This window comes from Nonomuraea sp. NPDC004186 (assembly GCF_053603495.1).
On record NZ_JBSGFQ010000108.1, the window covers coordinates 1 to 42,805 of the forward strand.

General features: G+C 69.8%; 35 protein-coding genes. 24 read left to right on the top strand and 11 right to left on the bottom strand.

The window, feature by feature from the left end:
• Positions 1-89: 89 nt before the first annotated feature.
• The 3 genes from ACWEPL_RS51445 to ACWEPL_RS51455 form a co-directional block, all read right to left on the bottom strand.
• Positions 90-359, bottom strand: coding sequence for a hypothetical protein (locus ACWEPL_RS51445; protein WP_363969779.1), 270 nt, complete (start codon positions 357-359; stop codon positions 90-92).
• A 452-nt stretch (positions 360-811) separates the two neighbouring features.
• A complete protein-coding gene (locus ACWEPL_RS51450; RefSeq protein ID WP_363969777.1) occupies positions 812-1,666 on the bottom strand; it encodes a PAC2 family protein in 855 nt (284 codons plus the stop codon).
• 881 nt (positions 1,667-2,547) lie between these two features.
• Positions 2,548-3,003, bottom strand: coding sequence for a universal stress protein (locus ACWEPL_RS51455; protein ID WP_355200827.1), 456 nt, complete (start codon positions 3,001-3,003; stop codon positions 2,548-2,550).
• 192 nt (positions 3,004-3,195) lie between these two features.
• Here ACWEPL_RS51455 and metH point away from each other — a divergent pair, with 192 nt between their 5' ends.
• From metH to ACWEPL_RS51500, 9 genes are all read left to right on the top strand, one after another.
• Positions 3,196-6,660, top strand: coding sequence for a methionine synthase (gene metH / locus ACWEPL_RS51460; protein WP_452440731.1), 3,465 nt, complete (start codon positions 3,196-3,198; stop codon positions 6,658-6,660).
• Between the two features lie 516 nt (positions 6,661-7,176).
• On the top strand, positions 7,177-7,821 hold the full coding sequence (locus tag ACWEPL_RS51465; protein WP_363969771.1) for an HAD family hydrolase: 645 nt from the start codon (positions 7,177-7,179) through the stop codon (positions 7,819-7,821).
• A 171-nt stretch (positions 7,822-7,992) separates the two neighbouring features.
• Positions 7,993-8,367, top strand: coding sequence for a hypothetical protein (locus ACWEPL_RS51470; RefSeq protein WP_452440732.1), 375 nt, complete (start codon positions 7,993-7,995; stop codon positions 8,365-8,367).
• A 192-nt stretch (positions 8,368-8,559) separates the two neighbouring features.
• Positions 8,560-9,030: a cellulose synthase gene (locus ACWEPL_RS51475; RefSeq protein ID WP_350735346.1), complete on the top strand. Its 471-nt coding sequence runs from the start codon at positions 8,560-8,562 to the stop codon at positions 9,028-9,030.
• A gap of 266 nt (positions 9,031-9,296) precedes the next feature.
• Complete coding sequence (locus tag ACWEPL_RS51480) at positions 9,297-10,295, top strand: ABC transporter permease (RefSeq protein WP_350735347.1); 999 nt, start codon at positions 9,297-9,299, stop codon at positions 10,293-10,295.
• Positions 10,296-10,352: 57 nt separating this feature from the next.
• Positions 10,353-12,122: an ABC transporter substrate-binding protein gene (locus tag ACWEPL_RS51485; protein WP_452440733.1), complete on the top strand. Its 1,770-nt coding sequence runs from the start codon at positions 10,353-10,355 to the stop codon at positions 12,120-12,122.
• Between the two features lie 93 nt (positions 12,123-12,215).
• The gene (locus tag ACWEPL_RS51490) at positions 12,216-13,229 is read left to right on the top strand and encodes an ABC transporter permease (protein WP_357742707.1); all 1,014 of its coding nucleotides are present in this window, start codon (positions 12,216-12,218) and stop codon (positions 13,227-13,229) included.
• A complete protein-coding gene (locus tag ACWEPL_RS51495; RefSeq protein ID WP_350735353.1) occupies positions 13,226-14,254 on the top strand; it encodes an ABC transporter ATP-binding protein in 1,029 nt (342 codons plus the stop codon). Before ACWEPL_RS51490 ends, ACWEPL_RS51495 begins: the two co-directional genes overlap by 4 nt.
• Positions 14,251-15,279: an ABC transporter ATP-binding protein gene (locus ACWEPL_RS51500; RefSeq protein WP_363969763.1), complete on the top strand. Its 1,029-nt coding sequence runs from the start codon at positions 14,251-14,253 to the stop codon at positions 15,277-15,279. The genes ACWEPL_RS51495 and ACWEPL_RS51500 overlap by 4 nt, the downstream gene beginning before the upstream one ends.
• Positions 15,280-15,310: 31 nt before the next feature.
• On the opposite strand, the gene ACWEPL_RS51505 is transcribed toward ACWEPL_RS51500, so the two are convergent.
• The 3 genes from ACWEPL_RS51505 to ACWEPL_RS51515 all read right to left on the bottom strand — a co-directional run bounded on the left by ACWEPL_RS51505 (position 15,311) and on the right by ACWEPL_RS51515 (position 18,137).
• On the bottom strand, positions 15,311-15,994 hold the full coding sequence (locus ACWEPL_RS51505; RefSeq protein WP_185076857.1) for a response regulator: 684 nt from the start codon (positions 15,992-15,994) through the stop codon (positions 15,311-15,313).
• Complete coding sequence (locus ACWEPL_RS51510; RefSeq protein WP_452440734.1) at positions 15,991-17,166, bottom strand: sensor histidine kinase; 1,176 nt, start codon at positions 17,164-17,166, stop codon at positions 15,991-15,993. The genes ACWEPL_RS51505 and ACWEPL_RS51510 overlap by 4 nt, the downstream gene beginning before the upstream one ends.
• 110 nt (positions 17,167-17,276) lie before the next feature.
• On the bottom strand, positions 17,277-18,137 hold the full coding sequence (locus ACWEPL_RS51515; protein WP_357742721.1) for a RecB family exonuclease: 861 nt from the start codon (positions 18,135-18,137) through the stop codon (positions 17,277-17,279).
• 115 nt (positions 18,138-18,252) lie between these two features.
• On the opposite strand from ACWEPL_RS51515, the gene ACWEPL_RS51520 reads away from it, so the two are divergent.
• Positions 18,253-19,389, top strand: coding sequence for a site-2 protease family protein (locus tag ACWEPL_RS51520; protein WP_363969758.1), 1,137 nt, complete (start codon positions 18,253-18,255; stop codon positions 19,387-19,389).
• A 345-nt stretch (positions 19,390-19,734) separates the two neighbouring features.
• Positions 19,735-21,183: an FHA domain-containing protein gene (locus tag ACWEPL_RS51525; protein ID WP_363969756.1), complete on the top strand. Its 1,449-nt coding sequence runs from the start codon at positions 19,735-19,737 to the stop codon at positions 21,181-21,183.
• 331 nt (positions 21,184-21,514) lie between these two features.
• Here the strand turns inward: ACWEPL_RS51525 and ACWEPL_RS51530 are convergent, their stop codons facing one another.
• Positions 21,515-22,054, bottom strand: a complete 540-nt coding sequence (locus ACWEPL_RS51530; RefSeq protein WP_350735370.1) for a hypothetical protein — start codon at positions 22,052-22,054, stop codon at positions 21,515-21,517.
• A gap of 147 nt (positions 22,055-22,201) precedes the next feature.
• The gene (locus tag ACWEPL_RS51535; RefSeq protein ID WP_452440735.1) at positions 22,202-23,290 is read right to left on the bottom strand and encodes a GNAT family N-acetyltransferase; all 1,089 of its coding nucleotides are present in this window, start codon (positions 23,288-23,290) and stop codon (positions 22,202-22,204) included.
• A 55-nt stretch (positions 23,291-23,345) separates the two neighbouring features.
• Here ACWEPL_RS51535 and ACWEPL_RS51540 point away from each other — a divergent pair, with 55 nt between their 5' ends.
• The 6 genes from ACWEPL_RS51540 to dop all read left to right on the top strand — a co-directional run bounded on the left by ACWEPL_RS51540 (position 23,346) and on the right by dop (position 32,597).
• Complete coding sequence (locus ACWEPL_RS51540) at positions 23,346-24,197, top strand: tRNA (adenine-N1)-methyltransferase (RefSeq protein WP_350735376.1); 852 nt, start codon at positions 23,346-23,348, stop codon at positions 24,195-24,197.
• Between the two features lie 194 nt (positions 24,198-24,391).
• Positions 24,392-26,164 (top strand): proteasome ATPase, encoded by a 1,773-nt coding sequence (gene arc / locus ACWEPL_RS51545; protein ID WP_363969751.1) that lies wholly within the window; start codon positions 24,392-24,394, stop codon positions 26,162-26,164.
• Between the two features lie 137 nt (positions 26,165-26,301).
• Positions 26,302-28,542, top strand: a complete 2,241-nt coding sequence (gene hypF, locus ACWEPL_RS51550) for a carbamoyltransferase HypF (protein ID WP_452440736.1) — start codon at positions 26,302-26,304, stop codon at positions 28,540-28,542.
• Between the two features lie 131 nt (positions 28,543-28,673).
• Positions 28,674-29,849, top strand: coding sequence for a pyridoxal-phosphate dependent enzyme (locus ACWEPL_RS51555; protein ID WP_452440737.1), 1,176 nt, complete (start codon positions 28,674-28,676; stop codon positions 29,847-29,849).
• A 67-nt stretch (positions 29,850-29,916) separates the two neighbouring features.
• Positions 29,917-30,996 carry an acyltransferase family protein gene (locus ACWEPL_RS51560; RefSeq protein ID WP_452440738.1) on the top strand — a complete coding sequence of 360 codons (1,080 nt, stop codon included), beginning with the start codon at positions 29,917-29,919 and terminating at the stop codon, positions 30,994-30,996.
• Positions 30,997-31,082: 86 nt separating this feature from the next.
• Entirely contained in the window at positions 31,083-32,597 is a 1,515-nt protein-coding gene (gene dop, locus ACWEPL_RS51565) for a depupylase/deamidase Dop (RefSeq protein ID WP_363969745.1), read from the top strand.
• A gap of 38 nt (positions 32,598-32,635) precedes the next feature.
• On the opposite strand, the gene ACWEPL_RS51570 is transcribed toward dop, so the two are convergent.
• Positions 32,636-33,040, bottom strand: a complete 405-nt coding sequence (locus tag ACWEPL_RS51570) for a hypothetical protein (RefSeq protein WP_350735389.1) — start codon at positions 33,038-33,040, stop codon at positions 32,636-32,638.
• 147 nt (positions 33,041-33,187) lie between these two features.
• Between ACWEPL_RS51570 and ACWEPL_RS51575 the strand changes: the two genes are divergently transcribed.
• On the top strand, positions 33,188-33,397 hold the full coding sequence (locus tag ACWEPL_RS51575; protein ID WP_185076845.1) for a ubiquitin-like protein Pup: 210 nt from the start codon (positions 33,188-33,190) through the stop codon (positions 33,395-33,397).
• A gap of 116 nt (positions 33,398-33,513) precedes the next feature.
• A complete protein-coding gene (locus tag ACWEPL_RS51580; RefSeq protein ID WP_452440739.1) occupies positions 33,514-34,431 on the top strand; it encodes an endonuclease domain-containing protein in 918 nt (305 codons plus the stop codon).
• On the opposite strand, the gene ACWEPL_RS51585 is transcribed toward ACWEPL_RS51580, so the two are convergent.
• Positions 34,404-35,465 (bottom strand): DNA polymerase IV, encoded by a 1,062-nt coding sequence (locus tag ACWEPL_RS51585; RefSeq protein WP_452440740.1) that lies wholly within the window; start codon positions 35,463-35,465, stop codon positions 34,404-34,406. The genes ACWEPL_RS51580 and ACWEPL_RS51585 overlap by 28 nt on opposite strands.
• A 461-nt stretch (positions 35,466-35,926) precedes the next feature.
• Positions 35,927-37,294, bottom strand: a complete 1,368-nt coding sequence (locus ACWEPL_RS51590; RefSeq protein WP_452440741.1) for an extracellular solute-binding protein — start codon at positions 37,292-37,294, stop codon at positions 35,927-35,929.
• 195 nt (positions 37,295-37,489) lie between these two features.
• Between ACWEPL_RS51590 and prcB the strand changes: the two genes are divergently transcribed.
• From prcB to ACWEPL_RS51615, 5 genes are all read left to right on the top strand, one after another.
• Complete coding sequence (gene prcB, locus ACWEPL_RS51595; protein ID WP_452440743.1) at positions 37,490-38,338, top strand: proteasome subunit beta; 849 nt, start codon at positions 37,490-37,492, stop codon at positions 38,336-38,338.
• Positions 38,339-38,359: 21 nt separating this feature from the next.
• Positions 38,360-39,154: a proteasome subunit alpha gene (gene prcA, locus ACWEPL_RS51600; protein WP_350735404.1), complete on the top strand. Its 795-nt coding sequence runs from the start codon at positions 38,360-38,362 to the stop codon at positions 39,152-39,154.
• 539 nt (positions 39,155-39,693) lie between these two features.
• Positions 39,694-40,230, top strand: a complete 537-nt coding sequence (locus ACWEPL_RS51605) for a hypothetical protein (RefSeq protein ID WP_452440744.1) — start codon at positions 39,694-39,696, stop codon at positions 40,228-40,230.
• A 153-nt stretch (positions 40,231-40,383) separates the two neighbouring features.
• The gene (gene pafA, locus ACWEPL_RS51610; protein ID WP_185076838.1) at positions 40,384-41,742 is read left to right on the top strand and encodes a Pup--protein ligase; all 1,359 of its coding nucleotides are present in this window, start codon (positions 40,384-40,386) and stop codon (positions 41,740-41,742) included.
• Positions 41,743-41,816: 74 nt separating this feature from the next.
• The coding region (locus ACWEPL_RS51615) for an FKBP-type peptidyl-prolyl cis-trans isomerase (protein ID WP_452440745.1) at positions 41,817-42,805 on the top strand (989 nt) is incomplete at its 3' end.

Here is a 42,805-nt window from a genome sequence, read left to right on the forward strand (position 1 = left end):
GCCTCGGGTGGCGGGGGGTTATGGCGGCCCGCGCCCCCCCCGCCCCCGCCCGCGGGGGCGCCGCGGGCGGGGCCGGGGTGTTGCCGCCGTCAGGCGGGGACGGGATCGAGGCGCAGCTCGCGGACGATCTCGCGAGCGCTGGCCTCCAGCGTCGGGCCGGCGTCGGCGCCGACGAACATCTCGAGGTAGGCCCGGTGGAAGCAGCCCGCGATCAGCAGTCGCGCGCTGGCCTCCGGGTCCACCTCCGGCCCTATCCGGCCGAGGTCCTGCTCGGCCGCCAGGTACGCGGCCAGCGGCGCGACCTCGGTGCGCGGCCCCAGCCCCGTGTCGCGGACGGCCTCGCGGAAGCGGACCGTCACGTTCGGCGAGGTGAAAGCGGGAAGTGCCGCACTTTGTACGTCGATGTAGTAATTAATGCCCGCTCGGGCAATGGGGAGAAGGTTGTCCGCTACGCACCCTTTTCCGATGCGATAGGAGAGATTGTGAAGAATGCTCAGCCAGAGCGGAAGGCGGTCCTGCAACAGCGCGAGGAAGTGGTCCACGGAGCCCCCGGAGCGGTCCTCCCGGAGGGAGACGGCCATCTCGAGGATGCGGCGCCTGGTGTCCTGACTTCTTTGGTGCGGGTCAACATGGGAAGTCGCCATGGCGTGCCTAACGTGCGCGGTCAGTTGAGTAGGCATCACGGCGCGAAGCCGAGGGTGTTTTCTGGATTTATCGAGCTTTGTGTCTGGAGCCGCAACTTGGTGCAATCTTGTACGGCCCCGATTATTACCCGAAATCCCGAAAATTTCGCGGTTTTTATCCCTGAGGGTTAGCTGTCAGTGTCCCGGTCGCGGCGGCGCAGGTAACGCTCGAACTCCGCCGCGATCGCGTCGCCGCTGGCCTCGGGCAACTCGGCGGCGTCCTTGCGCTCCTCCAGCTCCTTGACGTACTCGGCCACCTCGGTGTCCTGCGAGGCCAGCTCGTCGACGCCGCGCTCCCACGCGCGGGCCTCCTCGTCGAGGTCGCCCAGGGGCATGGGGATCTCCAGCACGTCCTCCAAGCGGCGCAGCAGCGCGAGCGTCGCCTTCGGGTTGGGCGGCTGGGCCACGTAGTGCGGCACCGACGCCCACAGCGAGATGGCGTCCAGCCCCGCCTCGCCGAACGCGTGCTGCAGCACCCCGACGATGCCGGTCGGGCCTTCGTAGCGGCTCAGCTCCAGGTTCGTCGAACGGGCCAGCGCCTCGTCCGTCGCGCCGCCGAGAATGGGCACGGGCCGGGTGTGCGGCGAGTCGTTGAGCAGCGCGCCCAGCATGACGGCCAGCTCGATGCCCAGCTCGCGGCAGATCTCGATGATGTCGGCGCAGAACGAGCGCCAGCGCATGTTGGGCTCGATGCCGCGCAGCAGCACGACGTCGCGCTCCAGACCCGGCGGGCGGGCGCGCAGCAGGCGCGTCGTCGGCCACACGATCGAACGCGTCAGCCCCTCGCCCATCTCCACGACGGGCCGGGTGACCTGGAAGTCGTAGTAGTCGTCCGGGTCGAGCGCGATCAGCGGCTCGGCCTTCCAGGCGGACTCGAGATGGGCGATCACACCGCTGGAGGCCTCGCCCGCGTCGTTCCACCCCTCGAACGCGGCAATGAGCACCGGGTCTACGAGCTCGGGGAGCCTTTCGAGCTCTATCACGTGTCGCCTCCTCTCTCCATCGTCTCGCTAAGCCTATGCGGTCGGGAGTACTCGGCGTCACCGATCTCCCCGCGAATGCGCAACCCGCGTCTCACGTGCGAACGCGCCATCGCCGTCCCCTCAGGCGAACACCTCACCGCGCCTCCCCACCACCCATCCCAGCCCGCCACTGGACCCGTCCGAAACCCCTACGCCGCCCCGCGTCACCCGTACCTCCTGCACCCTTATCCCGCCTCCACCGCCCGCAACCCCTCCAGCCCTCCTGCACCCACTCGCTCTCCCGCTCCCCACCCCTCCCACCGCTCCATCCACACCCTCTTCCGCACGCCCACACCCGCCCCGACCACACCCGCCCCGACCACACCCGCCCCGACCACTCGCACCGCCGCGACGCCTCTCCTGCACTCCTGCACCCGCCCCGACCACTCGCACTCCTGCCCTTCTCCGGCAGCCGCACCCGCTCACGCCGCCGCGCCTCTCCGGCGCTCCCGCACTCGACCGCCTCTCGCGCTCCGGCGCTTCTCCATCACCCGCTACCCTCCTGGCTTCCACGCCGCCACGCCTCGCGGGCCCACGTCCCCTGCGTCGCCGCCCTTCGCCTCCTGCGCCCCAGCACCGCCCGCCTCCCGCACACCCGTGCCTCCTGCGCCCTGTGCAGGCGCTGCGCCGGACGCGTCCGCTGCGGGGTTTGCGTCCCCTGCGGCTGGTGTGCCTTGTGTGCAATGTGCCGTTCTATGCGCCTGATATGCCCCCTGTGGCCACGTATCTACCCGCTGCGGTGTATACGTGATCTCCCCGCGACCTACGCCACCCGCGTCCCAGGCCAGGGGACACCCGCCGGCCCCTCGCGCGCGCGTGCGCGTAAGACAAGCGGCGAAGGATCAGCGGCCGTCGGTCGTGCGGACGATCAGGACGTCGCAGGCGGCGCGGTGGGAGACCGCGGACGGCACGGAGCCGAGCAGCCGCCCCGCCAGGCTGTTGAGCCCGCGATTACCCACAACCAGCAGGTCGGCGCGGTGCCGGGCGGCCAGCGAGACGAGCACGTCCACGGCGTCCCCCTGCTCGGCGGCCAGGACCACGTCGGAGGCGCCGGCCGCCACGGCGTGCCCGCGCGCCGCCCGCAGGGCGTCGTCGGCCGGGGTGGAGCCGCCCACCTTGTACGCGAGGTCGCCCAGCCGGTCGGCGGCCGCGGCGCGCTCGCTCTCCCGCATCGGCAGGTACGCGCAGGCCAGGACCAGGGTGGCGCCGGTCGCCGCGGCCAGGGACCCCGCCGCGGAGACGGCGCGGAAGGAGGAGGCCGAGCCGTCGGTGCCGACGAGTACGGTGCGGTAGGTCACGGAGACCCCCAATTGGACGCGGCGTTCAATTGACAGTCGGTACGATAGCGCCCGGCACCCATCCCAGGGCCGCCCGGGTCCCCCGGACCCGAACGCTCACGCCCCTGGAGGCCCCGATTTCGCGCCCAAAGCGAACAGGCGTACGGGCCGCTTGCGAGTAGGGCTCCAGGCGCACCCGATAAGCTCTACCCCATGAGCATCTCCCCGTCCTTCCGAGAAGTGTTGTCCCAGCGCGTCATCGTGGCCGACGGGGCGATGGGCACGATGCTCCAGGCCCAGGACCCGACGCTCGACGACTTCCACGGTCACGAGGGCTGCAACGAGGTGCTCAACGTCACCAGGCCCGACATCGTGCGCGGCGTCCACGACGCCTACTTCGCCGTCGGCGTCGACTGCGTCGAGACCAACACCTTCGGCGCCAACCTCGCCGCCCTCGGCGAATACGACATCTCCGACCGCGTCTTCGAATACTCCGAGGCGGGGGCCAGGATCGCCCGCGAGGCCGCCGACCACTGGTCCACGCCCGACCAGCCGCGCTTCGTGCTCGGCTCCATGGGCCCCGGCACCAAGCTCCCGACCCTCGGCCACCTGCCGTACGCCTACCTGCGCGACGCCTACCGCGACAACGCCGCGGGCCTGATCGCGGGCGGCGCCGACGCGCTGATCATCGAGACCTGCCAGGACCTGCTCCAGGTCAAGGCCGCCGTCATCGGCGCCAAGCGGGCCGTCGAAGACTCCGGCCGCGACATCCCGATCATCGCCCAGGTCACCATCGAGACCAACGGCGCGATGCTGCTCGGCTCCGAGATCGGCGCCGCGCTGACCGCGATCGAGCCGCTCGGCGTCGACGTCGTGGGCCTCAACTGCGCGACCGGCCCCGCCGAGATGAGCGAGCACCTGCGCTACCTCGCCCGCCACTCGCGGCTCAAGCTCTCCTGCATGCCCAACGCCGGCCTGCCGGTGCTGACGGCCGACGGCGCGTACTACCCGCTGAGCGCGCAGGAGCTGGCCGACGCGCACGGCACCTTCACCCGCGACTACGGCCTGTCGCTGGTCGGCGGCTGCTGCGGCACCACGCCCGAGCACCTGCGCCAGGTCGTCGAGCGCGTCCGCGGCAAGCAGGTCGCGCCGCGCCGGCCGCACCCCGAGCCGGGCGCGTCCTCGCTCTACCAGACGGTCCCGTTCCGCCAGGACACCTCCTACCTGGCCATCGGCGAGCGCTGCAACACCAACGGCTCCAAGGCCTTCCGCGAGGCCATGCTGGCGGGCGCCTGGGACGACTGCGTCGAGACGGCCCGCGACCAGGCCCGCGACGGCGCCCACATGCTCGACCTGTGCGTCGACTACGTCGGCCGCGACGGCGTGGCCGACATGAAGGAGCTGGCGTTCCGGTTCGCCACCGCGTCCACGCTGCCGATCATGCTCGACTCGACCGAGCCCGCGGTGCTGCAGGCCGGTCTCGAGATGCTCGGCGGGCGCGCCGCGGTCAACTCCGTCAACTACGAGGACGGCGACGGCCCCGACTCCCGCTTCCAGAAGATCATGCGCCTCGTACGCGAGCACGGCTCGGCCGTCGTCGCGCTCACCATCGACGAGGAGGGCCAGGCCCGCACCGCCGACTGGAAGGTCCGCGTGGCCAGCCGCCTCGTCGAGGACCTGACCACCAACTGGGGCATGCGGGTCGAGGACATCATCGTCGACTGCCTGACCTTCCCCATCGCCACCGGCCAGGAGGAGACCAGGCGCGACGGCCTGGAGACCATCGAGGCCATCCGCGAGCTCAAGCGCCGCTACCCGGGCGTGCAGACCACGCTGGGCCTGTCCAACATCAGCTTCGGCCTCAACCCGGCCGCCCGCATGGTGCTCAACTCGGTGTTCCTCAACGAGTGCGTCAACGCCGGGCTCGACTCCGCCATCGTGCACGCCTCCAAGATCCTGCCGATGGCCCGCATCCCCGACGAGCAGCGCCAGGTCGCGCTCGACATGGTCTACGACCGCCGCCGCGAGGGCTACGACCCGCTGCAGCGGTTCATGGAGCTGTTCGAGGGCGTCGACGCGGCCGCCCTGCGCGCCGGCAAGGCCGAGGAGCTGGCCGCGCTGCCGCTGTGGGAGCGGCTCAAGCGGCGCATCATCGACGGCGAGCGCAAGGGCCTGGAGACCGACCTCGACACCGCGCTGGAGCAGCGGCCCGCCCTCGAGATCATCAACGACGTGCTGCTCGACGGCATGAAGACGGTGGGCGAGCTGTTCGGCTCCGGGCAGATGCAGCTGCCGTTCGTGCTGCAGTCGGCCGAGGTCATGAAGGCCGCCGTCGCCTACCTCGAGCCCCACATGGACCGGCTCGAGGGCGAGTCGAAGGGCCGCATCGTGCTGGCCACCGTCAAGGGCGACGTGCACGACATCGGCAAGAACCTCGTCGACATCATCCTGTCCAACAACGGCTACCAGGTCGTCAACCTCGGCATCAAGCAGCCGGTCTCGGCCATCCTCGAGGCCGCCGACGAGCAGAAGGCCGACGTCATCGGCATGTCGGGGTTGCTGGTGAAGTCGACGGTCATCATGAAGGAAAACCTGGAGGAGATGAACTCCAGGGGCTTGTCCGAGAGATACCCCGTCCTGCTCGGCGGCGCCGCCCTGACCCGCGCCTACGTCGAGCAGGACCTGGCCGAGCTGTTCGAGGGCGAGGTGCGCTACGCGCGCGACGCGTTCGAGGGGCTGCGGCTGATGGACTCGTTCATGGCCGTCAAGCGCGGCGTCGCGGGCGCGACGCTGCCGCCGCTGCGCGAGCGGCGCGTCAAGACCGGCGCGGTGCTGCAGCGCACGCCCGTCGAGGAGTTGCCCGCCCGCTCCGACGTGGCCGCCGACAACCCCGTCCCCGCGGTCCCCTTCTACGGCGACCGCGTGGTCAAGGGCATCTCCCTGACCGAGTACGCCGCCTTCCTCGACGAGCGCGCCCTGTTCCTCGGCCAGTGGGGGCTCAAGCCCACCAGGGGCGGCTCGGGGCCCGACTACGACGAGCTGGTCGAGCTCGAGGGGCGGCCGCGGCTGCGCATGTGGCTCGACCGCATCCAGACCGAGGGGCTGCTGGAGGCGGCCGTCGTCTATGGCCACTTCCCGTGCGTCTCCGACGGCGACTCGCTGATCATCCTCGACGACGACGGCAAGGAGCGCACCCGCTTCACGTTCCCGCGCCAGCGCCGCGACCGCCACCTGTGCCTGTCCGACTTCTTCCGCGCCAAGGACTCCGGCGAGGTCGACGTGGTCGGCTTCCAGGTCGCCACCATGGGCGCCAAGATCGCCGAGGCCACGGCCGAGCTGTTCGCCAAGGACGCCTACCGCGACTACCTCGAGCTCCACGGCCTGTCGGTGCAGCTCACCGAGGCGCTGGCCGAATACTGGCACGCCAGGGTGCGCTCGGAGTGGTCGATCGGCGGCGAGGAGTCCCTCGACGACATGCTCAAGGTCAACATCCAGGGTTGCCGCTACTCCTTCGGCTACCCGGCCTGCCCCAACCTGGAGGACCAGAAGCAGCTGTTCGAGCTGCTCGACCCCGAGCGCATCGGGGTGTCGCTGTCGGAGGAGTTCCAGCTCCACCCGGAGCAGGCCACCTCGGCCCTGGTCGCCCACCACCCCGAGGCCAAATACTTCAACGTCTGACCCCCACCCGGCCCTTCACCGCCCACCCCGTCCTTCACCGGCCGTCCGGTCCTTCGCCGCCTGTTCGGTCCTTGGCCGGCTGGCCGGTCCTTGGTCGGCCGTTCGGTCCTTCACCGGGCGTTCGGTCCTCCACCGGGCGGCGGGCGGATGGCGGGCCTCCCCGGCCCGGGGGAGGACGATCGCTCACTGGTCGGCGGGTGGGGGCGGCTTCCCAGCTCGGGCGGACGGCCGCTCACAGGTCGCCGGACGGGGGGCTTCCCGCTCCGGCACTCCACCGGCGCTCATTGGTGGCGGGGAGGGGGCACTCGACATCGCGTCGGTACGCCGTTCACCCTGCGGACGGATGACCGGCGCCCGCTCCCCAGACGGCAGTGCCCCACGAGTCACTGGTGCTGGTGCCGGTGACGGGTGCCGGTGACGGGGGCGGTGACGGGGGGCGGTGACGGGGGCGGCCTCTCCGCGCGTCGGGCGGGGCAGGGACAATAGCGGGCAAAACACTACCGATCGGGGGCATGCATGGAAGCGGTCTTCTTCGACATGGACGGGCTGCTCGTCGACAGCGAGCGGGTCTGGCTGGAGATCGAGACCGACGTGATGGCCAGGCTCGGCGCTCGGTGGACGCCGGAGCACCAGGTTCACCTGGTGGGCGGATCCATGGAGCGAACGGTCGACTACATGCTGGCCGTCTCGGGGGCCGACGTGCCCGCCGAGATGGTGCGGGAGTGGATGACCGGCGGGATGGTGCGGCGGCTGACGGCGGGCGTGCACGTCATGCCGGGCGCCTTGGAACTGCTGATGGCGCTGCGGGACGAGGGGGTGCCCGTGGGGCTGGTCACCTCGTCGCTGAAGGAGATCGCTGAGGCGGTCCTCAAGAGCGTGGGGCGCGACCGGTTCGACGTCGTGGTCACGGCGGACGACGTCACGCGTACCAAACCTGACCCTGAGCCGTACCTGACGGCTGCGCGGCTGCTCGGGGTGGAGCCGGTGCGGTGCGTGGTGCTGGAGGACTCTCCCAACGGCGTGGCGGCCGCGACGGCGGCGGGCTGCGCGGTGGTGGCCGTCCCGAGCCTGCTGGCCATCGACCCCGCCCCCGGCCGGCTGGTGGTGCCGTCCCTGGAGCAGGTCACCGTCGCCGACCTCCGCGCCCTCATCCCGACCTGACCCCCATCCGTCCCCACCACATCCGTCCCTGCCACCCCATCCATCCCTGCCACCCACCTGCCACCCCATCCATCCCCGCCTCCCTGCGTCCCCGCCTCCCTGCGTCGGCCGCATGCTGGCTGCGTAACCCCTTCCACGCGTGCTTGCTGGGTGGCTCCGCTGGTTCGCCCTGTGCCCCTACTCGGCACCGTGCTGGACGTCCTCGCCGATGGTGCCGCCGTCCGGGGCGGGGCGCTGACTGCCCATGGACTCGGGGCGGTGGCCGCCGTGCTCGGCATGAGCGAGTCGTCGGTGTCGCATTCGCTCGCCTCGCTGGAACGCGTGGGGCGGGGCGAACTCGTGCACCGCGCCGCTCCCGTACGGTCGACGCCGCTGGGCGACGTGCTGTTGCCGCGCCCGCGCACCCGCGCCACGCCGCGCACCGGTGCCACGCCGCGCACCGGTGCCACGCTTGCCACGCCAGGCTCGCCGCGCACCTGCGCCACGCTCGCTGCCGTCCGTGCCTTCGACGCCGCGGCGGCCCACACGAGCGGCGCCGCTGCCTGATCGATCGGGCTGGCCGTCCAGCCGGCACGTCGCCGGCCGCGGCCCCCGCCACCCGCCCGCCGACACGAGCGCGACCGCCGCGCCCAGGGATGGGGAGCCGGACCCCTAGGGGGCAAGTGGTTCTTGCGGAGGAGCGGCGGGTGGCGTTTCGCGTGCCAGGATGGAGACGTAGTCGATATGAGGGGCGGCGTGATGTTCAATTCGATCGCCTGGCTGCCGCTGTGCGCCGGACTGAGCGCGGTGGGCCTGGTGTTCAGCTTCCTGGCCTTCAGACGCAGGGGGGCGGCCTCGGGCATGCGGATGGCGGCGTGGGCGCTGCTGCCGGTGGCGGCCTATCTGACGGGCGCGCTGCAGGCGTTGTGGACCATCGGCGCCACCGTCGTGGGTTTCGTGACGCAGCTGGTGTTCAACCCCTTGGTGTGGGCGGGCGTCGCCGTCGCGGGGCTGTCGGCGGTGCTGTTCGTCGCGTCCGGCGTCATGCGCGGCCGGAAACTGGCGAGCTTCAGGAAGAAGACCCCCGGAGAGGCCCCCGAGGTTAAGCCCTCAGCGAACAAAACCGTGCCCAAACCTCAGCAGCCCGCCGTCGCTCCCAAGCAAACTGCCAAGGCAGAGGACGACTTCTCCGATATCGAGGCGCTGCTCAAAAAGCGTGGCATCAGCTGAATACAAGGACGAAATCGGCTGTGTCACAGTTCCGAGACGTAACCGGGACGGCTCGTAGACATTCTCCTCAAGATCGATACGAATGAGTTTCTGGTCAATCACAGTTGAGCCACATAGAGCTCAGAGGGACTAGTCACACCAGCTCAGGCCATAGATTCTGCCTCCTGGGGCCGCGACACGGCGGACCTCGCTCGCATGGGCGCACTACCCTGACCGGGACCGCGCCGACACGGACGATGTCGTCTGGAATCCAGGGGGCTACTGGCATGACCGCACCGCTCGATGTTCCGGAATCGGCCATCGAAGCAGGGCCGGAGACCGTTCTTGAGGGAGCGGAGACCTCGGTCATCAGGGGACGTTCCCTGGGGCAGATCGCGTGGATGCGCCTCAAGCGCGACCGCATCGCGATGACCGGTGGCATCGTCATCCTGCTGCTCATCCTGGTCGCCGTCTTCGCCCCGCTGCTGGTGTCGTGGTTCGGGCACCCGCCGGGTGAGTGGCACCGGGAGAAGCTCGACCCCTCCATCGGCGCGCCGCTGGGCGCCTTCGGCGGCATCAGCAGCGACTTCCTGTTCGGCGTGGAGCCCGACTCGGGCCGCGACCTGTTCAGCCGCGTCCTGTACGGGGCCCGCATCTCGCTGCTGATCGCGTTCTTCGCGACCCTGCTGTGCGTGGTGCTCGGCACCGTCCTCGGGATGATCGCCGGCTTCTTCGGCGGCTGGGTCGACACCGTCATCAGCCGCCTCATGGACATCTTCCTGGCCTTCCCGCTGCTGGTGTTCGCGCTGGCGCTGGCCGGCGTCATCCCCGACAAGGCGTTCGGCCTGTCGGGTGACACGCTGCGGATCAGCCTGCTGGTGTTCATCATCGGGTTCTTCAACTGGCCCTATATCGGACGCATCATCCGAGGTCAGACGCTGTCCCTCCGCGAACGGGAGTTCGTCGACGCCTCCAGGAGCCTGGGCGCGCGCAACCACACCATCCTGTTCAAGGAGATCCTGCCCAACCTCCTGGCGCCGATCCTCGTCTACTCGACGCTGCTGATCCCCTCGAACATCCTGTTCGAGGCCGCGCTGTCGTTCCTCGGCGTGGGTGTGCGGCCGCCGACTCCCACGTGGGGAGGCATGCTGTCGGACGCCGTCCACAACTACCAGGTGGCGCCCAACTTCATGATCTTCCCCGGTCTCGCGATCTTCATCACCGTGCTGGCGTTCAACCTGCTCGGTGACGGCCTCAGGGACGCCTTCGACCCCAAGGCCCGATAGCCCTCGTGAGTTTTCAGCAAGTTCTCAACTCCTAGATACAAGGGGTGTGTCAGGTCGATGAAGACAAGATCAAAGGCGTCGGCAGTGGCGATGACCGCCGCTCTCGCCGTGGTCGTCTCGGCGTGTGGCGGTGGCGGTGGCGGTGCCAAGAGCACCAGCGGCACCGGCAGTGACGAGAAGCCCGCGAGCCAGTACAACGCGGGTGTCACGCAGGTCGTCAACCCGTCGGAGAAGACCGGCGGCACCCTGCACATGGGCATGCCGGGCGACTTCGACTCCGTCGACCCCGGCGACCAGTACTACGGCTACGCGTGGAACTTCTCCCGCTTCTACACGCGCGCGCTGACCATGTTCAAGCCGGTGCCGGGCGAGGACGGCCTGCAGCTCGTCGGCGACCTGGCCGAGGACCTGGGCAAGCCCAGCGACGGCGGCAAGACGTGGACGTACAAGCTGCGCAAGGGCATCAAGTTCGAGGACGGCAGCCCCGTCACCGCCAAGGACGTCAAGTACGCCGTGGCCCGCTCCCTGGACAAGGACATCCTGCCCAGCGGCCCGACCTACTTCAACGACTGGCTCGACCTGCAGGGCTACACCGGCCCGTACAAGATGAAGGACAAGCTCGACGACTTCAAGGCCGTCGAGACGCCTGATGACTACACCGTCGTCTTCCACCTGAAGAAGGCCTACGGCGGCTTCGACTACTTCGCCATGCTCCCGCAGACGGCCCCGGTGCCCGCGGCCAAGGACACCGGCTCGAAGTACAAGGAGCACCCGGTCTCGACCGGCCCCTACATGTTCAAGTCGCACGAGCTCACCAAGCGCATCGAGCTCGTGAAGAACCCCAACTGGGACCCGGCCACCGACCCCAACCGCAAGCAGCTCAACGACTCCGTCGAGGTGCTGCTCGGCCAGAACGAGGACGACCTCGACCAGCGCCTGCTGTCCGGCAAGATCGACGTCAAGATCAACAGCACCGGCGTGGCGGCCAACGCCCGCAAGACGGTCCTGACCGACCCGAAGGTCAAGCAGTACGCCGACTCGGCCGCGATCGACCGGACCTGGTTCACCAACATCAACGGTGACGTCAAGCCGTTCGACAACATCCACTGCCGCAAGGCCGTGATGTATGCGGCCGACCGCTCCGCGATCCAGGGCGCCTACGGCGGCCCCGACGCCGGCGGCGACGTCGCGCTCAGCCTCATGCCGTCGAAGATGACCGGCTACCAGAAGATCGACCCGTACGGCGTCGAGGCCAACCCGACCGGCGACCTCACCAAGGCGAAGGAGGAGCTGACGGCCTGCGGCCAGCCCAACGGCTTCAGCACCACCATCTCCTACCGCAACGAGCGCGCCGCCGAGAAGCTGACCGCCGAGTCGCTGCAGCAGTCGCTCGGCCGCGTCGGCATCAAGCTGGAGATCAAGGGCTACCCGCAGGGCGACTACTTCAAGCTGTACGCCGGCAAGCCCGACTTCGCCAAGAAGAACAACCTCGGCCTCATGGTCTACGGCTGGGGCGCCGACTACCCCGAGGGCTTCGGCTTCTTCCAGCAGATCGTCGACAGCCGCGTGATCCGCGACGCCGGTAACACCAACCTCGGCGTCAAGGACCCGAAGATCGACGAGCTCATCGACCAGGCCGCCGGGGAGACCGACGCCGCCAAGCGCAACGCCATCTGGGCGCAGGTCGACAAGCAGGTCATGGACTCGGCGTTCATCCTGCCCTACGTCTGGGCGCACGGCCTGTTCTACCGGCCGCCGACGCTGAAGAACGTCTTCGTCAGCCAGAACTGGGGCATGTACGAGTACCTCACGCTGGGCACCCAGTAACCGGTCAGGCGACCCCGCCGGACACGTCCGTCGAAAGCAGGTGAAGGCTCCGGCGGCCGGGCTCACGAGGCCCGGCCGCCATGGCCGAGATCAGTGTTCACATACATTCTCAGACGGTTGATAGCGGCCGTCATGCTGCTCTTCGTGGTGAGCATCACGACGTTCGCCATCTTCTTCCTCGTGCCTCGGCTCGCTGGGATGTCCGCTGACGACCTCGCCTCTCGTTATGTCGGCAAGGCCGCCAACGAGCAGGTCATCCACGATACGGCGATCCGGCTGGGGTTCTACGATCCGCTCCTGGTCCAGTACGGGCGGTTCGTGAAGGGCATCTTCGTCGGCGTGGAGCGCAACTACGGCCCCGGCGTCGAGCTGTGCCCGGCGCCCTGCCTCGGCTACTCGTACGTCACGCAGAACCCGGTCCTGCCCGACCTGCTCGACCGCATACCGATCACGCTGTCGCTGGCGCTCGGCGCGGCCCTGGTGTGGGTGTTCTTCGGCGTGGCCACCGGCGTGGTGTCCGCGCTGCGGCGCGGCAGCTTCTTCGACCGCATCTCCATGGGCGTCGCCCTGGCCGGCGTGTCGCTGCCGATCTTCTTCACCGGCATCGTGTCGCTGGCCATCTTCCGCGACCAGCTCGGCCTCGTCGGCGACGTCGCCGACTGGGTGCCGTTCAGCGAGGACCCGCTCACCTGGGCCAACAACCTGATGCTGCCCTGGATCACGCTCGCCTTCCTGTACGCCGCCGGTTATGCCCGGCTCACCAGGGCGGGCATGCTGGAGACCATGTCCGAGGACTACATACGCACGGCCAGAGCCAAGGGCCTGCCCGAGCGGGCCGTGGTGCTCAAACACGGGCTGAGAGCCACGCTCACCCCGGTGCTGACCATGTTCGGCCTGGACCTGGGCCTGCTGCTCGGCGGCGCGGTGCTGACCGAGAGCACGTTCTCGCTGCCCGGCATCGGCAAGTACGCCAGGGACGCCATCGAACGCAACGACCTGCCCCAGGTGATGGGCGTCACCCTGGTGGCGGCGGCCTTCATCATCGTCGCCAACCTGATCGTCGACCTGCTCTACGCGGTCGTGGACCCGAGGGTGAGGCTGGCATGAGTGCGTTCCTCCAGGTCAAGGACCTCAAGATCCACTTCCCGACCGACGACGGCCTGGTCAGGTCCGTCGACGGGCTGACGTTCGACCTCGAACGCGGCAAGACGCTCGGCATCGTCGGCGAGTCCGGCTCCGGCAAGTCGGTCACCAGCCTCGGCATCCTCGGACTGCACAAGGGCAAGGGCGCCAACGTCTCCGGGGAGATCTGGCTCGACGGCGAGGAGCTCGTCGGCGCCTCCCAGGAGCACGTGCGCGGGCTGCGCGGCAAGAAGATGGCGATGATCTTCCAGGATCCGCTGTCGTCGATGCACCCCTTCTACACGGTCGGCGACCAGATCATCGAGGCGTACCGCATCCACCACAAGGTCACCAAGGCCGTGGCGAAGAAGCACGCCATCGACATGCTCGGCCGGGTCGGCATCCCCGAGCCGCAGCGCCGTGTCGACTCCTACCCGCACGAGTTCTCCGGCGGCATGCGCCAGCGCGCCATGATCGCCATGGCGCTGTCGTGCGACCCCGAGCTGCTCATCGCCGACGAGCCCACCACCGCGCTCGACGTGACCGTGCAGGCCCAGATCCTCGACCTCATGGTCGACCTGCAGCGCGAGTTCAACTCCGCGCTGATCATCATCACCCACGACCTGGGCGTGGTGGCCGAGCTGTCCGACGACATCCTGGTCATGTACGCGGGCAAGTGCATCGAGTACGGCAGCGCCGACGACATCTTCTACCGTCCCGAGCACCCCTACACATGGGGTCTACTGGGATCGATGCCCCGGCTCGACCGGGAGCCCACCGAACGGCTGCTGCCGATCAAGGGCTCCCCGCCGTCGCTGATCAACGTGCCGCCGGGCTGCGCCTTCAACCCCCGCTGCCCGTACGTCGAGCGGACCGGGGACAAGGCCAAGTCCGAGGTCCCGGAGCTGCTCCAGACCCAGGGCGGCCACCTGGTGCGCTGCCACATGGACCGGACGGAGCGGCGGGAGCTGTGGGAGAACGAGATCAAGCCACTGCTGGAGACCCAGTGACCGAGCCCAAGAACGAGCCGCTCCTTTCCGTACAGGGCCTGGAGAAGCACTTCCCCGTGACGAAGGGCCTGCTCAAGCGGCAGGTCGGCGCCGTCAAGGCGGTCGACGGGATCAGCTTCGACGTGTTCAAGGGCGAGACGCTCGGCCTGGTGGGGGAGTCCGGCTGCGGCAAGTCCACCACCGGCCGGCTGGTCACCCGGCTCCTCGAACCCACCGCCGGCAAGGTGATCTTCGAGGGCGAGGACATCACGCACATGGGGCAGGGCAAGCTGAGGCCGCTCCGCCGCGACATGCAGATGATCTTCCAGGACCCGTACTCGTCGCTCAACCCCCGCCACACGGTCGGCACCATCGTCGGCGCGCCGTTCCGCATCCAGGGCGTCAAGACCGAGCACGGCGTCAAGCGGGCCGTCCAGGACATCCTCGCCCTGGTCGGGCTCAACCCCGAGCACTACAACCGCTACCCGCACGAGTTCTCCGGCGGCCAGCGGCAGCGCATCGGCATCGCCCGCACCCTCGCGCTCAAGCCCAAGCTGATCATCGCCGACGAGCCGGTCTCCGCGCTCGACGTCTCCATCCAGGCCCAGGTCGTCAACCTGCTCGAAGACCTGCAGAACGAGCTGGACCTCACCTACGTCGTGATCGCCCACGACCTGTCGGTGGTGCGGCACATCAGCGACCGGGTGGCCGTCATGTACCTGGGCAAGATCGTGGAGATCGGCGACCGCAAGCAGCTCTACAGCGCGCCGATGCACCCGTACACCAACGCCCTGATGTCGGCCGTGCCCGTGCCCGACCCCAAGGCGCGCAAGGAGCGCGAGCGCATCCGGCTGGCCGGCGACGTGCCCAGCCCGCTCAACCCGCCGCCCGCCTGCCGCTTCCACACCCGCTGCTGGAAGGCGCAGGAGATCTGCAAGACGGTCGAGCCGCCCCTGGAGGAGCTGGCCAGCGGCCACCGCGTCGCCTGCCACTTCCCGGAGAACGCCCCCGCCTCCGCCGAGGCAGCCCCCGCCACCGCGTCCTGACGGTGTCCTGACCGGGGGTGCGCCCCCGGTCTCAGGAGTACGTGCCCGGCGTGATCAACCCGGTCTCGTAGGCCAGCACCACGGCCTGCACGCGGTCGCGCAGCCCCAGCTTAGTCAGCACGTTGCCGACGTGGGTCTTGACCGTCGTCTCGCTCACCACGAGCTTGGCCGCGATCTCCGCGTTGGACATGCCCTTGGCGATCAGCCGCAGCACCTCCAGCTCCCGCTCCGTCAGCCGGTCCAGCCGCGCCGGAGCGGGCTGCTCGTACGCCGACGGCAGCCGCTTGGCGAACCTGTCCAGCAGCCGCCGCGTCACGCTCGGCGCCACGATCGCGTCGCCCGCCGCCACCACCCGGATCGCCTGCACCAGCTCGTCGGGCGGCACGTCCTTCAGCAGGAACCCGGACGCGCCCGAGCGCAGCGCCTCCACGATGTACTCGTCCAGGTCGAACGTCGTCAGCACCAGCACCTTCGGCACGTGCGCCGTCGGCGCCGCCTCCCGCACGATCCTGCGGGTCGCCTCGATGCCGTCGACGCCCGGCATGCGGATGTCCATCAGCACCACGTCGGGCAGCAGAGCCCGCGTCTGCTCCATGGCGTCCTTGCCGTCGCCCGCCTGCCCCACCACCGTGATGTCGGACTCGGCCTCCAGAATCAGGCGGAATCCCGTACGCAGCAGCGGCTGGTCGTCCACCAGCAGCACTCTGATCGTCATTGGCCGTCCTTCAACGGGAACCTCGCCCGCACTTCGAAACCGCCCCCCGGTAGCGGACCGATGTTGAGGATTCCACCATAGAGTGCGACCCGTTCGCGAATGCCCACCAAACCGTGCCCTGGCGGCGCGGACACCCCGGCCGCGCCCAGCCCGTCGTCCTCCACCCGTACGTCCAGCTCACGGGGGTCGTGGCGGACGGTCACCACGGCCTTCGCGCCCGCCCCGGCGTGCCGCAGGCTGTTCGTCAGCCCCTCCTGGGCCAGCCGGTAGGCGGCCAGGTCGACCCCGGCGGGCAGCGGCCGCGGCTCCCCCTCCACGATCAGCCGGGTCGCCAGCCCCGCCTCGCGCATCTGCTCCACCAGCGCGGGCAGATCGTGCACGCCGGGCTGCGGGCCCAGCTCGGCGCGCGCGTCGGTACGCAGGACGCCGACGATGCTGCGCATCTCCGTCATCGCCATCCGGCCCGTGTGCTCGATCGCCGACAGCGCCTCGCGCGCCAGGTCGGGATCGGAGGCCAGCACCCTGCGCGCCGCGGCCGCCTGCACGGTCATCACGCTGACGTGGTGGGCCACCACGTCGTGCAGCTCGCGGGCGATCCGCGAGCGCTCCTCGGCGCGGGCCGCCCTCGTGTCGGCCGCGCGCGCCCGCTCCAGCCGCTCCGCCCGGTCCTTGAGCTCGTCCAGGTACGCCCGGCGCAGCCGCAGGCTCCGCCCCGCGCCCCACACCGCCACCAGCACCACGGCCACCACGACGTGCTCGCTCCAGCTCGTCGCCCTGACCGGGCCCGCCAGGGCGCCCAGCACGTACGTCACCAGCGAGATCAGCAGCCCCGCCAGCGCCATCGCCAGCCCGCGGTAGGAGGCCACCGAGTACAGCAGCACCAGCCCGGCCAGCCCCGAGATCCCGGTCCCGTAGCCGAGCACGGTCAGCAGCGTCTCGGGCACCAGCTCGGCGCACATCGCCGCCAGCGGCCACCGCCTGCGCGCCGCCACGGGCACGCACGCCAGCACCACCAGGGCCCCGCCCAGCGGGTCGGGGGCGCGCATGCCGTCGACCGCCAGGCCCTGCGCCTCCAGGCGGTCGGGACCGTAGAGCACGAACATCGCCACCGACGCCGCGGCCACCACTCCGGCGAGCACGGAGTCGTGGAACGTGGTCCGGTCTATGCGCACCGCTTCACTGTAGGCCCAGGTGAAAACCCGTAACCTCCTCCCTCGGGAGGATTACCACCCACACGCCCCCGAACCCGCGCCGCCCCGGCGCGGCGGGTGCGCGGGGTGGGTCAGAGTTCGTCGGTGGCGGCGCGGCGGTGGCTGCGGGTGGTGTCGCCCGGTTGGCGGGCCGGGATCGGTGGGGGTGTGCCGCCGAACTCCGGGCACAGGGCCTGGTGGTCGCACCAGTCGCACAGGCGGCTGCGGCGGGCCCGCCACTCGCCGGACTCCAGCGACCGCTCGATCGCCGTCCACAGCGCCATCACCTTGCGCTCGGTGGCCAGCAGGTCGGCCTCGTCCGGGGCGTAGCGCAGCACCTCGCCCTGCCCGCCCAGATAGACCAGCTGCAGCAGCCGAGGCACCTGGCCGCGCAGCCGCCACAGCACCAGGGCGTAGAACTTCATCTGGAACAGGGCCTTGGCCTCGAAGTCGGGGCCCGGCGCGCTGCCCGTCTTGTAGTCGACCACCCGGACCTCGCCGGTCGGCGCCACGTCGAGCCGGTCGACGTAGCCGCGCAGCATGAGCCCCCCGTCGAGGACCGCCTCCACGTAGAGCTCGCGCTCGGCGGGCTCCAGCCGCGTCGGGTCCTCCAGCGTGAAGTAGCGCTCCAGCATGCCGCGCGCCTGGACCAGCCACTCGGCCTGCTCGGCCTCGTCGGCGAACATCTGCGCGTACTGCGCGTCCTCGTCCAGCAGCCGCTGCCACTGCGGCTCCAGGAGCTCCAGCGCCGCCTGGACCGAGCGCCGCGGCGCCGGGAGGTCGTAGAGGCGCTCCAGGACCGCGTGCACCACCGTGCCGCGCACCGCCGCCTGCGAAGGCTTCTCGGGGAGCTGGTCGATCACCCGGAAGCGGTAGAGCAGCGGACAGGTCATGAAATCGCCCGCCCGGGACGGGGAGAGAGCTCCGATGATCTCCGGTTCGGTCAACGTCATGCACCGCACTCTAGGTCAAGACCCCGACAGAATAGCCCTCGCGCCACGATGATCACCCGATCCGGCGCGTAGCATCAAGGCAGCAACAGCACGTAATGGACGTTCAAGGAGTGCGGTGAGCGAGCAGAGCCCGCGGCAGGAGTTCTCCGGCCTTCGGATGGGGAAGCCGTTCGGCATTCCGGTGTATGTCTCATGGACATGGTTCATCGTGGCGGCGGTCATCACCTGGGTGTTCGGGCGCCGGGTGACCAACATGCTGCCCGAGCTCGACAGCGCGGCCGCCTACGCGGTCGCGTTCGTGTTCGCGGTGCTGCTGTACGTGTCGGTGCTGCTGCACGAGCTGGCCCACAGCGTGCTGGCCAAGTTCTACGGCCTGCCGGTGCGCAGGATCACCCTCTACCTGCTTGGCGGCGTGTCGGAGATCGAGAAGGAGCCGCCCACGCCGGCCAAGGAGTTCCTGGTCGCCGCGGCGGGGCCGGCGCTGTCGCTGGGCCTGGCCGGGCTCGGCCTGGCCGCCGACGTCTACGTGATCAACGGCGGCGGCATCGTCGAGGTGCTCGTCTGGTGGCTGTGGGTCGCCAACCTCATCGTCGGCGTGTTCAACCTGCTGCCCGGCCTGCCCCTGGACGGCGGCCGGATGCTGCGCGCCGGAGTCTGGAAGCTGACCAAGAACCCCAGCTCCGGCACCATCGTCGCCGCCTGGGGCGGCCGCGTGCTGGCCGTGCTGCTCGTCGTGTTCTCGATCGCCACGGCCCTGCAGAGCGGCCAGGTGACCGACCCGCTGGACCTGCTGTGGCCGTTCGTGCTGGCGTCGTTCATCTGGCTCGGCGCGAGCCAGTCGCTGCGCGTGGCCAAGATCCGCGCCAGGATCCCGCAGGTCAACGCCCGCGCGCTGGCGCGCAGGGCGATCCCGGTGACCGCCGAGACGCCGCTGTCGGAGGCGCTGCGGCAGGCCGCCGAGCGCAACGCGGGCGCCCTCGTCGTGATCGGCCACGACGGCGAGCCCCTGGCCATCGTGAACGAGGCCGCCGTCCAGGCCACCCCCGAACACCGCCGCCCCTGGGTGAGCGTCGGCTCGGTCGCCAAGTCCCTGGAGCCCACCATGGTGCTCGCGGCCGACCTGACCGGGGAGCCGCTCATCGACGCCATGCGCGAGGCCCCGGGCAGCGAGTACCTCCTGGTGGAACGGGGCGGCGAGATCTACGGGGTGCTCGCCACGGCCGACGTGAACCGGGTTTTCACGGGCGTCTGATTTGTCCCACTCGTTTAAGCGGCGGGCCATGGATAGGGTCGTGTCCAGCAGTTTCGGGCGGTCCGGAGCCGACTCCGGCCGGTTACTGCGATGTGACGACTGGCCGATAGTGTTCTGTTTGGCCAGACTTGCACAGTTGAGGGGTTTGCCGCAGTCCATCGGTTCACCGAATCGAGACGACGTGGCCGCGGCACGGCCCCTTCGTCTGGGTATGCGTATGGCTGGTGGCCAGCACGGCAGTGCGGGTGCCGTAATTTCGCCGGCTTCCGGGGAGGAGACACGAGTGACCGAGCGCAGCGAGGGCACCGATGAGCAGCGCAGCGCCGTCGTCATGAGGGAGGACGCATGACCGACCAAGGCTTCGGAGTGGTGCGTCCGCTTCCCGGTAACGGGCTTGTCGCCTACGCGGGCGGGCTGCTGCTGGTGTGCGACGCCGGCGAGGCCGCGGCCGACGACCTGCTCGACGCGCTGCGCGAGACGGCCGCGTCCGGTGGCGATGGCAGGGCGCTGGCCCGCCGCGCCGCTCAGGTGCTCGCGGCCAACATGGCCGGCGACCCGGCCACCTGCGCCGTCGCGGGCCGGGTCGGAGAAGGCGTGGCCGTCCTGGTCAGCGGCTCGGCCGCGGCCGTCATCGGCACCCCGGGCGGTGAGACGCGGCTGGCCGGCAGCGACTCGCTGACGTGGGCCGACCGGCTCGTCACCGGGCCCGTCGAGCGGGTCGAGCTGAGCCTGCCCGGCGCCGGCACCCCGCACCCCGCGGTCCGCTTCGACGGCGGCGTGGTGCACGGCGGCGGCCTCGTGGGCGACCTCACCGAGCGGTCCTCGGCGCCCGCCCCGTCCAGGCCGCTCACCAGCGAGATGCCCGCCACGGCCTTCCATCTCGAGGCCGACCTGGTCCAGCAGCCTCCCGCGCCGGTGGAGCGGCCACCGTACCCGCTGGCCGACCAGCCGCCGGTCGTGCCGGGGCCGCCGTCGGGCCCGCAGCCCGCGCCGGTGGAGCAGCCGTCGTACCTCTCGCCCCAGGACCAGCCCCCGTACGTCCCGCCCCAGGACCCGCCGCCCTACCACACGCCGCAGGAGCAGCCGGCCCCCTTCTTCGCGCCGCCGCAGGATCAGCCGCCGCCCCTGCCGGAGCCGCAGCAGTTCCCCTCCTACGACGAGCCGCCCCCCGGCAACGGCGTGGCCGACCAGCCCATGCCGCAGCACCTGGGCCCGTCCGACCACTTCGACCAGCCCGCGCCGCCCCTGCTCGGCCCGCCCGACCACTTCGACCATCCGGGCCAGCCGCCGCAGGATCAGCAGCAGCAGGACCACGGCGACCGCCCCCTGGTCTACGGCGTCGACTGCAAGAACGACCACTTCAACGACCCGCGCTCGCCCTACTGCGCGGTCTGCGGCATCGCGCTGGTGCAGCGCACGCTCGTCCCCTACAAGGGGCCGCGCCCGTCGCTCGGGGTGCTCATCCTCGACGACGGCACCGCGCTGCCGCTGGAGAGCGACTACCTGCTGGGCCGCGACCCCGAGCGGGCGCCCGAGGTGGCCGGCGGCACCGCCAGGCCCGCCAAGGTGACCAGCCCGGACGGCTCGGTGTCGCGCCGCCACCTGCGGGTGGCGCTCGACGGGTGGGACGTCAACCTGGTCGACCTGGGCTCGGTCAACGGCACCCAGATCCAGCCGCCCGGTGACCCCAACTTCTACGACATCCCGCCGAACGAGCCGGTCACCATCGCCCCCGGGACGACGGTCCGCGTCGGCGTCTCCCGCACGCTCCGCTTCGAGGCGCACCGGGGATAACCCGGCCGCCGGAACGCCCGCGTCCCCGTTCCGGGGCCGCGGGCGTTCTCGTACGCCGCTCGGGACGCCAGGAGCTCGGGGGCGGTGAGCTGCCCCGGCTCGTACCGGTGCACCGCGACATACGGCCGCCCCGGGAGAGCGCGGCGTCGCCTGAGACGGGCGAGGGCTACGGCGCCGCCCGCCCTGGACGCGGTCCGCGAGCATTCTCACGGAGAGCCAAAGGCCCATGATTTATTGATAAATGGTCAAATATCCGCAAAATCTTCGGACAAATGGGGTGGGCGGGAAGCGGCCATTCTCCGGCCGATCCGGGCAGGCAACCGGTCGTCCCTTACCCCGGGATCCGGTCGCCTCCAACGGGGAGGTTCGGCGGCTGGGCCGGGCAGAACGCCCGTACCCCGCGCAACAGCCGTACCGCGGCCTCCAGCCCGCTCGCCGCCTCCAGCGCCCGCCCTGCGGCGGTCGAGAAGCGGCTCAGCAGGTGCTCGTCCCCGTCGCCGAACCCCCGCCCGGCGACCCACACGAACGTGTGGTCCCGCGTCGCCAACGGCAGGGGAGTGGCCAGGAAGCCCGGCTCGCCCACCGCCGCGTCGCGCGCCAGCCGGACCGTCGCCGGCACGGTCGCCAGCTCCTTCAGCACCCCCGACTCGGCCAGCCACCGGCGCACGCGCTGGGGATCGCCGGGAGGGGCGTGCGTGTGGATCGCGTCGGCCTCCAGCCGCAGGGCGTCCACGCGCACGAATCCCGCGTAGGCCGTGCCCGTGACGGCGGCGGCGGTACGCGCCAGCCGATCGAGCAGGTCGACGGCCTCCAGGCAGGAGAACGAGGCGATGAGTTCACGCATGGCGGCATCGGCATGGTTGTATGACATCGCGGTGGTCCCTCGGGGGGAGGAGAGATCGCGCGGCCCGATCGCGCGAAACTGAAGTGCGGGTGCCCTGACTATCACCCCCGACGCGGCTCATGACTAGCCCTCAACAGGAAATCGGGATTTCTGCCCCCTCCCGGTCCGCACGCGTCACGTGGGACGCAGCACCGACCACGCCAGGTCGTCCGCCCGCGTCCCGTCCGCCTTGACGAACAGCCCCCGGTGCACGCCCTCCCGGCTGAACCCGGCCCGCTCCAGCACCGCGTGCGAGGCCGTGTTGCCCGGGTCGGTGCCGGCCACGATCCGGTGCAGCGCCGTGTTCGCGAACGCCCAGTCCACCAGCAGCCTGACCGCCCGCGTCATGAACCCCTTGCCCCGGAACCCGGGCACCAGCGAGTAGCCCACCATGGCCTGCCCCAGCGAAGGGACGACGTGTGCCAGCTGGATATGTCCGGCGAACGCCCCCGACGCCGCGTCCCTGACGGCCAGCTCGATCCGCTGCCCCGACACCCACCAGTAGCCGGTGTAGCGGCAGCGCCGCTCGTGCTCCTCCAGCGTGCCCATCGGCCCGAAGTGATAGGCCGCCACGGTCGGGTCGGCCAGCATCCGGTGGAAGTCGCCGGCGTCCTCCACGGCCAGCGGCACCAGCCGCACCACGCCGTCGCACAGCTCCCCGTCCGCGAAGAACGGCAGGTACGGCTCCGCCGTCACCACGTCCTCGGCCAGCCGGGCGAAGGTGACCATGTCGACGTAGCGGCCGTCGCGCAGCCGCTTGGCGTCCCGCCGGCGCCCCTCCTCGAGGAAGCCCGCCTTGACGGCCACCCGCAGGCTCGCCACGTTCTCCACCGCGGCCTGCAGCTCGACCCTGCGCACCCCGTGGTCGAACAGCCAGTCGGTGACCGCCCTGGCCGCCGTCGCTGCGACGCTCCTGCCCCGGGCCCACGGCGCCACCATGTAGCCGATCGAGGCCACGCCCCACTGATCGGGCCGCACGATCCCGATGGCGCCCACGTAGCCGCCGTCCTGCGTGATCACGAACTCCGCGCCGCCGTCCGCCCACTTCGCCGCCGCCTTCTCCAGGAAGCCGTGCGCGTCCTCCATCCGGTACGGCGACGGCAACGCCGGCAGGAACCGGGCGGTCACCGGGTCGTTGCACACTTTCACGATCGCCTCGACGTCCTCCTCCGCGGGAGGCCGGAGAATCAGGGGACCGGTGGAGATCACGTCGCGCGGAAGCATCCCCCATAGATACCGTGCGTCCGGACGCACTCGAAAGCCCTATAACCTTGCGGCCATGGGTTTCCGCAGGCATGGGCCTTTCCAGGCGGGGGATCAGGTGCAGCTCACCGACCCCAAGAACAAACGCCACACGATCACGCTCAAGGAGGACGGCGTCTTCCACACCCACAAGGGCGCCATCCCGCACAGCGACCTGATCGGGCAGCCTGAAGGCTCCGTCGTGCGCTCCTCGGGGGGCACCCAGTACCTCGCCTTCCGCCACCTGCTGCAGGACTACACGCTGGCCATGCCGCGCGGCGCGGCCGTCATCTACCCCAAGGACGCCTCGATGATCGTCGGCATGGCCGACATCTTCCCGGGCGCGCGGGTGATCGAGGCCGGCGTCGGCTCCGGCGCGCTGACGTGCTTCCTGCTGCGGGCCGTCGGCCCCGACGGGCACGTCACCTCGTACGAGCGGCGCCAGGAGTTCGCCGACGTGGCGAGCAAGAACGTGGAGAAGTTCTTCGGCGGCCCCATGGACGACAACTGGCGCCTGGTCGTCGGCGACCTGGTCGCCTCCATCGACGAGAGCGACGTCGACCGGGTGATCCTCGACATGCTCGCCCCGTGGGAGTGCGTCGACGCCGCCGCCAAGGCGCTCACCCCGGGTGGCGTGATCTGCTGTTATGTCGCCACGACCACGCAGTTGTCCAAGACGGTCGAGATGATTCGCGATCACGGGTGTTTCACGGAGCCGCATGCGTGGGAGACCCTGGTTCGCGACTGGCACGTCGAAGGGCTCGCGGTGAGACCGGATCATCGGATGATCGGTCACACGGGATTCCTGGTCACCGCCCGCCGCATGGCGGACGGAGTGACGCCCCCGCCGAGACGCCGTCGACCGAAGGGGACCACCGAGGAACTATGACAATTTGGCCACGAGGGTGCGTTGGTGCGTGACACGGGAACAGATTCCCGTGTGCAGGTGCTGGGAGTATTAAACGCACTATTGAGGATTATTCACCGAATACTGAATGTCACTCTACGAACACTGCCCGGCCAGGTTACGGAGGGGCCCGAGATAGGTAAGGTCCTAAGTAGTCGCCCTCGACTGGGAAGGAGGTGACGGGCGTGGCAGCTCGCGATGATGCTGAGGCTCGAGCCGCGCAGCGCGAACGGGAGGTCGCTGATCTTTCAACACAGGTCTCCTTCCTCCAGGAGGAGATCACCGCGCTGAGGCGGAAGCTGGCCGAGTCACCCCGTCAGGCCAGGGTCCTCGAAGAGCGTCTTCATGAGGCGCAGGCGAATCTCGCGGCCGTGACCGGCCAGAACGAACGCCTGGTCGCCACACTGAAGGAGGCCCGGGACCAAATCGTCGCCCTCAAGGAGGAGGTCGACCGGCTGGCGCAGCCGCCATCCGGTTTCGGCACCTTCCTCGAGGCCAGAGAAGACGGCACCATCGAGGTGTTCACCGGCGGCCGCAAGCTCCGGGTGAACGTCAGCCCTGCCGTCGACATCGACTCGCTGCGGCGTGGCCAGGAGGTCATGCTCAACGAAGCGCTCAACGTGGTCGAAGCTCTCGGCTACGAAGAGGTCGGCGAGATCGTCATGCTGAAAGAGCTGCTCGACGAGGGCAAGCGGGCCCTGGTCATCTCGCACGCCGACGAAGAGCGCGTCGTGCGACTGGCCGAGTCGCTGGTCGGCCAGCCCATCAGGGCCGGCGACTCGCTCCTGCTCGAGCCGCGCTCCGGCTACGTCTACGAGCGCATTCCCAAGTCCGAAGTCGAAGAGCTCGTCCTCGAGGAGGTCCCCGACATCTCCTACGAGGAGATCGGCGGCCTCGGCAGGCAGATCGAGCAGATCAGGGACGCCATCGAGCTGCCCTACCTGCACGCCGACCTGTTCCGCGAGCACAAGCTCCGGCCCCCCAAGGGCGTGCTGCTGTACGGGCCGCCCGGATGTGGCAAGACGCTCATCGCCAAGGCTGTCGCCAACTCCCTGGCCAAGCAGGTCGCGGAGAAGACCGGCCAGTCCGGCAAGAGCTTCTTCCTCAACATCAAGGGCCCCGAGCTGCTCAACAAGTACGTCGGCGAGACCGAGCGGCACATCCGCCTGGTCTTCCAGCGGGCCCGTGAGAAGGCCTCCGAGGGCACCCCGGTGATCGTGTTCTTCGACGAGATGGACTCGATCTTCCGCACCCGAGGCTCCGGCGTGTCCTCCGACGTGGAGAACACCATCGTCCCTCAGCTGCTGTCGGAGATCGACGGCGTCGAGGGCCTGGAGAACGTCATCGTCATCGGCGCCTCCAACCGCGAGGACATGATCGACCCGGCGATCCTGCGGCCCGGCCGCCTGGACGTCAAGATCAAGATCGAGCGGCCGGACGCCGAGGCGGCCAAGGACATCTTCTCCAAGTACCTCATCGCCGACCTGCCGCTGCACCCGGACGACCTGACGGAGCACGCCGAGTCCCGCGAGGGCACCATCCAGGGCATGATCCAGAGCGTCGTCGAGCGCATGTACACCGAGAGCGAGGAAAACCGCTTCCTCGAGGTGACCTACGCCAACGGCGACAAGGAAGTCCTCTACTTCAAGGACTTCAACTCCGGCGCGATGATCCAGAACATCGTCGACCGTGGCAAGAAGATGGCCATCAAGCAGTTCCTCGAAACCGGCCAGAAGGGCCTGCGGGTGCAGCACCTGCTCACGGCCTGCGTGGACGAGTTCTCCGAGAACGAGGACCTGCCCAACACCACCAACCCCGACGACTGGGCCCGCATCTCCGGCAAGAAGGGTGAGCGGATCGTCTACATCCGCACGCTCGTCTCCGGCAAGCAGGGCACCGAAGCCGGCCGGTCCATCGACACCGTCGCCAACACCGGCCAGTACCTGTAGAACCCCCGAACGGGAGGGCCCGCCGCGGCCCTCCCGTTCGCATGTCCGCGCCCCGCCGCGGCGACCCCGGCGAGGACGCCGGATGCGACACGGCCGATACGCATGCACGCCGCCCCGATCAGGCGCACACTGGGCTGATGACCACGCTCAAACGAGTAGACGTGCACGTCGAAGGCGTCGTCCAGGGCGTCGGCTTCCGCCCCTTCGTGCACTCGCTCGCCCGCCGGCTGGGTCTGGCCGGGCGGGTGCACAACGACGTCGACGGAGTGCACATCGAGGTCGAAGGCGCCCTGGCCGGCGTCGAGGAGTTCCTGACCGCGCTCGAACGCGACGCGCCCGCCCTGTCCGAGATCGAACGCGTCACCGTCGTCAGCGCCCGCCCCACCGGCCACAACGGCTTCACCATCGCCGCCGGCCTCCCGTCGGGCCCGCTGCGGCCCCTCGTCCGCGCCGACGGCGCCACCTGCGACGACTGCCTGCGCGAGCTGGCCGATCCCGCCGACCGCCGCCACGGCTACCCGTTCATCAACTGCGCCAACTGCGGCCCCCGCTTCACGATCGTGCGCGGCGTCCCGTACGACCGGCCCCTGACCACCATGGCCGGCTTCGGCATGTGCCAGGCGTGCGCGGCCGAGTACCACGACCCCGGCAACCGCCGCCACCACGCCCAGCCCACCTGCTGCCCCGCCTGCGGGCCCCGGCTGCGGCTGCGCGACGCCCGCGGCACCGAGCTGTGCGGCGACCCCATCGCCGGCGCCGTCACCCTGCTGCGCGCCGGGCGCGTCGTCGCCGTCAAGGGCCTCGGCGGCTTCCACCTCGCCGTGCCCGCCGCCGACGAGCGGGCCGCCGCGGCGCTGCGCGGCCGCAAGCACCGGGAGGAGCAGCCGTTCGCCGTCATGACGGCCGACCTGGCGCAGGCGCGGCGGCTGTGCGAGATCGACGAGCACGCCGCCGAGCTGCTCACCGGCCGCGCGCGGCCCATCGTGCTGCTGCCCCGCCTGCCCGGCGCCCCCGTCGCCGCCTCCGTGGCGCCCGCCACCCGCAGCCTCGGCCTCATGCTGCCCTACACGGCCCTGCACCACCTCCTGCTCGCCGAGCTCGCCGAACCCATGGTCCTCACCGGCGGCAACGTCTCCGGCGAGCCCATCGCCTACGAGGACGACGACGCGCTGACCCGCCTGAGCGGCATCGCCGACGCCTTCCTCATCCACGACCGCCCCATCCACGTACGCGCCGACGACTCGGTCGTGCGCCCCATGGCGGGCGAGGTGACCGTGCTGCGCCGGGCCCGCGGCTACGCGCCCGAACCGCTCGCGATGCGCTGGCCCGCGCCCCGGCCCGTGCTCGCCTGCGGCGCCGAGCTGAAGAGCACCTTCTGCCTGGCCGAAGGACGGCGCGCGTTCGTCTCCCAGCACATCGGCACCCTGGAGAACCACGAGACGCTCCGGTCGTTCGTCGAGAGCATCGACCACTTCTGCGGCCTGTTCGGCATCCGGCCCGAGGTCGTGGCGCACGACCTGGACCCCGGCTACCTGTCCACCCGGCACGCCATGGAGATCCGCGGCGTCGAACTCCTCGGCGTCCAGCACCACCACGCCCACATCGCCTCCTGCCTGGCCGACAACGGCGACCCCGGGCCCGTGCTCGGCGTCGCCCTCGACGGGCTCGGCCACGGCCCCGACGGCACCCTGTGGGGCGGCGAGTTCCTGCGCGCCGACCTGACCTCCTTCGAACGCCTCGGCCACCTCGCCCAGGTCCCCATGCCGGGCGGGAGCGCCGCCGTGCGGCAGCCCTGGCGCATGACCGCCGCCTACCTCGGCGACGACCACCCCGGTCTCGACGTGGCCCGCCGCAACCCCTGGGCCGACGCCCTCCGGCTCGCCCCCGGCTCCCCGCTGACCTCCAGCGCGGCCCGCCTCTTCGACGCCGTCGCGGCGCTGCTCGGCGTCCGCGACAAGATCACGTACGCGGGGCAGGCCGTCGTCGAGCTCGAACAGCACGCCGACCCCGCCGAGCGCGGCACGTACGAGGCCGGGATCACCCACGGCGACCTGCTCGTCGTGGAGGGCGCCGACCTCGTCCGCGCCGCCGCCGCGGACCTGGCCGCGGGAGCCTGCACCCGCGCGATCGCCGGCCGCTTCCACAACGGCCTCGCCGACGCCGTCACCCGCGCCTGCGACACCCTCCGCCACGCCACCGGGCTGACCGCGGTGGCGCTGTCGGGCGGGATGTTCCAGAACGCGCTGCTGCTGGAGGCCACCGTGGCCCGGCTGCGCGCGGCCGGGTTCCGGGTGCTCAAGCACGTGCGCGTGCCGCCCGGCGACGGCGGCGTCAGCCTCGGCCAGGCCGCCGTCGCCGCCGCCCGCGACCGCGTCTGACCACCCGTAACCGTGCCCTCACGGTGCCCTCACCGTGCTCTCTTCGGGCTCTCTTCGGGCTCTCTTCGGGCTCTCCTCGCGGCGGAGTGGCGGGCCGGGGGAGAGCGGCCGGTCGCCCTAGCATGGCGATCATGGAGTACCTCAACCCCGCCCGCGCCCCGTACACCGCGCACGACCGCGCGCTCATCGGGACCGAGCACGCCCGCCAGGCCCGCGCCCACTTCGCCCGGCACCCCTCCTACCGGCCCACGCCGGTCCGCACCATCCCGGACCTGGCCGGAACCGAAGCCGTCCACGTCAAGGACGAGAGCGGGCGCATGGGGCTGGGCAGCTTCAAGGCGCTCGGGGGCGCGTACGCCGTCCACCTGCTCGCCGAGCACGAGGGCGGCGGCACGCCGTTCGTGTGCGCCAGCGCGGGCAACCACGGCATCTCCGTAGCCTCCGGCGCCGCCGAGGTCGGCGTGGACTGCGTCGTGTACCTCAGCGAAGGCGTCCCAGAGGCGTTCGCGCAGCGGCTGCGCGGGCTCGGCGCCGAGGTGCGGCGCAGCGGCGAGGACTACGAGGCCAGCATGGCCGCCGCGATCCAGGCCGCCGAGCGGAACGGCTGGCGGCTCGTCGCCGACAGCTCCTGGAACGGCTACACCGGCATCCCGCTCGACGTCATGCGCGGCTACACCGTCCTGTTCGACGAACTCGCCGACCCGGGCGCCCTGCCCGCCGTCCCCGCGCAGACCGCGCGCACCGGCGGCCCCGCCGCGGCCCCAGGAGCGCGCGCCGGCCTCGAGGCGTACTCGGGCAGGCTCAACGGCTCCTCGGCCGTGACCGGCGGCCACAGCACGCCCCACGGGGCCGCGGGCGCGCCCACCCACGTGTTCCTCCAGGCGGGCGTCGGCGGGCTCGCCGCCGCCGGCGCCGCGTACGTGCGCGACCGCTGGGGCGAGCAGCCCAAGATCGTCGTGGTCGAGCCGGAAGGCGCGCCCTGCCTGCTCGAAAGCGCCCGGGCCGGCGAGCCCGTACGCGTCCAGGGCGGCCGCACCATCCTCGGCCGCCTCGACTGCCCGGAACCCTCCGTCATCGCTTTCCAGCTCCTCCACCACCTCGCCGACCTCTACATGACGATCACCGACGACCAGGCGGCCGACGCCGCCCGCCTCCTGACCGGCCACGGCGTCCACCTGTCCGAGTGCGGCGCCGCCGGAGCCGCCGGCCTGCTCACCCTCACGCCCGCGGCCCGTGACGCGCTCGCGCTCGACGACGCCTCCCGCCCGCTGGTCGTGGGAACGGAGGGCCCCGTGGAACCAAAGTGATCCAGGTGGCGTCAAAAAGGGCGTGCACGCACCTAACCGGCCCAAGCATGCTCGGGGGGACGGCCGGTTGGCCGAGCTCGACCTCCTGCGCTTCATCGCCGCCCTGGCCGTCGTCGCCTTCCACTACCTGGTGGCGTACGCGTCCGTCTGGGGGGCCAGGCCCGCCGCGCTGTTCCCGCCGCTGGCGCCCTTCGCGGGGTTAGGCATCCTCGGTGTCGAGCTGTTCTTCATCATCAGCGGGTTCGTCATCCTCATGACCGTGTGGGGACGCGGCCTCGGCGGGTTCGCCCAGTCCAGGTTCGTCCGCCTTTATCCCGCGTACTGGCTCAGCCTCGTCGCCACCGCGGCGCTCTACGGGCTCACGGGCGCCAAGGCGCTGGACCCAAAACTTTCACCAGGCGACTACCTGGTGAACGCCACCATGTTCCAGCGGTTGTTCAAGGTCACCGACGCCAGCCAGGTCTACTGGTCGCTGTGGGCGGAGCTCCGCTTCTACCTGCTGATGGTCATCCTCGTGATCATCGGGGTCACGTACGGGCGCGTCCTGATCTTCTCCGGCGTCTGGCTGGTGGCCGCCTTCGGCGCCGACCTGCTCGGCAACGAGATCGTCAACGAGATCGTCATGCCCGACTACGCGCCCTACTTCATCGCCGGCATGTCCCTCTACCTCATCCACAAACACGGCAGCGCCTGGCTCCCATGGCTCTACGTGGCCGGCGCGTACGCCCTGTCGATCGGCTCCGCGCTCGACCGGGTCCACCGGCGCGTCGACAACGTCGGGTTCAAGAACATGCCGGTCACCGACGTCAGCGTGATCATCACCATCACGCTGATCTTCGCCGTGATGGCCGTCGCCGCCCTCGGGCTGATCCGCCTCAAACCGTCCAGGACGCTCACCGCGCTCGGCGGCATCACATACCCGCTTTACCTGTTCCATGGCGTCGTCGCGGTGGCCCTCATCCCAGTGCTCACCGGCCACATGCCCCCCTGGGCCATCGCCACCACGACCGTCCTGACGGCCGTGGTGCTGTCGTATCTCGTGTACTCCTTTGCCGAACGGCCCATCCAGCGGCTACTCAAGCCCCGCAGACCCACGCAAACCCCATCAGCTCCGGCCGTACAGGTTGAAAAGGCGTCGGTGCCATAACTCTGTGACCCTGGGGCACTGTGAAGGGCATAGGCTCGGGCATATAAACGGCGGATAGGCAGATCCGGACGAACAGAGGGTGTTGCATGACGGTGCGTCGGGTGATGGGCATCGAGACCGAGTACGGCATCTCCGTACCCGGCCAGCCAGGCGCCAACGCGATGGTGACCTCCTCACAGGTCGTGAACGCCTACCTGGCCGCCTCGGCGGCCCGGGCGCGCAGGGCCCGGTGGGACTTCGAAGAGGAGAACCCACTCCGCGACGCGCGCGGCTTCGACCTGGCCAGAGAGGTCGCCGACCCCAGCCAGCTCACCGACGAGGACCTCGGCCTCGCCAACGTCATCCTCACCAACGGCGCCCGGCTCTACGTCGACCACGCCCACCCCGAATACAGCTCGCCCGAGTGCACCAACCCCCGGGCCGCCGTCATCTGGGACAAGGCCGGCGAACGCGTCATGTACGACGCCGCCACCCGGGCCTCCGCCATCCCCTCCAACGCGCCCATCCAGCTCTACAAGAACAACACCGACGCCAAGGGCGCCTCCTACGGCTGCCACGAGAACTACCTCATGCGGCGCGCCACCCCCTTCGCCGACATCGTCCGGCACCTCACCCCCTTCTTCGTCTCCCGCCAGGTCGTCGTCGGCGCCGGCAAGGTCGGCATCGGCCAGGACTCCCGCGGCGAAGGCTTCCAGATCAGCCAGCGCGCCGACTTCTTCGAGGTCGAGGTCGGCCTCGAGACCACGCTCAAGCGGCCCATCATCAACACCCGCGACGAGCCGCACGCCGATCCCGAGAAGTACCGCCGGCTGCACGTGATCATCGGCGACGCCAACATGTCGGAAATTTCGACATATCTGAAGCTGGGCACCACCGCCCTCGTCCTCGCCATGATCGAAGAAGGCTTCCTCACCCGCGACCTCGCCGTCGAAAACCCCGTACAAGCGCTCCGGGCCGTCTCCCACGACCCCACCTGCCGCTACGAGATCGCCATGCGCGACGGCCGCAAGCTCACCGCCATCCAGCTCCAGATGGAATACCTCGAACAAGCGCGCAAATACGTCGAAGAGCGAGGCACCGCCCAAGAGGAGATGAACAAGGACATCCTCGATCGCTGGGAGTCCGTCCTCACCCGGCTCGCCGAAGACCCCATGCAGCTCTCCCGCGAACTCGACTGGGTCGCCAAACTCGAACTCCTCGAGGGCTACCGCACCCGCGACGGCCTGCCCTGGTCCCACCCCAGACTCCAGCTCGTCGACCTGCAATACTCCGACATCCGCCCCGACCGCGGCCTCTACAACCGCCTCGTCGCCCGCGGACGCATGCAACGCCTCGTCACCGAAGACGAAGTCCAGCGCGCCGTCGAACACCCGCCCAACGACACCCGCGCCTACTTCCGCGGCCGCTGCCTGCGCCAATACAGCGAATCCGTCGCCGCCGCCTCCTGGGACTCCGTCATCTTCGACATCCCCGGCCGCGAATCACTCCAGCGCGTACCCACCCTCGAACCACTGCGCGGCACCAAAGCCCACGTCGGCGAACTCTTCGACCGCTGCCGCACCGCCGCCGACCTCGTCGCCGCCCTCACCGGCGGCGACTGAGCCCTTCTGAACGAGACCGGCCCGCACGGGCCGGTCTCCTACAGCAGCCCCACACCCAGCGTCAGCGTGCCCACCGCCAGGCACGCCCCGCCCGCCACCGTCAGCCAGATCAACCTGCTCGGCTTCGTGTCACCCGGACGCACCACCGACAGGAAGAAACCCAGCGGCATCAGGATCGGCGCGGCCACGATCAACACCCGCGTCAGGGCCTTCACACCCTCCGGCAGACTCGCCTGGTCCACATAGAGCATCGCCACCAGCGAGAACAGCACCAGCACGCCCGCATGCGCGTGCCCGGCCCGCCACAGGCCACGCCGGACCGGGTTGTCCAGATAGCCGGGGACGTTGCGCATCAGGAACTTCAGCAGGGTGACGCCGCCGAAGGCCACCCCGGGGACTGTGATGAGGAGCACACCGGCCGTGCTCAGGGATGCGGGGGACATCGGAACCTCCTCGTGTGTAGGTGGATCCATTGTTGGATAGTTTGGCTATCTAGTCAAGCCGACAAGATCGCTGGGCGATCGGCGCGAAATGTCGCTCGGTTCGGGGAAGATATGCCTTAGAGGCAGTCCCCCAACCGGAGGTAGGACATGGCAACCAAGGACACCGGAGGCCAGAAGCAGGCCGGTCGGCGCGAGAGCGAAGTCGAGGAGACCGAGGCCTCGGCGACGCCGGACGTTCAGGAGCGCCAGGAGAAGCTCACGGACGATGTCGACGCAATTCTGGACGAAATCGACGAAGTTCTCGAAGAGAACGCAGAGGAATTTGTCAGGTCGTACGTCCAGAAAGGCGGAGAATAGGGGATAAATCGGACATCGGATAGAAGGGGGGATCGGTGGAGACGCCGGATGGGTGTAAGCGGTGCCCGGACTGCGGGGAAGAAAAGGAGGTCTCGGAGTTCGGGCGCAATAAGCGAATGGCAGATGGGCTGGCGCGATATTGCAAGGCCTGTTTCCAGCGGCGTCACACGCAGAGTTACCGCAAGCGCAGGGAAGAGCAAGGCAAGACCGTGCGTGAGCGCGTCGAAGTGCCTGATGGGCAGAAATACTGCCCCCGTTGTGCGGAGATCAAGCCACTGGCCGACTTCGGAAAGAACAGGGCGCAGAAGGACGGGCTCACCGATTACTGCAAGCCGTGTCATAACCACGTGATGCGCGAGAATCGCATCAAGCGCCACGGCAGCACTCGCAACTACCACCTGAAGCGCCGCTACGGCATCACCCAGGACGACTTCGAGCGCATGCTCGCCCACCAGGGCGGGCTCTGCGCCATCTGCCGGGCCGTCCCCGGCACGTTCGTCGACCACAGTCATCAGACCGGCCAGGTCCGGGGCATTCTCTGTTTCAACTGCAACAACGGGCTCGGCCACTTCGGCGACAATCTGGTGTTGCTGGAGTTGGCTGCGCTTTATCTGGACGGGGAGATTCTCTGGCCCGAGTTCGTGGTCCTCCCGCGGCAGCGCGCCTCGGATGAGGTGGCGCGGACGCGGAGTTATCACCTGACGCAGCGTTATCGGGTGCGGCATGAGGATGTCGAGCGGATGATTTCGGCTCAGCATGGTTTGTGTGTGGTGTGCTGGGATCGGCCGCCCGAGCATGTGGACCATTGTCATCGCACGGGGGATGTGCGGTTTGCGTTGTGTCTGCCGTGTAATACGGGGATCGGGCAGTTCAGGGATGATCCCGGTGTGGTGTGGCGGGCGTTTTCTTATGTCGAGGCGACCGTTGAGGAGTTCGACGAGGTCGAGGTTTCGGAGGAGGAGTTTCGGGGGTTGGTCGAGGCTGAGGAGCGGCTTCGGGGCGAGTTCTATTCGACGGTGTCGAGGGTGGGCTGATCGGCTTTGGGGAGGGTGTAGTCGACGGCGACGCCCAGGAGGCGGACCGGGCGGGTGAGGTCGAAGCGGGCGAGGATGGTGAGGGCCGCCTGCTGGATGGTGGCCGGGTCCGTGGTGGGGGCGGGGAGTTTTGACTGGCGGGTTCGGGTGAGGAACGGGGTGAAGCGGACCTTGACCGATACCCGGGTGATGTCGCGGCCGGCTTCGCGGGCGTCGTGGGCGACCTGGGTGGCGAGGGCGGCGACGTGGTGGGTGATGTCGGCTTCGTCGGTGAGGTCGTGCTGGAAGGTGGTTTCGCGGCTGTGGCCGCGGGCGATCCAGGGTGTGGTGACGATTTCGGCTTCACCTTTGCCGAGGGCGAGGTAGCGGTACCAGGGACCGTTGGTGGGGCCGAAGTGGCGGGCGAGGTGGGCGGGGTCGGCGGCGGCGAGCTGGGCGACGGTGTGGAGGCCCAGGGCGGTGAGTTTTCTGGAGATCTTGGCGCCGATGCCCCAGAGTGCGTCGGTGGGGCGGTCGTTCATGATCTCGGCCCAGTTGTCGCTGGTGAGGCGGTAGATTCCGGCGGGTTTGGCGAGGCCGGAGGCGAGTTTGGCCTGGTGTTTGTTGTCGCCGATGCCGATGGAGCAGGACAGCTGGGTGCGTTCGCGTACGGTCTGGCGGATGGTGGCGGCGAGGGTTTCGGGGTCGTCGGTGGTGGCGCCGAGGAAGGCTTCGTCCCAGCCCCAGATTTCGACGCGTACGGGGAATTCGCGGAGTACGGCCATGACGTGGGCGGAGGCGGCTTCGTAGGCGGGTGGGTCGCTGGGCAGGAAGATCGCTTCGGGGCAGCGTCTGAGTGCGGTGCGCAGTGGCATGCCGGAGTGGATGCCGTGTTCGCGGGCTTCGTAGGTGGCGGTGGCGGCCACGGTGCGGGGTTGGGTGGGGTCTCCTGAGCCGCCGACGACGACGGGTTTGCCGCGGAGTTCGGGGTGGCGGAGGATCTCGACGGCGGCGATGAACTGGTCGAGGTCGACGTGGAGGATCCAGTCCCTCATGGTTTTCAGTATGTCGTGAGGCGGTGTGGAGGCGGTCGTCGCGGTGGGGGAGGCGCGGCGGGGGACTGCCCAGGCGGGATTGCCGATGGGTGGTGTTTCGCCTGCTTGGACGACGGCCTGGATGAGGGTGGCGGGGGTTCCGGGGCGGTGGGGGTTTCGGGGTCGGCGATGGTGCGCGGCGGCGTGGTCTTGTCGCAGCCGGACGGGCCCAGCGGCGGAGAACTCGCCGTTCTCGACGGTCAGGTGGGCGCGCGTACCCACCGCGGACAAGACCTTGGTCAGCACCACCGGCAGGGAGTACAGCAGCCCTCGGTGTAGAGGGTGTAGAGGATGACCGAGCCGGTGCCTTCTCGGGGTCGCGCAGCAGGATGAACCGGAACAGGAAGCCGTCCCGGTCGCTGGGCGGCGCCCACACGGCGATGGTGGCCATGGTCGGCTCGCCGCTCGGTGCGGAGCCGGGCTCAGCCGCCGACGTGGGCCGGGCCGCCGACGAGGTCCTCCAGCTTCGCCTGGTACGCGGCGGCGGCCTCGTCGGGGCTCGTGCCGCTGACGACGGCGGCGGTGGCCTCCTGCAGTGCGGCCGACACCTGCGGGTAGACGGCCAGGCCGGGGCGGTAGGCGGTGAGGGGCAGCACCTCGTCGGCGACGAACTTCAGCATCGGGTCGGCGGTGAGCACCTCGTCGTTGACGTCGGCGCGTGAGCTGATGCGCGCCTGCCCGGCCAGCTGCGCCTTCGTGGCCGCGGCCGAGTGCATGAAGGCGAGCAGGTCCCAGGCGAGCCTGGGGTTCTTGGAGTACGGGTTGAGCACGCGGACGGCGCCGCCGGACATGCTGACGAAGTCCTGGCCGCGGACGCCGGCGCCGGGCCGCTCGGCGGGGATCTTGGCGTAGCCGACGACCTGGTCGCGGTCCTTCATGGGGGCGACGCCGGCCCGGGGTTCGACGACGGAGCGCCAGAAGTAGTCGCTCTCGGCGAGGATGCCGATCTTGCCGGCGGCGAACTGGGCGAAGGACTTGTCGCGGCCCTTGGCCTCCTGCTGCAGCTTGGGGTCGCCGAGGCCGCTGCTGCCGTAGATCTGCCGGTAGAAGCCGAGCGCGTCCTTGAGCGACCGGGAGGCGCCGGTCCACTTGCCGGCGGCGTAGATCTCGGATCCGGCGCCGGCGAGCAGGGGGAGCACGCCCTGCATGGTCGTGGCCTCGCCCATGGCGGTGCCGGCGTCGATCTGGATGGGGACGGGCACGCCCGCGGCCTTGAGCCTGGTGCCGGCGTCGATGATGTCCTGCCAGCTCTTGGGCTGCCACGGGCCGGGCAGGCCGGCCTTGGCGAACAGGGTCTTGTTGTAGAACAGGACGCGGCCGTCGGTGCCCTGCGGCAGGCCGTACTTCTTGCCGTCGAAGATGCCCAGGCTCTGCACGGCCTGCGGGATCTGCGACCAGCCCTCCCACTGTTCGACGGTGGCGCCGCCGACCTCCGGCAGCGGTTTGATGTAGCCGGCCTGGGCGAACTCGCCGACCCAGATGCCGTCGATGTCGATCACGTCGGCGCCGGTCCTGGACTTGAGGTCGAGCGCGATCTTCGTCTTGTACTGCTCGTCGTCGACGCCGCTGGGCTGGAAGAGGACCTTGACGTCGCGGTGCGTCCTCTCGAACTCGGGGATCACCCACCGCTTGATCCAGTCGGCGGACTCGGAGTTCTTGCCGCCGGAGATGGAGTTGGCGGCGATGGTCAGGGAGACGCTGCCTGCGCCGGGGTCCGCGCCGGTGCCGCAGGACGTGAGGGCGAGGGCGGCCAGGGTGGCGATCACCGCAGGTCGGCTGGGGAATCGCATGTCGGCCTCCTGTTCAGGACGTGCAGACATACCGACAGTCGCACGGCCGCCGCGAGCCGTAAAGAAACGATCTGAACACGGAACGGGGCGGCGTGTGATCACGCGGGTTCGCCGTGAGCTGATCGTGGGAAGTGCAGACAACAACGCAACATGAGTAGGGTCGCCCTAGGAACACTGACGTTTGGAGGGAGTCGCGTGGCATCGCACAGGGATCTGCCCGCCGGCTTGGTCAACCAGCTTTTCCGCAACACCGGAAGTTCCTCGTTCACGGAGTTTGTCAGCTCGTATGCGCCTGATTTGCTGCCGCAGCGGAATGAGGTGCTGGCCACCCCGATCGGCGACCAGGTCCCGCACGCGACGACGATCGTGGCCGCCACCTTCGCCGGTGGCGTGATCATGGCGGGCGACCGGCGGGCGACGTCGGGCAACATCATCTCCCAGCGCGATGTGGAGAAGGTCTTCCGCGCCGACGACTACTCGTGCATGGGCATCGCGGGCACGGCCAGCACCGGCATCGAGTTCGCCCGGCTGTTCCGGGTGGAGCTGGAGCACTACGAGAAGCTCGAGGGCCGCACGATGTCGGTGGCGGGCAAGGCCAACCGGCTGGCCACCATGATCAGGGGCAACCTTCCGATGGCGATGCAGGGGCTGGTGGTGGTGCCGCTGTTCGCCGCGTACGACCCCGACAAGGACGAGGGGCGGATCTTCAGCTACGACGTCGCGGGCGGGCCGTACGAGCGGGAGAGGTTCGACGCGATCGGCTCCGGCTCGATCTTCGCGCGCGGGTCGTTGAAGAAGCTCTACCGTGACGGCTCGTCGGCCGACGACATGGTGATGACGCTCATCCAGGCCCTCTACGACGCCGCCGACGACGACTCGGCGACCGGTGGGCCCGACGTCACCAGGAAGATCTGGCCGATCGTGTCGGTGATCGACGCCGACGGCTTCCGCAGGCTGAGCGAGGAGCAGGTCTCCGACTACGTGGAGCAGATGCTCGAAGCCCGCCTGATCTCGCCTGACGGCCCCATCGCCCCGCTGCGCTAGAAAGGACCACCGCACGTGTCCATGCCTTTTGGATATGCGTCCCCTGAGCAGATCATGCGGGACAAGGCCGACTACGCGCGCAAGGGCATCGCGCGGGGCCGCTCCGTCGTCGTGCTGCAGTATGTCGACGGCATCCTGTTCGTCGCGCCCAACCCGTCGCGGGCACTGCACAAGATCAGCGAGATCTACGACCGCATCGGGTTCGCGGCCGTGGGCCGGTACAACGAGTTCGAGGAGCTGCGGCTCGGCGGCATCCGCTACGCCGACATCAACGGCTACACCTACGATCGCTCCGACGTGACCGGGCGCGGCCTGGCCAACCTGTACGCCTCCAACCTGGGCCGCATCTTCACCGAGTCGATCAAGTCGCTGGAGGTGGAGGTCGTGGTCGCCGAGGTCGGCGAGACCAAGGACGGCGACGCGATCTACCGGCTCACCTTCGACGGGTCGGTCTTCGACGAGCACGGCTTCGCGGCCATGGGCGGCCAGGCGGACGCGGTGTCCACCCGGCTCAAGGAGCGCTACCGCGAGTCGATGTCGCTGGCCGACGCGCTGGAGGTGGCGCTGACGGCGCTCACCGAGCCTGGTGGCGAGCGGCCGCCGGTGGCGCAGCTCGAGGTGGCGGTCCTCGACCGCAACCGGGAGCACCGCAAGTTCCTGCGGCTCACGGGCGCCCGCCTGGAGCGCCTCCTGGCCCAGACCACCACCCCGCCCCCGGCCGCCACCCCGCCGCCCGCGGCCAAGCCCTCGTCCGAGGACACCCCGCCTCCCACGGGGCCTGAGGGCGACGTGGACGACGGCTCGTCGCCGCTGTAGCCGTCCTCCACTCTTCTCACACCCGCCAGGGGCCGCTACGGCTGCCCCTGGCGGGTTTTTCGTTGGCCCGGTACGGGTGCGGCGGTTTCACGGGCGCACTCCTGGACGCAACCGTCATTTCGGCAACTCGCTGTCGGCCTGACGGTGCCTCCAGGGCTTCGTCGGACGCCGCGCCCGTCGCCCGAAGGAGTGCGGGCGGTCGCGCGACACGGCAGCGGGCGTGTGAACGTGAGGGGAAGGCGGCGGGGCGCGGTCAGATGGCCCTGCGGTGGCCATGGTGTGCGCCCATTTGTGGCGGGGCGAGGGTGGTGGGGGTGTGGGCCGGTGTATGGGCAGCGGTCCGTTGGGTGCGGTGTGCGGGGGGAGCTGTGAGTGGTGAGGGTGGTTGAGGTGGTGAAGGGCTCGTTGAGGGAGTGGAGGGGTCGTTGAGGTGGCGTGGGGTGGTGGGGAAGCCGATGTGAGGGAGTGTGACTTGTATCACTGGGGTTGAGGCGAACTTCGGGGGGTGGTATCGGGTCTCAGAAACCGTGAACACTCCTATGCGTGGCCTTCTGGCGGCCGGTGCCGCTGTGGTCGTGGCGCTGAGCTCCGGCGTGGCCGCTCACGCCGCCTCCGCGGCGGCCGGCGCGTCCTCCGGGTACGCCGCCGCGTTCCCCAACTTCAAGGCGCCCAAGCCTTTCGGCACGACCCTCCAGTCCGACCCGAAGCACGACTTCACCAAGGGCATCCACTCCCGTCATGACGGCATCCTGCGCGGCCGGATCACCCTGATCCGCGGTGACGTGGCCGAGTACCAGCCGATCAAGTGGAAGAAGGGCACCGAGACCGAGGGCTACTTCGTGGGCCCGCCCGAGGGCGACGTCATGGCGTACGCCTCGCCCGTCGCCAAGGACGTGGTCTATCTGTCGGCGTTCGGCTGCGGGGAGTCGGAGGGCGGCATGACGATCAACCGGGACACCGGGCTGGGCAGCAAGCGCTGCTCCAGGTCGGTGCTGATGAAGCGGGAGGGGAAACCCGCGCTCATCACCGTCTACAAGGGGAAGATCGTCCAGGTTCAGGAGATCTGGACGCCCTGACACGAGAGCCCTGGAAAACGCGGGAAAAAGGACCCGCGCCCCGTGGGGGCGGGCGCGGGACAAAGGGGATTAAAGAGGGGTCACAGAGGGCCGGGTGGGAAAACACCTGGAAGATCTCTCCCGCTCGCGGATCCATGGGCATAGTGTGAGGTGATGGATCGTCGCATCTTCGGGCTGGAGAACGAGTACGGTGTGACCTGCACGTTCAGGGGACAGCGCAGGCTGTCGCCCGACGAGGTCGCGCGCTACCTGTTCCGGCGGGTCGTGTCCTGGGGCCGATCGAGCAACGTCTTCCTTCGCAACGGCGCGCGTCTCTACCTCGACGTGGGCAGCCATCCTGAATACGCAACACCTGAGTGTGACAACGTCATCGAGCTCGTCACGCACGACAAGGCGGGTGAGCGCATCCTCGAGGGCCTGCTGGTCGACGCCGAGAAACGGCTTCGCGAAGAGGGCATCGCGGGTGACATCTATCTGTTCAAGAACAACACGGACTCAGCCGGCAACTCCTACGGCTGCCACGAGAACTACCTGGTCGGCAGGCACGGGGAGTTCGGGCGGCTGGCGGACGTGCTGATCCCGTTCCTGGTGACGCGGCAGATCATCTGCGGGGCCGGCAAGGTCCTGCAGACGCCACGCGGCGCCGTCTATTGCGTCTCGCAGCGGGCCGAGCACATCTGGGAGGGCGTCTCCAGCGCCACGACCCGGTCCCGGCCCATCATCAACACCCGGGACGAGCCGCACGCCGACGCCGAGCGGTTCCGCCGCCTGCACGTCATCGTCGGCGACTCCAACATGAGCGAGACCACGATGCTGCTCAAGGTCGGCGCCACCGACCTGGTGCTGCGCATGATCGAGTCGGGCACGGTGATGCGGGACCTGTCGCTGGAGAACCCGATCAGGGCCATCCGCGAGGTCTCCCACGACATGACCGGCCGCCGCAGGGTGCGCCTGGCCAACGGCCGGGAGGCCTCCAGCCTGGAGATCCAGCAGGAATACCTGTCCAAGGCGAAGGACTTCGTCGACCGCCGCGGCGGCGACGCCATCGCCCACCGGGTGCTGGAGCTGTGGGAGCGCACGCTGAACGCGGTCGACACCGGCAACCTCGACCTGGTCTCCCGGGAGATCGACTGGGTGACGAAATACCAGCTCATCGAGCGTTACCGGAAGAAGTACGACCTGCCGCTGTCCTCGCCCAGGGTGGCCCAGCTCGACCTGGCCTACCACGACGTGCACCGCAAGCGTGGCCTGTTCTACCTGCTGCAGAAGCGTGGCTCGGTGGAGCGGGTGGCGTCCGACCTGAAGATCTTCGAGGCCAAGTCGGTGCCGCCGCAGACGACCAGGGCGCGGCTGCGCGGCGAGTTCATCCGCAAGGCGCAGGAGAAGCGGCGCGACTTCACCGTCGACTGGGTGCATCTCAAGCTCAACGACCAGGCGCAGCGCACGGTGCTGTGCAAGGACCCGTTCCGGAGCGTGGACGAGAGGGTGGACAAGCTCATAGCCGGGATGTAGCGCGTGGTTTACCTCGGGCCTACCAGGATGTCGGGTAGGGTGACGCGAATCTGCCGTCTTCCCGAGGGAAACCCATGCGCCGCGCTATGGCCGTACTGGCCGCCGTGCCACTGATCCTGTTCGCCGCCGCCTGCGGATCCGACGACGGTGCGAGCACCGGCGCCACCGCCACCGGCGCTGGCGCCGGGGCGGGGGTCAAGGTCACCGGTGACGTGGGCGGCAAGCCCACGGTGACCTTCCCCGCAGGCACGCCCGCCAGCAAGTCGTCGTACGAGGTGATCCAGCCGGGCACCGGCGACGGGATCAAGGCCGGCGACCGCGTGATCGTCAACCTGACCGTCTACAACTGGGACGGCAAGGGCAACGCGGTCCAGGGCTCCTCCTACGACACCAAGAAGCCCGAGACGATCGCGGTCGACCAGCAGATCCCGCAGGTGCTGCAGGAGGGCTTCACCAAGGTCAAGCACGGCGGGCGGCTGCTGGCCGTGCTCGCCAACGACAGCATGGCCCAGCAGCAGGCCACGCAGCCGGCTGAGCCGACCAAGGTGTTCGTGTTCGACATCGTCGGCACCCAGCCGCCGCCGCTGAAGGCCGCCACCGGCAAGGAGACCGGCGAGAGCCTCAAGGGTGTCAAGGTCGTCAGCCCGGGCGGCGACAAGGCGCCGACGCTGACCACGAAGACCGATGAGAAGCCGTCGGACAAGCTCGTCGTCAAGACGCTCATCGAGGGCACCGGGCCGAAGGTGGAGGCGAGCCAGACGCTCACCGTCCACTACACGGGCAAGCTGTGGGGCAGCGACAAGCAGTTCGACTCCAGCTGGGAGCGGGGCCAGCCGGCCGAGTTCCCGCTGTCGGGGGTCATCAAGGGCTGGCAGCAGGGCCTGGCCGGGGTGCCGGTCGGCAGCCGGGTCGTGATGAGCATCCCGCCGGACCTCGGCTACGGGGACCAGGCGCAGCAGGGCATCCCCGCCAAGAGCACCCTCGTGTTCGTGGTGGACATCCTCGGCGCCTCCAGCGGCGGCGGCAGTGCGGGCACCCCCAAGACCCAGACCCTCTCCGTGGG

Bases quoted from the DNA above. Each gene is read 5' to 3' on its own strand.
- hypF (WP_452440736.1), top strand. From the start codon at position 26,302: ATGACCACGCTCAAACGAGTAGACGTGCACGTCGAAGGCGTCGTCCAG.
- ACWEPL_RS51465 (WP_363969771.1), top strand. From the start codon at position 7,177: ATGGAAGCGGTCTTCTTCGACATGGACGGGCTGCTCGTCGACAGCGAG.
- ACWEPL_RS51535 (WP_452440735.1), bottom strand. From the start codon at position 23,290: ATGCTTCCGCGCGACGTGATCTCCACCGGTCCCCTGATTCTCCGGCCT.
- ACWEPL_RS51575 (WP_185076845.1), top strand. From the start codon at position 33,188: ATGGCAACCAAGGACACCGGAGGCCAGAAGCAGGCCGGTCGGCGCGAG.
- ACWEPL_RS51485 (WP_452440733.1), top strand. From the start codon at position 10,353: ATGAAGACAAGATCAAAGGCGTCGGCAGTGGCGATGACCGCCGCTCTC.
- ACWEPL_RS51540 (WP_350735376.1), top strand. From the start codon at position 23,346: ATGGGTTTCCGCAGGCATGGGCCTTTCCAGGCGGGGGATCAGGTGCAG.
- prcA (WP_350735404.1), top strand. From the start codon at position 38,360: ATGCCTTTTGGATATGCGTCCCCTGAGCAGATCATGCGGGACAAGGCC.
- ACWEPL_RS51555 (WP_452440737.1), top strand. From the start codon at position 28,674: ATGGAGTACCTCAACCCCGCCCGCGCCCCGTACACCGCGCACGACCGC.
- dop (WP_363969745.1), top strand. From the start codon at position 31,083: ATGACGGTGCGTCGGGTGATGGGCATCGAGACCGAGTACGGCATCTCC.
- ACWEPL_RS51570 (WP_350735389.1), bottom strand. From the start codon at position 33,040: ATGTCCCCCGCATCCCTGAGCACGGCCGGTGTGCTCCTCATCACAGTC.
- ACWEPL_RS51495 (WP_350735353.1), top strand. From the start codon at position 13,226: ATGAGTGCGTTCCTCCAGGTCAAGGACCTCAAGATCCACTTCCCGACC.
- ACWEPL_RS51580 (WP_452440739.1), top strand. From the start codon at position 33,514: ATGGCAGATGGGCTGGCGCGATATTGCAAGGCCTGTTTCCAGCGGCGT.
- ACWEPL_RS51505 (WP_185076857.1), bottom strand. From the start codon at position 15,994: ATGACGATCAGAGTGCTGCTGGTGGACGACCAGCCGCTGCTGCGTACG.
- pafA (WP_185076838.1), top strand. From the start codon at position 40,384: ATGGATCGTCGCATCTTCGGGCTGGAGAACGAGTACGGTGTGACCTGC.
- ACWEPL_RS51515 (WP_357742721.1), bottom strand. From the start codon at position 18,137: ATGACGTTGACCGAACCGGAGATCATCGGAGCTCTCTCCCCGTCCCGG.
- metH (WP_452440731.1), top strand. From the start codon at position 3,196: ATGAGCATCTCCCCGTCCTTCCGAGAAGTGTTGTCCCAGCGCGTCATC.
- ACWEPL_RS51605 (WP_452440744.1), top strand. From the start codon at position 39,694: ATGCGTGGCCTTCTGGCGGCCGGTGCCGCTGTGGTCGTGGCGCTGAGC.
- ACWEPL_RS51480 (WP_350735347.1), top strand. From the start codon at position 9,297: ATGACCGCACCGCTCGATGTTCCGGAATCGGCCATCGAAGCAGGGCCG.
- ACWEPL_RS51585 (WP_452440740.1), bottom strand. From the start codon at position 35,465: ATGAGGGACTGGATCCTCCACGTCGACCTCGACCAGTTCATCGCCGCC.
- ACWEPL_RS51530 (WP_350735370.1), bottom strand. From the start codon at position 22,054: ATGTCATACAACCATGCCGATGCCGCCATGCGTGAACTCATCGCCTCG.
- ACWEPL_RS51590 (WP_452440741.1), bottom strand. From the start codon at position 37,294: ATGCGATTCCCCAGCCGACCTGCGGTGATCGCCACCCTGGCCGCCCTC.
- ACWEPL_RS51475 (WP_350735346.1), top strand. From the start codon at position 8,560: ATGTTCAATTCGATCGCCTGGCTGCCGCTGTGCGCCGGACTGAGCGCG.
- ACWEPL_RS51525 (WP_363969756.1), top strand. From the start codon at position 19,735: ATGACCGACCAAGGCTTCGGAGTGGTGCGTCCGCTTCCCGGTAACGGG.